Origin of the sequence: Thioalkalivibrio sp. ALE19 (assembly GCF_000428605.1) — a bacterium.
Taxonomy (GTDB): Bacteria; Pseudomonadota; Gammaproteobacteria; order Ectothiorhodospirales; family Ectothiorhodospiraceae; genus Thioalkalivibrio.
Genome location: NZ_AUAG01000022.1, coordinates 1 through 56876 on the forward strand (window position 1 = coordinate 1; position 56876 = coordinate 56876).

Genomic DNA, 56876 nt, shown 5'->3' on the forward strand with positions numbered 1-56876 from the left:
GGACCAGGCTGGCGGCAAACAGGGCCAGCAGCACCAGCACGAAGCCGGGGACCAGGGCGTTGTTGCGGGCGGCGGGGTATTTCATCTCCATGCTCCTTTCTTGTGTTGTGATGCCTGCAATGTAGACGCACAGGCTCCGGGATTCCATTCCGGGGCGCCCGGGCCCGGCTCGCCTGCAAGCAGGCTCCCACAGCATTGCACGACCGCGCCCGTAGACCCCATGGATCGCATCGCAATCCATGAAGTCTTCGGGATCGGCCAAGATCTGCGCCAAAAAACACCCTTTGGCACAGATAGTTGCGATGCGATCCATATCAGGAGCCTGCTTGCAGGCGAAGACGAGCTTGACCCTGACCGGGGTCCCGAGTATGCTTTGTCGCCTTTCAGAGAACCCGGCGAATCACGCGAGGGATAGAGTTTTGGCGAATATTGCTTCTGCCCGTAAACGGGCCCGTCAGTCCATGAAGAACCGCGCCCACAACATGGCGCTGCGGTCGCGTTTCCGTACGTACATGAAGGCGGTCCTCAAGCCGCTGCGTCAGGGAGACGTCGAGGCTGCCCGCGAGGCGTATCGCCAGGCGGTCCCGATCATCGACAAGACCGCGAACAAGGGTCTGATCCACAAGAACAAGGCGGCCCGCCACAAGAGCCGCCTGAACCAGCGGATCCGCGCCCTGCAGGCGTAAGACCCTCGGGCCTGCGGGCCCGGCCGGCAGCCTGAAGACCGAACGGGCCCGCCCCTCTGCGAAGGGGCGGGCCCGTTTGCGTGCACATGTCGTACGCGTGTCGCTACAGCAGGACCATGTTGTCGCGGTGCACCAGCTCCGGCTCGAACTGATAGCCCAGCTCCGCCTCGATCTGATCGGCGCGCAGACCGCGGATGCGCTCCACCTCGGCCGCCGAGTAGTTGACCAGTCCACGCGCAACCCCGGAGCCATCCGGGGCCACGCAGGTCACCACCTCGCCGCGGCGGAATTCCCCCTCCACCCGCGCCACGCCCACCGCCAGCAGGCTGCGGCCGGATTCGCGCAGCACCCGCGCGGCACCCTCGTCCAGATGCAGCACACCGCGCGAATGCAGCTGGTCGGCGATCCAGCGCTTGCGCGCGGCCAGCGGCTCGCGGTCCGGCTGCAGCCAGGTCCCCACGTCTTCGCCGGCCAGGACCCGCGCCATCACGCGCTCCTCACGCCCCGAGGCGATCACGGTATGGGTACCGGAACGCGCGGCACGCTCCGCGGCGTACAGCTTGGTGGCCATGCCGCCGCGTCCCAGCCGCCCGAACTCCGGGGCCACGAACTGCTGCAGCGTCACATCCGAGGCGCGGCCTTCGGCAATCCGCCGGGCCTGCGGGTCACGCCGCGGATCGGCGTCGAACAGGCCCTCCTGATCGGTCAGGATCAGCAACAGATCGGCCACCACCAGGTTGGCGACCAGCGCCGCCAGGGTGTCGTTGTCGCCCAGCCGGATCTCCTCGTAGGCCACGGTGTCGTTCTCGTTGACTACCGGGATGGTGCCGAGGGTCAGCAGGGCCTGCATGGTCGAACGCGCATTCAGGTAGCGCTCGCGGTCGGCCAGGTCGTCATGCGTCAGCAGGACCTGGGCGGCGTGCAGCCCGTGCGCCGCGAATTCCTGCTCGTAGGCCTGCACCAGCCCCATCTGACCGACCGCGGCCGAGGCCTGCAGCTGATGCAGCTGGTGCGGCCGCTCGCTCATGCCCAGGCGATACATGCCTTCGGCCACCGCCCCGCTGGACACCAGGATCACCTCCAGCCCCTGCTCCCGGAGTTCGGCCATCTGCCGGGCCCAGGCCTGCAGGGCCGGGCGGTCGAGGCCGGTGCCATCGGCGGTGATCAGCGCGCTGCCGATCTTCACCACCACGCGCCGCGCCTGCGGCAGGGCGCGGCTCATGCTTCGCCCTCCGGCTCGCCCTCCGCCGGGTCGAGGCGCCGGCGCTCGACTTCGCGCATCACGGCCTGCAGCAGACCGTCCACGCCGTCGCCGGTGGCGGCGGAGATGCGGTACTGCGGTACGTCCCCGCCGGGCGCCGCCTGCATGCGCTCGCCCAGCGCGTCCAGCGCCTCCGCGTCCAGCAGCTCGCACTTGTTGAGCACCAGCCAGCGCGGACGCGCCGCCAGTTCCTCGCTGTGCCGCTGCAGCTCGGTGAGCGCGGTCTGCATGTCGGCAACCGGGTCCGCCTCGGGATCCGGCGGGGCCACGTCCACCAGGTGCAGCAGCAGCTCGGTGCGCCCCAGGTGCTTGAGGAAGCGGGTGCCCAGCCCGGCACCCTCGGCCGCGCCCTCGATCAGTCCCGGTATATCGGCCATCACGAAGCTCTGCTCGGGCCCCACGCTGACCACGCCCAGTTGCGGATAAAGCGTGGTGAACGGGTAGTCGGCCACCCGCGGACGCGCGGCCGACGCGCGCGACAGCAGGGTCGACTTGCCGGCATTCGGCAGCCCCAGCAGCCCCACGTCGGCCAGCACCCGCAGCTCCAGCTGCAGGCGCCGCTGCTCGCCCGGCGTGCCCGGCTTGCTCTGGCGCGGGGCCTGGTTGGTGGAGCTCTTGTAGCGGGTGTTGCCGAGGCCGTGATAGCCGCCCTGGGCGACCAGCAGACGCTGGCCGTCCGCGGTGATGTCGCCCAGCAGCTCGTCGGTCTCCGCATCGCGCACCACGGTGCCCACCGGCACCGCGATCTCGAGGTCTTCGCCGGACGCGCCGGTGCGATTCTGGCCCATGCCGTTTTTCCCGCGCGGGGCGTCGAAACGCTTCTGGTAGCGGAAGTCGGCCAGGGTGTTCAGGCGCTCGGTCCCGACCAGCCACACCGAACCCCCGTCCCCGCCGTCGCCGCCATCCGGCCCGCCGAAGGGGATGTACTTCTCGCGGCGGAAGCTCACGCAGCCATTACCGCCATCGCCGGCCCTGACCACGATGTTCGCCTCGTCGATGAACTGCATCCTTCGCCTCCGGAGGGGATAGAAACAAAAAAAGCCCCGCAGAACGGGGCTTTACGGCGATCCGGACTGCGGACGGCCGGATTACTGCTGCGGCTGGACCGTCACGAAACGGCGGTTGAAACGACCGCCCTTCTTGAACACGACCTCGCCATCCACCTTGGCGAACAGCGTGTGGTCCTTGCCGCAACCCACGTTCTCGCCGGGATGATACTGCGTACCGCGCTGACGCACGAGGATGTTGCCGGCGCTCACGATCTGGCCGCCAAACCGCTTGACGCCAAGGCGTTTACTCTCGGAATCGCGCCCGTTCTTGGAACTGCCGCCTGCCTTCTTGTGTGCCATGTTCTCGTTCTCCCGAGTACTGTCGTGCCGCAGCTCAGCCGGCGATGCCGGTGATGCGCACGGTGGTGTAGTGCTGCCGGTGGCCCGCCTGCTTCATGCTGTGCTTGCGGCGCCGGAATTTGATGATGCGGACCTTGTCGCCGCGGCCGTGGTCCTCGACTTTGGCGGTGACCTTGCCGCCATCGACCACCGGGGCCCCGACGCGGACATCGTCACCCGCACCCACCATCAGCACCTGGTCGAAATCGACCTCGGAACCGACTTCGGCGTCGAGCTTTTCGATGCGGATCACGTCACCTTCGGCGACGCGGTACTGTTTACCACCTGTTGCGATGATCGCGTACATTTCCCTGGGACTCCGTTGCGATGACCTGTATGGACCAGGTGCTGATGACTGGTCTCGCGAAAGGGCGGCAATGCTAGCAGCACCCCCGCCGGGGGTCAACGTTTCCGCCACCCGTATTGCTTGACACCCCGCCACCCCCTTTCTAGCATGCCGGGCTCTTCATTTGCTGGAGGCGGCGCGCGCGTGCGGGCCTGCCGAAACCGACCCCACCCTCACCGGCCTGCCGAACCGCATGTCCATAGACGCCATCCGAGAGCTCGCTGCCGACGACATGCAGGCAGTCGACGCCTGCATCCGCGACCGGCTCAGCTCCCCCGTGGTGCTGATCAACCAGCTCGGACACTACATCATCCACAGTGGCGGCAAGCGACTGCGGCCGTTGCTGGCGACCCTGTCGGCCCGGGCCTGCGGTTACGAGGGCGACAAGCACGTCACCCTGGCGGCGCTGGTGGAGTTCATCCACACCGCGACCCTGCTGCACGACGACGTGGTGGATGCCTCGGAGATGCGCCGCGGCAACGAGACCGCGAACCACATCTTCGGCAACGAGGCCGCCGTGCTGGTGGGCGACTTTCTCTACACCCGCGCCTTCGAGATGATGGTCGAGATCGACTCGATGCGGGTGATGGAGATCCTGTCGCGCGCGACCAACGTCATCGCGGAAGGCGAAGTGATGCAGCTGATGAACTGCCACGACGCGGATGTCGACGAGGCGCGCTACATGGACGTGATCCAGTCGAAGACCGCCAAGCTGTTCGAGGCGGCCTGCCAGATCGGCGGCATCCTGGCGCAACGCGACGCCGCCGACGAGGCCGCACTGGCACGCTACGGCATGCACCTGGGCACCGCGTTCCAGCTGATCGACGACGTGCTCGACTATTCGGCCGACCCCGAGGTGACCGGCAAGCAGCTGGGCGACGATCTCGCCGAGGGCAAGCCGACCCTGCCGCTGATCCACGTGCTGCGCGAGGGCAACGACGCCGAAAAGGCCGTGGTGCGCCGGGCGATCGAACAGGGCGGGCGCGAGGAAACCGACGCGGTGATCGTGGCCATGCACTCCACCGGCGCGCTGGAGTACGCCCGGGCGCGGGCGGAGGCCGAAACCGACGCGGCCATCGACGCCATCGCCGGGCTGCCGGACACCCCCCACCGCCGCGCCCTGGCGGACATCGCCCGCTTCGCCGTGGGCCGCGATCACTGACACCGCGTTCACCCGGGGCATGGACAACTCCGGATCAACACGGCACAATACTCAGCTCAGCGTCGGAGTGTAGCTCAGCTTGGTAGAGCACTGCCTTCGGGAGGCAGGGGTCGAAGGTTCGAATCCTTTCACTCCGACCATTTCCCGATTTCTCCGGTCGGGCGGTGCATCCGGCACCGCCCGGTCCTCCTTCGGCGGACGCCAGCATGACCGTTTCTTCCCGGCCCGCACGTGGCACGCTGTACATCGTTTCCGCACCCTCCGGTGCCGGCAAGACCAGCCTGGTCGGCGCACTGCTGGACAGCGTCGAGGACGTCGAGGTCTCGGTCTCGCATACCACGCGTCAGCCGCGCCCGGGCGAGGTCGACGGCATCGACTACCACTTCGTCTCGGCGGAGACCTTCCTCGGCATGATCGAGGACGGCAAGCTGCTGGAGCACGCCAAGGTATTCGACAACTTCTACGGGACCGCGCTGGCCAGCGTGAACGAACGCCTGGACGCCGGTTTCGACGTGATTCTGGAGATCGACTGGCAGGGTGCCCGGCAGGTCCGCGCCGCGGTGCCGGACTGCCGCTCGATCTTCATCCTGCCGCCTTCGCGCACCGAACTGGAACGTCGGCTGCGCGGCCGTGGTCAGGATAGTGAGGAGGTGATCGAACGCCGCCTGCGTGATGCCGAGTCGGACTGCACGCATTACCGCGAATACGACTACACCGTGGTCAACGCGGAGTTCGATCAGGCCCTGCGGGATCTCGCCAGCATCTTCCGCTCCAACCGGCTGCGTACGGTGGAGCAGGAGATCCGCTCGGCGGAGACCCTGCACAACCTGCTGGCCAGTGCCCGTGCGCCGGCCTGAACCGTTCAACCTTTTTGCACGCAACATCCGGAGCTAGCCCATGGCCCGCATAACTGTCGAGGACTGCCTCGAAAAAGTCGACAACCGGTTCGAGCTGGTGATGATGGCCGCCCGTCGCGCCCGGCACATCGCCCACGGCAAGGAACCCCGGGTCCCCGAGAACAACGACAAGCCGACGGTCATCGCCCTGCGCGAGATCGCCGCCGGCGAGGTCGGGGCCGAGGTGTTCGACGAACACGACGAGCGGCCGCAGAACCAGATGCTGGATTTCTCCACGATCCGGCACCTGGAACAGCTCGAAGCCGACGAACGGTAGGTGGAGCCCATGGCCGCTGGGCTGTCCGCGCCCGGGGCCGTCTCCTCGGCTCCCTCGGGCTCCGCACGTTTCCTGATCAGCGACCTGTGCGCTGAGCTCGAGGCGTATCTGGAGCCGGAGCAGGTCGAGGAGGTCTATCGCGCTTACCTGTTCGGCGCCGAGGCCCACGACGGCCAGACGCGCAAGACCGGCGAGCCGTACATCTACCATCCCCTGGCCGTGGCCCGCACCATGGCCGAGATGCGCATGGACCACCGCGCGATCTGCGCGGCCATCCTCCACGACGTGATGGAGGACACCCCCACCAGCAAGGACCGCATCCACGCCGAGTTCGGCGAGGAGGTCGCGGAGCTGGTCGACGGGGTCTCCAAGCTGACCCACCTGCAGTTCCAGTCGAAGGCCGAGGCGCAGGCGGAGAACTTCCGCAAGATGATGCTGGCGATCACCCGCGACATCCGGGTGATCCTGGTCAAGCTGGCCGACCGCCTGCACAACATGCGGACCCTGGGCGTGATGCGCCCGGACAAGAAACGCCGCATCGCCAACGAGACCCTGGAGATCTACGCCCCCATCGCCCAGCGCCTGGGGATGAACGCGATGCGCCGCGAGCTGGAGCACCTCGGGTTCACCGCCAAGCATCCGTGGCGCGCGGCGGTGCTGGAGAAGGCCATGCGCGAAGCCCGCGGCAACCGCCGCGAGCCCATGCGCAACATCGAGCAGGCGATCTGCTCGCGCATGGAGGCCGCGGGCATCGAGGGCCGCATCACCGGGCGCGAGAAATCGCTCTACAGCATCTACCGCAAGATGCTGTCCAAGCGCAACACCTTCGAGGACGTCTTCGACGTCTTCGCGATCCGCATCGTGGTCGACAGCATGGACACCTGCTATCGCTCGCTGGGGGTCGTGCACAACCTGTACAAGCCGGTGCCGGGGCGCTTCAAGGACTACATCGCGATCCCCAAATCCAACGGCTATCAGTCGCTGCACACCGTGCTGTTCGGTCCGCAGGGCATCCCCATCGAGATCCAGATCCGCACCACCGAGATGGACCGCGTGGCGGAGAGCGGCATCGCCGCGCACTGGCAGTACAAGGCCGGCGGCGAACTGGCGCAGACCGCGCAGAGCCGCGCGCGCGAATGGCTCAAGGACGTCCTCGAGATCCAGAACAGCGTGGGCAACTCCATCGAGTTCCTGGAGAACGTCAAGGTCGACCTGTTCCCCGACGAGGTCTACACCTTCACCCCGGGGGGCGACATCCTGGTGCTGCCGCGCAATGCCACGCCCATCGATTTCGCCTACGCGGTGCATTCGGACGTGGGCAACCGCTGCGTGGCGGCCAAGATCGACCGTCAGCTGGCGCCGCTGTCCAGTCGCCTGCAAAGCGGCCAGACGGTGGAGATCGTCACGGCGGAGGGCGCCCGGCCCAACCCCGCCTGGCTGTCCTTCGTGGTCACCGGCAAGGCCCGCAGCGGCATCCGCCACTGCCTGAAGTCGATGCAGACCGACGAGGCCCGCGCCCTTGGGCGGCGACTGCTGGAAAAGGCCCTGTCCGCGCTGGACTCCAGCCTGGCGCGGGTTTCCCCGGCGCAGCTGGACCAGCTGCTGGACGCCATGCAGCTGCGGGACCTGGATGCCCTGCTGGCCGAGATCGGCCTCGGCAACCGCATGGCCGGCCTGGTGGCCCGCCAGCTGACGGGCCTGGAGACCGCGGAAACCGCGGAAGTCGAGGGCGAGACCAGCGGCGACGAGACTCCGACCCTGGCCATCCGCGGGACCGAGGGCATGGTCCTGAATTACGGGCGCTGCTGCTATCCCATCCCGGGCGACCCGATCGTGGGCCAGCTGAGTGCCGGACGCGGGCTGGTGATCCATCGCGAGAACTGCCGCAACCTGCACGAAGGCCGCGAGCGCCCCGACCGCACCATCGACCTCCAGTGGTCGCACGAACCGGGCCTGCAGTTCACCGCCGCGATCCGCACCCGCACCGCGAACCGTCGCGGGGCGCTGGCGGAGATGGCCGCGAACATCGCCGATCAGGGCTCGAACATCGAGCACATCTCGTTCAACGAGCAGGACGGGCATTCCACCGCGATGACCTTCCTGCTCACGGTGCGCGACCGCCGGCACCTGGCGCAGATCATGCGCATGCTGCGGCGCCTGCCCGACGTCCTGAAGATCTCCCGCCCGCGCGGCTGATGCGGTAAGGTGCCGGGCGCACAGTTATGGCGCACAGCAATCAGGAGACCTCATGTCCCGCGAAGTGATCCAGACCGAAACCGCCCCGGCCGCCATCGGCCCCTACTCGCAGGCGGTGCGTACCGGCGACACCCTGTACCTGTCGGGCCAGATCCCGCTGGACCCGGCCACCATGGAACTGGTGGACGGAAGCATCGAGGCCCAGATCCGCCGGGTGTTCGACAACCTCGCCGCGGTGCTGGACGCCGCCGGCGCCGGGCTGGGCGACATCGCCAAGCTCAACATCTACCTCACCGACCTGACCCACTTCCCGCTGGTCAACGAGCTGATGACCGAGTACTTCAGCGAGCCCTACCCGGCGCGTGCCGCCATCGGTGTGGCCTCCCTGCCCAAGGGCGCGCAGGTCGAGATGGACGCCATCGCCTGGTGCCCGCGGGGCTGAGGCCCCGCACCCCGGAGCGCTGCAGATGGACCTGCAGGCCCCGCTGACCGCCCTCAACGGGGTGGGCCCGCGCCAGGCCGAGCGCCTGGCGCGGCTGGGCCTGCATGTCTGTGGCGACCTGCTGTTCCACCTGCCGCTGCGCTTCGAGGACCGCACCCGCATCACCCCGCTGGACCGCCTGCGTCCGGGCCGCGCCGCCCTGTTCGAAGGCGTGGTCGAGCGCAGCGAGGTGGTGACCCGTCGTCGGCGCATGCTGGTGGTGACCCTGGGGGACGGTCAGGGCGTCATTACCCTGCGCTTCTTTCATTTCGGCAACGCGCAGCAGAAACGCCTGGCGACCGGCACCCGGGTCCGCGCCTTCGGTGAACCGCGCGGCGTGCCCGGGGCGCTGGAATGCGTGCACCCGGAGACCGAGATCGTCGATCCGGACGCCCCGCCGGCGCTGGAACAGCGCCTGACCCCGGTCTATCCGGTCACCGACGGCGTGTCGCAGCCGCTGCTGCGCAAGCTGGTGCGCCAGGCCCTGCCCGGTATCCGGCAGCTGCCCGATCTGTTGCCGGAACTGGAGCGTGACGGCCTGCCGCCGCTGCAGCAGGCCGTGCAGGACCTCCACCAGCCGCCACCCAACGCGCAGGCCCCGGCGCTCGAACCCGGCATCGACGGGCGCTCCGCCGCGCAGACCCGCCTCGCGCTGGAAGAGCTGGTCGCGCACCAGCTAGCGCGCCTGCAGCATGCCCGTGCCGAACCCGACGAACACGCCCCGGCGCTGGACCCGCCCGGCGACCTGTGGGAACACCTGCATGCCGGACTGCCGTTCCCGCTGACCGGCGCCCAGCAGCGCGTGATCGGCGAGATCCGCGCGGATCTCGCCCGCGAACGCCCGATGAACCGCCTGCTGCAGGGCGACGTCGGTTCGGGCAAGACCCTGGTGGCGGTGGCCGCGGCGCTGGCCGCGGTGGAGGCGGGCTACCAGGTCGCGTTCATGGCTCCTACCGAGCTGCTGGCGCGCCAGCACGCGCGCAACCTGGCGGCCTGGCTGGAGCCCATGGGCATCCCCATCGCCTGGCTGGGCGGGCGCCAGGCACGCGGGGAGCGCGGCCAGCTGCTGAACGAACTGGCCAGCGGCGACCGCCCGGTCGCGGTGGGCACCCACGCCCTGTTCCAGAAAGACGTGCGTTTCCACCGCCTGGGCCTGGCGGTGGTGGACGAGCAGCACCGCTTCGGCGTGCATCAGCGCATGGCGCTGCGCGAGAAGGGCAACGGGGGCACCCCGCACCAGCTGATCATGACTGCCACGCCCATCCCTCGCACCCTGGCGATGACCCTGTATGCCGGGCTGGAGACCTCGATCATCGATGAACGCCCGCCGGGGCGCACGCCGGTGCGCACGGCGCTGATCAGCCACGAACGCCGCGACGAGGTGATCGAACGCATCCGCGTGGCCTGCGGCGACGGCACCCAGGCCTACTGGGTGTGTCCGCTGGTGGAAGACTCGGAGCAGCTGGAGGCCGAATCCGCCGAGGCCACCCGCGAGCGCCTGGCCGAGGCCCTGCCGGGGCTGCGCATCGGGCTGGCACACGGCCGCATGAAGGGCGGCGAGCGCGATCAGGTGATGGAGGGGTTCCGTCGCGGTGAAGTCGATCTGCTGGTGGCGACCACGGTGATCGAGGTCGGCGTGGACGTGCCCAACGCCAGCCTGATGATCATCGAGAATGCCGAGCGCATGGGCCTGTCGCAGCTGCACCAGCTGCGCGGGCGCGTGGGGCGCGGCAATGCCGCCAGCGCCTGCGTGCTGCTGTATCGCCCGCCGCTGGGCGACACCGCGCGCGAGCGTCTGGAGGCGATGCGGCGCACCGACGACGGGTTCGAGATCGCCGAGGTGGACCTGCGCCTGCGCGGGCCGGGCGAACTGCTGGGCACCCGCCAGACCGGCGACCGCAGCTTCCGCGTGGCCGACTGGTCGCGTGACCAGGACCTGCTGCCGCGCGCGACCCGCATCGCCGAGGGGCTGCTGCAGGATCCGCCGCGCGGCGGCGCGCTGATCGAGCGCTGGCTGGGGGATGCGACCCGCTACGGCCAGGTCGGCTGACGCCGCACCGCGGGCTCAGCCTCCGGCTCAACCACCACCCAGGTGGTCCTTCAGCCGCTGCAGCTCGTCTTCCGACCAGCCTTCGGGATCCGTCACGTGGCGCCAGGCGTAGACATAGTGTTCCGGGGCATACACATGGCCGTAGCCCACAGGGGCATCATCCGCGGCGGCCACGTCGATCGCCAGCTGCAGCATGGTCACCACCGGGTACCATTGCAGCTTGTCGGTCACGTCCGGGCCGCGCGGTTCTTCCATCCATTCCGGCTGGCGGTAGAAGGCCTCGGGCTCGAAGAAGGTGACGGGGTCGCTGGCGTACTGCAGGTACACGATGCGCATGGCCCCCCATTCGGCACCGGGGATCTCCAGGTGCGGATCCTGGTTGGTGAAACGCACGATGGAGCTGTCGCGAAAACGCGGCAGCCACGCGGGCGAATCCGGTTCGCGCTGCGCGGTGATCTCGCGCCAGGCCTCGGACCGGAACGGCGGCCCGCTCCACAGCGCACCGGAGAACGGATCGCCGACGATGTCGTACAGATCCGCCGCGCGCTCGGAATTCAGCGCCCCCAGGCTGAGACCATGGAGATACAGCTCGGGGCGCTCCTCGGCAGGCAGCTCGCGCCAGTAGCCGTAGATCTCGGCGAACACCGCCTGCGCGGTCTCCAGCCCGTAGGATGACTCCGACATCAGCGACAGCCAGCTGGGCAGGTAAGAGTACTGTACCGCCACGGAGGCCACGTCGCCGCGGTGCAGATATTCCACCGCCTGCATCGCGTCGCGATCCACCCAGCCGCGCCCGGTGGGCGTGGCCAGCACCAGCACCGAGCGGTCGAAGGCATCGGTGCGCCGGAGTTCGTCCAGCGCCAGGCGAGCACGCTCCTCGATGGTCTCCGCCGCGTTCAATCCGACATAGACCCGCAGCGGTGCCGGGGTCAGCTCGCCGAAAAATTCGCTCATCTCGCCGCGGGTGGGGGTGAAGCCCACGTAGCGCCGGCCGTGCTGGCCGAGGTCCTCCCAGCCGATCAGCGATGCCTCGCTGCCCGACAGCAGCGGGTCGCCCGGGTGCTCCACGTCCGCTTCCATGCGCACGTCGAACTGCTGAAAGGTCCGGTCGGCCGTGCGCAGGCCGTATTCCAGCAGCACCCCGTCGATCACCGCCCAGAACAGCGACAGCGCGACGATGACGCCGGTCACGTTGGCCAGCCGCCGCGGAATGAAACGGCGCAGACGCACGGCCACGAAGCGGAAACTGAGCAGGAACAGCCGCCCCACCGCCAGCGCTGCCGCAAACACCGCCAGGCCGATCATCCCGGTACGGAACGGATGCGCGCTGTCCACCGGGTCCAGCTCCATCAGCTCGCGGATCGAGTTCTGCCACTGGGCCGCCTGCATCAGGAACGCGACCGCGATGATCGCGCACAGCACGGCGGCGACGCTGACCATGATCCGGTGCACCCGCTCGCCGGCCTCCGGCAGCTCGAGGTAGGCCCACAGCCAGTGCAGGAAGACCCCGAGCAGATAACCCGCCGACAGGGAGATCCCGGACAGGATGCCCTGCATCTCCCAGGTGCGCGGGATCAGGCTGGGCGACAGCGACGCGGCGAAGAACAGCGTGCCCAGCAACAGCCCCGGCACCGACAGCGAGGCCGCCAGGCGCCGCGCCCAGCCCGGCGCCAGCCAGCGGGGCAACGGGGTGCGGGCGGCCAGACGGGCCAAGGAATCGGGGAACGACATCACGCTTCAGCGGCGGGCGTACACCGACGGCTGTCCCGGCGGCGGTGGGTGGAAACGCTTGTAGGCCCAGTTGTACTGCTCCGGGCAGCGCCGCACCAGGTCCTCGACGATGCGGTTGACCGCCGCGGCGGCACGCGCGGGATCCGGGTCCCGCACCTCGGGCCCGGCCTCGATCTCGTGGTAGCGAAACCCGCGTCCGCGCGGCAGGCGTTCGGCGAACAGGAAGACCACGTGGTCGTCGCGCCCGCGCAGCAGGCGCGGCAGCAGGGTCATGGTCAGGGCCTGGCGGCCAAAGAACGGCGCGTGCACGCCCGAGGCCCCCTTCGGGCTCTGGTCGGGCAGCACGCCGATGATCTCGCCGGCATCGCGCGCCTTCTGCAGGATGCGCAGCCCGGAGCGGTCGGCCGGCGCCAGCTTCGCCCCGGTGGCGGAACGGGCCTCGCGCACCCACCGGTCGATCTCGGGGGTCGGAAGCGGGCTGTACAGCGAGGCCATCGGCCCGTGCATCGCCGCGTGCAGGCCGGCGAATTCCCAGGACCCCAGATGCGGCGTGGCCAGGAACAGCGCCCGCCCGGGGGCGCGCTGCTGCAATCGTGTATAGCGCGGCGGCGCCTCCGCCAGCGCCGCCAGGCGCTCGGGCGAGGCCCGCCACAGCCAGGGCGATTCGGTCAGCGACCGCGCCATGGCCTGCAGCGAACGCCGCGCAGTGCGGCGGTGCCAGGCCGGGTCCATGTCCGGGAAACACAGCGCCAGATTGATGCGCGTGAGCCGCGCCGAACGCGTGGGCAGCAGCCAGACCAGGGTGCCGAGCAGCCCGCCCAGCGCGTGATTGACCCGCAGCGGCAGGCGCCCCAGCACCCGCAGGACCATGCCGATCAGGCGGTCGCGCAGCTGCCGCCGCTCAGCCATCGGCCGGCTCCCCGCGGGGCACCGGTTCCGCGGACCGCGGCCCGTTTGAAGCGGCGGGGGCCTCGTCCGGCCCCGGAATCCCGCCCTCGGTCATCAGCGGGCGCAGGGTGGTGCGCAGGTTGCGGAACAGTTCCCCGAACTCGCCCTCCTCGCGCGCCAGCAGCGCCTTCATGTGCTCGCGCCGGGTGGGCATGGAGAAGCAGGCCGGGCAGTTGTCGAGGATCACCGGCAGTCCGGCGGCCTCGGCAAAGTCGCGGGTCTGGCGTTCGCGCACGTAGACCAGCGGCCGGATCACGCGCAGGTCGCCGGCGTCGATGCGGTAATGGGCCTTCATGGTGCGCAGCTGACCGCCATGGAACGCGCTCATCAGGAAGCTCTCGGCGAGATCGTCCAGGTGCTGGCCCAGCGCCAGCACGTTGTAGCCGTGCTCGCGCGCGGTGCGGTACATCAGGCCGCGCTTCATGCGCGAGCAGAAGGAACAGAACGAGTCGTTGTCCATGTGCTCGCCGGCCAGCTCGGCGATCGGCTCGGAGACGAAGTGATACGGGATCCCGTAGCCGCCGAGGTAGTCCTGCAGGCGCTCCGGGTCGAAGCCGTCGATCTCCGGGTCGATGGTCACCGCACCCACCTCGAAATGCACCGGCGCGCGACGCGCCAGCTCGTGCAGCAGCCACAGCAGGGTCAGTGAGTCCTTGCCACCGGACAGACCGACCAGCACGCGGTCGCCGTCACGGATCATGTCGAACTCGCGAATCGCCTGACCGGCCAGACGGCGGATGGAGCGGGGTACGGACGGTGTTTCCATCCCCGCAACATAGGGACGGGGCGCGGCCCGCGCAAGCCCCGACGCCGACCGCGAGGGGATGCACCGGCGGGGGGGGGGGGCATTCCTTCGATTGGGGTGGTCCCGGTCCGGCCGGCGCTGCCTACGCGGCCATGTGGCGGCGCGCCTCCTCCAGGTCATACGTATTCTGCAGTCGCAGCCAGTAGCCCTCGGTGGTGCCGAAGTAGCGCGACAGGCGCAGGTCGGTCTCCGCAGTTATGCCGCGGCGCCCCAGAGTGATGTCACCGATGCGCGTGGCCGGAACGCCGATCGCGTCAGCCAGGGCCCGTTTGGTCAGGCCGGCGGGCACCATGAAGTCCTCCCACAGGATCTCCCCCGGGTGCACATTGGGCAGTTTGTCGGTCATGGTCCCGCCTCCTTCAGTGGTAATCGACGATTTCCACGTCATGGGCATCACCGTGTTCGAACCGGAAACACAGCCGCCACTGATCATTGATGCGGATGCTGTACCAGCCCTCCCGGTCGCCCTGCAGCGCTTCAAGCCGGTTGCCGGGCGGGATGCGAAGATCCTGCAGCCGGGCCGCAGCATCCAGCTGCCGGAGCTTTTTCAGGGCATTGCGCTGCATCTCCCGGGGCAACTTCCGTGACACATTGCCGTTCGCAATCGTCATGGTCTCGCGGTCCTTGAAGCTCTTGATCACGGACATCCCCTGTCATCGCATCATGGTCAGTGTAACGAATACCGTTATACATTTCACGGGGTGGTCAGCATGCCTCTGCGGCCCCGGATGCACGTGTGGGCCCGACATGGACACCGGCGCCGACCGCGAGGGGATGCACCGGGGCGGTGCGGTTGCCCTTGAGCGCGCGGGCTCCTGCACCAGCTCGATTCACCCGCGCGATCGGGGATCCGGCAACCGGCCGCCGCTGACGGGATAGACGGGCGAATCCCCGTGGCACCGGGGTTGCATGGGGACCGGGACGGACACCGCGCGGAACTTCGACATGTACGACCGCAAGACCCTGACCCTCGCCGGCGAGCTCAAGCGCGCCCTGCGCAGCGAGTTCCCGGCGGTGGGTCGCCTCTCGTTCGCCGACCCGGATTTCATGGAGGTGCTGCTGGACTATGCCGGCCGCAGCCGCTCGAGCATGGTGCAGGCGGCGGCGATGACCCTGCGGGGGCATCTGAGCGCCCCGGCGGCATCCCGCCCCGCGGCCGATGCGGACGCCGACACCACGCAGGAAGAAGGTTCGGCCGCGGAGCCGGGGGAGACACCGGACGACCCGGGCACGACCGATGCCGCCGAACCCGCGAAGAAGAAGGGTCGCCGGGTCTATCGCGGGAAGGTGATCGACGACGACTGACAGCCGCGCCGTTTTTGGCCAGACTTGGGGCTGGTGTTATTCGAGGCTCGCCATGGACGCGTTCTACCCCCCGACCGAACCCCATACCACCGGCACCCTGGAGGTCGGCGACGGCCACCGCCTGTACTACGAGGAATGCGGCAACCCGGAAGGCATCCCTGCGGTGTTCCTGCACGGCGGCCCCGGCTCCGGCTGCGAACCGTGGCACCGGCGGTTCTTTGATCCGGCGCGCTATCGCATCGTGCTGTTCGACCAGCGCGGCTGCGGGCGTTCCACCCCGCACGCCAGCCTGGAGGCGAACACCACCTGGCACGCGGTGGCCGACATCGAACGGCTGCGGGAGGAACTGGGGATCGAGCGCTGGGTGGTGTTCGGCGGGTCCTGGGGCTCCACCCTGGGGCTGGCCTATGCACAGACCCAGCCCGGCCGGGTGCTGGGCCTGGTACTGCGCGGGATCTTCCTGTGCCGGCCGCGCGACATCCAGTGGTTCTACCAGTCGGGGGCGGACCGCCTGTTCCCCGAGGCCTGGGCGGCCTATCGCGATCACATCCCCGCGGAGGAACGCGACGACCTGGTGGCGGCCTACCATCGGCGCCTGACCGACCCGGACCCGGCGGTGCGCGAGGCGGCCGCGCAGGCGTGGTCGGCCTGGGAGGGGCATGCCTCCTGCCTGATCCCCAACGACGACGTAATCGGCCACTTCGAGGACCCGGAGGTGGCCCTGAGCCTGGCGCGCATCGAGTGCCACTACTTCAGCCACGACACCTTCCTGGAACCCGACCAGCTGCTGCGCGATGCCGGACGCCTGCGCGACATCCCGGGCTTCATCGTCCACGGGCGCTACGACGTGGTGTGCCCGGTGGAGCAGGCGGTGGCGCTCGCGCAGGCGTGGCCCGAGGCGGATCTGCAGATCATCCCGGATGCCGGGCACTCGGCCGCCGAACCGGGGATCGCGCGGGCGCTGGTCGCCGCCACTGATCGCCTGACCCACCTGGCGGGCGGGCTGGAGCCGGGCAGTGGCAGGGCGCGGACATGATCAGCCTGATCCAGCGGGTCAGCCGGGCGCGGGTGGAGGTCGCCGGGGAGATCACCGGCGAGATCGGCACCGGGCTGCTGGCGCTGGTGGGGGTGGAACCGGACGACGACGAATCGGCAGTCGAGCGCATGCTCGACCGCCTGCTGGGCTATCGCGTGTTCCCGGACGAGGAGGGGCGCATGAACCGCTCGCTGGGGGAGACCGGCGGCGGGCTGCTGCTGGTGCCGCAGTTCACCCTGGCGGCGGATACCGGCAAGGGCATGCGCCCCAGCTTTACCACGGCCGCCCCGCCGGAGCGCGGCGAGGCCCTGTTCCACCACCTGCTGCAGCGGGCGCAGCGGCGCCACGAACCGGTCGCGACCGGGCGCTTCGGCGCCGACATGCAGGTGAGCCTGACCAACGACGGCCCGGTCACCTTCTGGCTGCAGGCCCGGCCCCGGGGCTGAACCGCGCTCGGGCTCAGACGTCCAGCACCAGGCGCGCCGGGTCCTCGATGGCCTCCTTGATCGCCACCAGGAACTGCACCGCGTCGGCGCCGTCGACCAGGCGGTGATCGTAGGACAGCGCGACGTACATCATCGGCCGGATCACCACCTCGCCGTCCACCGCCACCGGGCGCTCCTGGATCGCGTGCATGCCGAGGATCGCGCTCTGCGGCGGGTTGACGATGGGCGTGGAGAACAGCGAACCGAACACCCCGCCGTTGGTGATGGTGAAGGTGCCGCCGCGCAGCTCGTCGATATCCAGCTTGCCGTTGCCGGCGCGCTCGGCGAAGTCGCGGATGCGGCGTTCGATGTCGGCAATGGAGGCGTTGCCGGTATCGCGCAGCACCGGCACCACCAGCCCGCGCGGGGACGACACCGCGATGCCGATATCGGTGTAGTGGTGGTAGACGATCTCTTCGCCGTCGAGCGCGGCATTGATCACCGGGAAGCGCTGCAGGGCCCGGGTCGCGGCCGCCACAAACAGCCCCATGAAGCCCAGCCGGGTGCCGTGGGTCTGCTCGAAGGCATCCTTGTAGCGCCCGCGCAGGGCCATGGCCTGCGACATGTCGATCTCGTTGAAGGTGGTCAGCATCGCAGTGGACTGCTTCGCCTCCAGCAGGCGTTCGGCGATGCGCGCCCGCAGCCGGCTCATGGGCACCCGCTCGGTGCCGCGCTCGCCGGCCGCACGCGGGCCGCCGGCGGGCGGTTCCGCGCCAGCGGCAGCCCGCGCGCTGTCGCGTCCGGCGTCGTCGGCCGCCGGGCGACGAGACGTGTCATCGCCCTTGCCCCCGACCCCGGAACCCGCCGCCTGTTGCGCGCGTTCCACGTCCTCGCGCTGGATGCGGCCATCGGGCCCGGTGCCGCGCACCTGATCCTCGCGCAAGCCGGCCTCCTGCAGCAGGCGGCGCACCGCCGGTCCCGGCGGGGGCGGCGAGCCGGCATCCGCGGCCGGTTCGGGCTCGGGGCCTTCGTCCCCCGCGTCGGCCTCGTCGGCCTCGGCCGAGGCGGGGTCGGGTTCGGGCTCGACGTGCTCCCCGGCCGCCGGGGCCTCATCGGCGGGCTGTGCCGGGGCCGGGCCCAGATGGCCGAGCACGTCATCGGCGTGCACGGTGTCGCCTTCGGCCACGGCCAGGTCGACCAGGGTTCCGTCGGCGGGGGCGTTGACCTCCAGCACGACCTTGTCGGTCTCCAGCTCGGCGATCAGTTCGTCGCGGCGCACGGCATCGCCCGGCTTCCTGTGCAGGGCGACCACGGTGGCATCGGCCACGGATTCGGGGAGTTGCGGAACCTGGATCGGGGTCTGCTCGGCGGACATCGGGCTTCCTTGTTCGGCGGTTTTGCGGGACGGACTCAGGGTGTCGGGTGCGGCAGGTCACGACTGCCCAGCGGGCCGAAGGCGCGCTCCAGCAGTTCCTCGTGCTGCGACCGGTGGACCTCGGGATAGCCCACCGCCGGGGCCGCCGCCGGCGGGCGCGCAACCGCGTGCAGGGCATGACCGCGCTCGGCCAGCAGCGGGGCCAGGCGCGGATACACGAAGCCGAGATAGCCCTGGTTTTCCGGCTCGTCCTGGATCCAGACGAATTCCTCGGCCTGCGGATAACGCTCCAGTACCTCGCGCATGCGGTCGCAGGGGAACGGGTAACACTGCTCCAGGCGCACTACGGCGACATCCTCGCGTTCGTCGGTCTGGCGGGTGGAGACCAGATCGTAGTGGATCCGGCCGCTGGTCAGCAGGACCCGACGGACCTGCTGCGGATCGGTCACCTCCGGATCGTCGAGGACGGTCTCGAACCGTCCTGTCGCGAGGTCCTCCAGCGAGGAAACGGCCTGACGGTGCCGCAGCAGGCTCTTGGGGGTCATGACCACCAGCGGCTTGCGGTAGGGACGCACCATCTGCCGGCGCAGCAGATGGAAGATCTGCGCCGGCGTGGTCGGCACGCAGACCTGCATGTTCTCCTGCGCCGCCAGCTGCAGGAAGCGCTCGGGGCGCGCGGAGGAATGCTCCGGTCCCTGGCCCTCGTAGCCGTGCGGAAGGAACAGGGTCAGGCCACACAGCCGCCCCCATTTCTGCTCACCGGAGGAGATGAACTGGTCGATCACCACCTGGGCGCCGTTGACGAAGTCTCCGAACTGCGCCTCCCAGATCACCAGCGCCTCGGGGGCCGCGGTGGCGTAACCGTATTCGAACGCGAGCACGGCCTCCTCGGACAGCAGCGAATCGATGACCAGAAAGCGCGGATGGTCCGGGTCCAGGCGGCGCAGCGGGACGTAGGTGTCGCCGGTGTTGCGTTCGTGCAGCACGCTGTGACGATGGAAGAAGGTCCCGCGCCCGGAGTCCTGTCCGGACAGGCGCACGCGATAGCCGTCCTGGATCAGGCTGCCGTAGGCCAGGGTCTCCGCAGCACCCCAGTCCAGCGGCTGTTCACCGCGCGCCATCTGGCGCCTCGCCTCGAGGATCTTGTGCACCCGCGGGTGGGGCTCGAAGCCCTCCGGCGGGGTCGACAGGTGTTCCAGCGCGGTCGCCAGACGCTCGCGGTCGACGCCGGTATCGACCGGCTGATCCCAGGCCTGATGCAGGTACGGGCCCCAGTTGGTGCCGCCCGCGCGGGTCTCGCGGGTGCGATCGCGCAGCAGCGAGTCGGCCACCGCCTCGCCGGCATCCAGCCGGTCGCGGTAGGCGTCGAGGATCTGCTCCTGCTGCTGCGCGTCGGTCAGGCCTTCCTCGGTCAGCTGACGGGCATAGCGCTCGCGGGTGGTCGGCAGGTCGCGGATGCGGTGGTACATGCGCGGCTGGGTCGCGGCGGGTTCGTCGGCCTCGTTGTGCCCCTGACGGCGATAGCAGACCAGGTCGATGACCACGTCCTTGCCGAAACGCATGCGGTAATCCAGCGCGATCTGGGTGACGAAGACCACCGCCTCGGGGTCGTCGCCGTTCACGTGCAGGATGGGCGCGTTCACCATCTTGGCGACATCGGTCGCGTAATGCGTCGAACGCGCATCCTTCAGCGTGCTGGTGGTGAACCCGATCTGATTGTTCACGACCACGTGCACGGTTCCCTTGGTGGAGAACCCGCGGGTCTGCGACATGTTGAGGGTTTCCATCACCACGCCCTGGCCGGCGAAGGCCGCATCGCCGTGGATCACCACCGGCATCACCCGGTTGCCCTGCCGGTCGCCCAGGCGCACCTGACGCGCGCGCACCGAACCCTCGACCACCGGCGTCACGATCTCCAGATGCGACGGGTTGAAGGCCAGCGCCAGATGCACCGGTCCACCGGGGGTCTCCACATCGGACGAGAACCCCATGTGGTACTTGACGTCACCGGTGCCCCGATCATCGCGCGGGCGCCCTTCGAACTCGTCGGCGAGCTCGCCCGGCGATTTGCCCAGCAGGTTCACCAGCACGTTGAGACGGCCACGATGCGCCATGCCCAGCACGAGCTCGGTCAGGCCGCGTGCGCCACCGCGCTGGACCAGGGCATTGAGCAGCGGGATCAGGCTCTCCGCGCCCTCCAGCGAGAAGCGCTTCTGGCCCACGTAGCGCTTGTGCAGGTAGCGCTCCAGGCCCTCGGCGGCAGTGAGGCGCTCGAGGATCGCCAGGCGGGTATCGTCGCCGAAACCGAAGCGCCCGTGCGCCGACTCCAGGCGCTCCTGCAACCAGCGCTTCTCGTCGGTGGCCGTGATGTGCATGTATTCCGCGCCGATGCTGGCGCAGTAGGTCTCGCGCAGGACCTGTTCGATGGTGTCCAGCGGTGCCGGACCGTCAAGGAACAGCGAGCCGGGGTCGAAGGTCATGTCCGGGCTCACGCCTTCCAGCCCGTGGTATTCGCGGCTCAGCTCGCGCGGCGCCACCGGGGCCTCGCGCTCCAGCGGGTCCAGACGCGCGCCGAAATGCCCGAGGTAACGATAGGCGTTGATGAACTGCAGCACGCGGATCTGCAGGCGCTCGTGCTCGAGGTCGGGGCGGTCGGTATGCCGGCGGCGCTCCTCGCCCCGCGCCGGCGCACGCGCCTGCGGTGCCGCATCCTCCAGGGCCCGGAAATAGTCGGCCCAGGCCGCCGGGACCGAAGACGGATCCTCGCGGAAGCGCTCCAGCAGCGTCTCGGCAAACGCCAGATTGTCCGGGTGGGGGTCCTGTCCGGAAACCGGTTGATCCAGCCGATGGCGGGATGACATGTCGTTCATGGTGGTCCTGTGACGTCGGGCGTGCGCGCGAAGTTCTGCAGACCTCGACTGTACCGCGTTTGCTACCATGCGCGCATGGACGTTTCTCCCCTTCTTGAAGGCCTCAATCCGGCGCAGCGCGAGGCCGTGGCCGCGCCGTCGCAACCCGTTCTGGTGCTGGCCGGTGCCGGCTCCGGCAAGACCCGCGTGCTGGTCCACCGCATCGCGTGGCTGATCGGCGTGGAGAACATCGCCCCGCACGGACTGCTGGCGGTGACCTTCACGAACAAGGCCGCCAGCGAGATGCGCGGGCGCATCGAGGAACTGCTGGACTATCCGGCCAGCGGGCTGTGGGTGGGGACCTTCCACGGTCTGGCCCACCGCCTGCTGCGTCAGCACTGGCAGGAGGCCGGACTGCCGCAGAGCTTCCAGATCCTGGATTCCGACGACCAGCTGCGCATGGTCAAGCGCGTGCTGCGCGGGCTGGAGCTGGAGGAGTCCCACTGGCCGCCGAAACAGGCGCAGGGCTACATCAACGCGCGCAAGGACGAGGGCTCGCGCCCGGAACACCTCCCGGACACCGGCGACCCGATCGCGCGGCAGTGGGTGCGCATCTACACCGCGTACCAGCAGGCCTGCGAACGCGCCGGGGTGGTGGACTTCGCCGAGCTGCTGCTGCGCTCGCTGGAACTGCTGCGCGACAATCCGGGGCTGCTGGAACACTACCGCACGCGCTTTCGCCACGTGCTGGTGGACGAGTTCCAGGACACCAACGACATCCAGTACGCCTGGCTGCGGCTGATCGCCGGCGCCAGCCCGGTGTTCGCGGTGGGCGACGACGACCAGTCGATCTACGGCTGGCGCGGGGCGAAGATCGAGAACATCCAGCACTTCCAGAAGGACTACCCCGGCACCCGGGTCGTGCGGCTGGAACAGAACTACCGCTCCACCGCCAGCATCCTCAACGCCGCCAACGCGCTGATCCGCCACAACAGCGGCCGTCTGGGCAAGGAGCTGTGGACCGAGGACCTCGAGGGCGCGCCGGTGCGGCTGTACACCGCGCTGAACGAGCAGGAGGAGGCGCGCTTCATCGCCGAGACCATCGCCCGGCACATCGAGGACGGCGGCCAGCACCGCGAATGTGCGGTCCTGTACCGCTCCAACGCGCAGTCGCGCGTGCTGGAAGAGACCTTCATCGCACGGCGCCTGCCGTACCGGGTGTACGGCGGGCTGCGCTTCTTCGAGCGCCAGGAGATCCGCGACGCGCTGGCCTACCTGCGCCTGGCCGGCAACAGCGACGATGACCCGGCCTTCCTGCGCGCGGTCAACCAGCCGCCGCGCGGGATCGGCGAAAAGACCCTCGACGACCTGCGCGCGGTGGCCGCGGAACAGGACATCTCGTTGCTGCGCGCGGCGCAGCGGGCGGTGCAGGCGAACGCGCTGTCCGGACGCGCACGCAACGCGGTGGCGGGTTTCCTGCAGCTGGTCGAACAGATCCGCGACGCCCTGACCGGGCGCCCGCTGGGGGAACAGGTGGAGCAGGCCATCGCCCTGTCCGGGCTGCGCGAGCACTACGCGAAGGAGAAGGGCGAACGCGGCGAGGCCCGTCTGGAGAACCTCGACGAGCTGGTGGGTGCGGCAAGGGCCTTCGACATGGAGGAGATCCGCGAGGAGGAAACCACCGGCGACCGCCTGACCGACTTCCTGTCACACGCCGCGCTGGAGTCGGGCGAGGGGTCGGCGGACCCCGACGAGGACGCGATCCAGATGATGACCCTGCACTCGGCCAAGGGCCTGGAGTTCCCGCTGGTGTTCCTGACCGGGCTGGAGGACGGGCTGTTCCCCAACGCCCGCTCGGTGGACGAACCCGGGCGCCTGGAGGAAGAGCGCCGTCTGGCCTACGTGGGCATGACCCGGGCGGAGCGCCAGCTGTACCTGACCCACGCCGAGACCCGCCGGCTGTACGGCCGCGAGGCCTCCAACCCGGCCTCGCGCTTCCTCAACGAGATCCCGGAAGACATGCTCGAGGTTCTGCGCCCGCAGTCCTCGCCCTACGCCTCCGGGCGCTTCGCCGCCGCGCGCCAGCGGACCAGCAGCATGGACGCGCAGGCGGAATCGGCCCGCGAGGAGGGCCTGGCGATCGGCACCCGGGTGCACCACGCGCGCTTCGGCGAGGGGCTGGTCACGGCCTTCGAGGGCTCGGGATCCTCGGCCCGGGTACAGGTCAACTTCGCCGACGCCGGCGCCAAGTGGCTGGTGGTCGGCTTCGCCAAGCTGGACGTACTGGCCTGATCCGGCTCAGACGCCGTATTCGGCGCGGTAGGCGCGCAGGGCGTCCAGGTGCTCCGGCGCGCGGCCGGTCTGCTCCAGCAGGGTGACCAGGTCGGTCAGCCGCGCCACGCGCACCACCTGCATGCCCAGATCACTCTCCACCTCCTGGATGGCCGAACGGTCGCCCGCACCGCGCTCCTCGCGGTCCAGGGCGATGGCCACCCCCACCGGCGAGGCGCCGGCGGCGCGGATGATGTCCACCGATTCGCGGATGGCGGTGCCGGCGGTGATCACGTCGTCCACGATCAGCACACGACCCTCCAGCGGGGCGCCCACGATGTTGCCGCCCTCGCCGTGGTCCTTGGCCTCCTTGCGATTGAAGGCCCAGGGGCGGTCCATGTCGTGGTCGCGGTACAGCGCTTCGGCCACGGCCGCCGCCAGCGGGATGCCCTTGTAGGCCGGGCCGAAGATCAGATCGAAGTCGATCCCGGAATCCACGATCGCCTGCGCATAGAACTCGCCCAGGCGGGCCAGGTCGGAACCACGGTTGAACAGCCCGGCGTTGAAGAAATAGGGGCTGGTGCGGCCCGATTTCAGCGTGAACTCGCCGAAACGCAGGACGTCGCGCTGCAGGGCATATTCGAGGAAGGCGTGGGCGGTCATGACGGCTCCGTGGTCGATTGCGAGGGGAAACGGCCCCTATTCTGACACAGCGTCCGGGCGGGTCTTTTCGCCGGCCGCGCGCGCGGGTATCGTTGCGCGCCATGCGCATAATGTCCATGAACGCCAACGGCATCCGTGCCGCCGCCCGCAAGGGCTTCTTCGACTGGCTGCCCGCCACGGCAGCCGACGTGGTCTGCATCCAGGAGACCAAGGCCCAGATCCACCAGATCCAGGGCGAGCCCTTCCATCCGCCCGGTTATCACAGCGCCTACGTGGACGCGGTGAAACCCGGCTACAGCGGTGTGGCCATGTACAGCCGGATGCAGCCGGACGAGGTGATCACCCGGCTGGGCTTCGAGGAGGCGGACAACGAGGGGCGCTACGTGGAGATGCGCTTCGGCAACCTGTCGGTGGTGTCGCTGTACCTGCCGTCGGGCTCATCGGGCGACCACCGTCAGGATTCGAAATGGCGCTTCCTCGATTTCTTCCGCCCGTGGCTGGCGGAGCGCATGCAGGACGGGCGCGAATGGGTGATCTGCGGCGACTGGAACATCGCGCACAAGGAAATCGACCTGACCAACTACCGCTCCAACCGCAAGAACTCGGGCTTTCTGCCCGAAGAACGGGCGTGGCTGGACCACCTGTTCGACGAGATCGGCATGGTGGATGTGTTCCGCCGGCTGGACGACCGCCCCGGGCAATACACCTGGTGGTCCAACCGCGGCCAGGCCTGGGCGAAGAACGTGGGCTGGCGCATCGACTACCAGATCGCCACGCCGGGCATCGCCGCCACCGCGCGCGACCCGTTCATCTATACCGAGCAGCGCTTCTCCGATCACGCGCCGTTCTGGATCGATTATGACTACGCGCCCTGACAGCCGCACCGGGCTCCCGGTCCGGCACATGCCCCGTCGATGAGCGCCGCCGAGGACGCGCAGGCCGCACCCCGCCGTGACTGGCTGGCGGCACTGGCGGTGTACCGCCACCCGCGTGTCATCGGCATGCTGTTCCTCGGCTTTGCCGCCGGGCTGCCGCTGCTGCTGACCGGCGGCACGTTCACCGCCTGGCTGCGCGACCTCGGGGTGGAGCTGTCGTCCATCGGCTTTCTCAGCTGGGTGGGCATGGCCTACAGCATCAAGGTGCTGTGGGCGCCGATCGTGGACCGCCTGGCGCTGCCGGTGCTGACGCGGCTGTTCGGCCGGCGCCGGGCGTGGATGCTGCTGGCGCAGGCCCTGATCATCATCTCGCTCACGGGCATCGCGCTCACCGACCCCACCGAGCAGCTGTGGCTGGTCGCGGTGTGGGCGGTGATCACGGCGTTCGCGGCGGCAACCCAGGACATCGCCATCGATGCCTACCGCATCGAGGCGGTGAGCAAGGAACGCCAGGGGGCGATGGCCGCGGCCTACGTGACCGGCTACCGCGTGGCCCTGCTGACCGCCGGGGCCGGGGCACTGCACATCGCCGCGGTGGGGACCTGGGGCCTGGCCTACGGCACCATGGCCGCGCTCATGCTGGTGGGCGTGATCTGCACCCTGATCGTGCGCGAGCCCGAGGTGGCCGAGCGCGACCGCAGGACCGCGCAGATCGAGCAGCGCGTGCTCGACTACATCAACAACACCTCGGACACCGGCTACTGGCGCGCCTTCAAGGCCTGGTTCATCGGCGCCTTCGTCTGCCCGTTCGTGGAGTTCTGGAAGCGCTTCGGCAAGATCGCCCTGCTGCTCATCGCGTTCATCGCGATCTTCCGCATCAGCGACATCTTCATGGGGGTGATGGCCAACCCGTTCTACCTCGATCTGGGCTTCAGCAAGGATCAGATCGCCAATATCGCCGCGGCCTTCGGCCTGGCGATGACCCTGGGCGGGGCCGCCGTGGGCGGGCTGCTGGTCGCGCGCTTCGGCATCATGCGCATGCTGATCGCCACCGCGCTGCTGGCGCCGATCACCAACCTGACCTTCTCCTGGCTGGCCCTGCTGGGTCCGGAGCTCTACGGGCTGGTATTCGCCATCATGGCCGACAACATTACCGGGGGCATGGCGATCTCGGTGTTCATCGCCTACCTCTCCAGCCTCACCAACAGCGCCTACACCGCCACCCAGTACGCGCTGTTCAGTTCGCTGATGACCCTGCCCGGGCAGTTCCTCGCCGGCTTCACCGGAGTGATGGCGGAGTTCATGGGCTGGTTCTGGTTCTTTGTCAGCTCGGCCGCGATCGGCATCCCCGCGGTCCTGCTGGCACTGTGGATCGCGCGCGTCGCCAACCCCGACCGCTTACCCCAGCCCGGGCGCGAAGAGGCCGCCGAACGGACCAACTGACCGTGGGAGCCTGCTTGCAGGCTCCCGCAGTCCTGTGCGCATCCTCCCATCCATGGAAGCGTGCTGGCACCCGTTGCGGACAGCGGCCTTGCCCCCGCGCACAAAACCCGGTTGTATACGGGGGATCGGGGAGACAACCGGGGACGGCGAAGGAATGCGCTTCTTTGAATACCAGGACCGGGCACGCCGGCGGCTGACGCTGCTGCTGGGCCTGTTCGTGCTGGTGGTGGTGCTGATGGTGGCACTGCTCAATATCCTGCTGCTGTATACCCTGGTCGAGCCCTGGCAGGAGCTCCGGCAGCTCATGCCCACCGCCGAGAGGCTCGCGGAGCACCGTGGCTTTCTGCTGTGGACCACCGGACTGGCGATCGCGGTCATCGCCGGGGCCAGCCTGTGGCGCCTGTACCAGCTGCGGCGTGCCGGCGGCGGGCGCGGCATCGCCCGCGAGATGGGCGGCGATCCGGTGGATGCCGAGCCCGAGGACCCGATGAACCGGCGGCTGCGCAACATCGTCGAGGAGATGGCGATCGCCGCCGGGCTGCCGGTGCCGGCGATCTTCGTGCTGGAACGCGAGCTGGGCATCAACGCCTTCGCCGCCGGCTTTACGCCGCATGACGCGGCCATCGCGGTGACGCGCGGGGCGATCGAGAGCCTCAACCGGCAGGAACTGAAAGCGGTGGTCGCCCACGAGTTCGGCCATATCCGTGCCGGCGACATGCGCCTGAACACGCAGCTGGTCGGCATCCTGTTCGGCATCGAGATGATCGCGCTGCTGGGCCTGGGCATGCTGCCCGGACGGCGCGCGCGCAGCGACCCGGGAGAGATGCGGGGGCCGGTGTGGTTCAACTTCGCGCTGGTGGCCGCCGGTGGGATCGGCCTGATCGGCGGGCGCCTGATCCGCGCAGCCATCGCGCGCGAACAGGAGTACCGCGCGGATGCCCACGCGGTGCAGTTCACCCGCAACGCGGACGGCATGGCCGGCGCCCTGCGCAAGGTAGCCGCGCGCTACGCCGGGCTCAACGCCAGTCCGGCAATGGTCGGACACATGCTGTTCGCCAACGGCGCCATTGACCAGCTGCTCGATACCCATCCGCCGCTGGAGAAACGCCTGGAGCGGCTGGGCCAGCCACTGGACGAGGAGGGCCTGGAACGCCTGGGCCGCGAGGCCACCGACCGGGTGAGCCGTGCGGTGACCGAACGCGAACGCCGGCGCCGCGAGGAGGAGGCTGCCGCCGAGCAGCAGCGGGAAGAGGAGGAGAACGGGCCGCTGGGCGAGGCCTTCGGGGCCGTGCCCGGCTCGCTGGCCGCCGCCCTGCTGGCCGCACTGCCGGGCGAACTGGCCCGCTCCGCCCGCAATCCGCACTGGGTCGCGGATCTGGTGCTCTACCTGATCCTGCATCCGGATCCGGAGATCCGCGAACAGCAGCTCCACATGATCCTGGAAACCCGCGGCCCGGAGAGCGAGGAACGCGTGCGCCAGCTCCGCGCGATGGTCCCCGAACCCGCGGCCGAACACCGTCTTCCGCTGACCGAGATGGCTTTCCCTGCGCTGGCTCGGCTGAGCCGCGACGAACAACGGACCCTGGCCGGACTCGTGGAACGCCTGATCCATGCCGACGGCCGCCTGTCCGCCACCGAATACGCCCTCGGCCGCATGTTGATCGAACACCTCGACCGGCGTCACGGGCACGGGGGCGAAAGGACGCACGGGCGCAAGGATCCCGCCGGGAAGAACGCCCGGCACCGCGAAAACGCGGCGCGCTACCTGCTGGCGACCCTCGCACTGCATGGCCACCCGGATGACCCCGAGGCGGCGGAGGCCGCGCTGATCGCCGGCCTGGGCCGCTTCACCGGCAGCCTGCCGTTCAGCGCCCCCATCCCCGAGGAGCTGCGTCAGGCCAGCCAGTCCGCGGCCTGGGCACGCATCCTCGACCGCGCGCTGGGGCGCCTGGCGCGCATGCCGCGCCACGACCGCCAGCGACTGCTGCAGGCCATGGACGACACCGTGCAGCAACGCGGCGACCCCACCGCGGAACAGCGCGAGCTGGTACGCATGATGGCCGCCTCGCTGCACCTGAACGTACCCCTTCCGGATGCCGGCGAACTGTTCGACGCCGGACACTGAAGGGGCTTCGGAGCGCACTGCGCCCCCGGCCCTGCCCGCAACGAAAGAAGGCCCGCATCTCGCGATGCGGGCCTTCCCGTTACAGCCGCTTGCTGAAACTCGCGCGGTGCGCGATCAGAAGCTGTAGTGCATGCCGGCCATAAACACATCACCAGTATCGCCGATGACTCCCTCGTCTTCATCCATGTCCCGCGCACGCACCTGGCCGATCGCTCCGGAACCAATGTCGTCGCTTTCGCTCTCGCGATAGTACTCGGCGAAGAAGGTCAGGGCATCGTTGACGTGGTAGTCATACCCCAGGTGCGCGACGTCGCCACCCCAAGTATCCATGGTCGCCAGCATGCCCTTGAAGGTGTGCTGACCCCAGTCGTAGGACGCAAAGACGTTGAAGGAATTGTCACCGTCCACGTCATCGTCTGCGCTGTCCACGGTTTCGGCCTTGGCACCGATATACAGATCTCCCATGGTGTGCATCACGGAGAAGCCCCAGTCGCGGCGGCGTTCATCCGCATTCGCATCCTGCACACCCACGGAGAAGGTGGTATCTCCCAGAGAGTAGCTACCAGTCAACTGATAGGGATTGTCGTCATTGGCTCCGTCGGTCACGTACGCACCACCAAACGAGAATCCGTTGAAATCGGGCGAGTAGTAGAACAGGGTGTCGCTCTCACGGAACGCCGCATAGGTGATGAAGCCGGACTGGAACGAGTTGAACATGTCCACCGGGAACGCAATGGCGTTGTAGTACGGCAGCCAGTCGCGGCCGTAGGCGAAGGTGCCCGCCACGTCGGATTCAATTCCGATCTTGCCGATGCGGACATCCTCATTCTGACCATTGAACGGATCCTGGACCCGCCCGTTCGCCAGATCCAGCGGCAGCTCCAGCTGGGCAAAGGCGCTCAGTCCTTCGTTGAATTCCATGGAGCCCATGAAACCCACCCGCGTATAGGCATCGCGGAAGCCATCATAGCTGCTGTTGTTGTCCGGATCGGCGGCTTCGTACTGGAGCCGCAGGGAGCCGTAGAAATCCCAGTCGATCGGACCGGCGCCTTCTTCCTGCGCCATGGCCATGCCGGGGGCGGCCAGGGTCGCGGCCACGGCCGCGGCAAGCATCTTCCTGTTCATCATCTTCCTGTCCTCGCGCTCAATTGAATTTTTTCGGGATGTCCGGAACCGGCTCCGCCGTCCGGTCGGTGTGCGGCTTTTGCAACAGCTGCGCGCGGAACATCGCGGACGATCCATTCCACTGCACACCAGTACGGGTATATAAACGAAGTCTAATTCGTTGTAAAGGGCCGACACGCATGTATCCGGTGTGTCTGTTGTGCGCCACAAGCGGAAGGACCGCCTGCGGGTCCCGAAGTTCCGCCGAACGCACGGCGGCATGGCGCGGTCGCACGGGGTGAAGGCCACCGGGCCGTGTTTTCGTGACACGGTTTGCGCCGGAGGTATTTTTGCGCAAAAATAATGTTCGTTGACCATCACTGCCGAGAAACGCATGTCATCCGCCAGCGCCGCCACGCAAACGTCCGCCGCCCCGTCCGGGGGCGAGGACCCCGCACGCTCGGTCATCCGCCAGCTGCGGGTGATCATCCGGGCGCTGCAGGGGCATTCGCGCGCGGTGGAGCGGGCCTGCGGGATCAGCGCCTCGCAGCTGTGGGCGCTGTGGGAGCTCCAGCGCACGCCGGGCCTTAACGTGAGCGACCTGTCGCGGCGGCTGTCGGTGCATGCCTCCACCACCTCCAACCTGCTGGACAAGCTCGAGCAGCAGGGCCTGGTCGAACGTCGCCGCCCGGAGCGCGACCAGCGCATCGTTCGCCTGTATGTGACCGAGACCGGACAGGAACTGCTGGAACGCGCCCCGGCCGCCCCCCAGGGCGAACTGAACCGGGCGCTGGAATCCATGCCGCCGGACGAACTGGCCGATCTGGACCAGAACCTGGCTCAGCTGGTGGAAACCATGCAGTCCACCGAGCAGCGCGCCGGGCTCAAGCCGTTCGAGGGCGGAGCCTGAGCGGCATGCTCCGCCTCGCCGCCAGCTTCGGCCACCTCCCGGTGCTGGCGCTGGCGCTCGTCCTGCTGGCCGGCCCGGCCCTGGCCGAACCCCGCTTCGACGATCCCCCCGAGCACTCCGCCGACGGCGGGTTCACCCTGCACTGGGAAGCCCCCGGGGCGGTGGTGCTGGAACGCGCCAGCGGCCCGGATTTCGACGATGCCCGCGTGATCTACGAAGGCGGCGACACCAGCCGCGTGATCAGCGGCCTGCCCGACGGTGAATACCGTTTCCGGCTGCGCGCGGCCGACGCCGGGGAGGACGCCTGGAGCGACCGCATCACGGTCGAGGTCGAGCATCACGGCCTGGCGCGCGCCTTTGGTTTCTTCGCCGTCGGCGGCGTGGTGTTCCTAGTGCTGATCGTCGTGCTGCTGCGGGGCCGCCCGCGCGGCTGACCCCCCATGCCCCGGGCCATTGGCCCGGCCAACCGGAGACCTTCATGCCCGATTTCACCATCAACATGCCGCGCCTGCAGCAGGACATCAACGACCTCGCGCAGATCGGTCGCGACGCCGACCGCGGCCTGCACCGCCGCGCATTCTCCGACGGCGACCGCGCCGGGCGCGAGTGGTTCCGCCACCGCCTGGAGGCGGCCGGTCTGGATGTCTGGCAGGACGGGGCCGCCAATCTGCACGGTCGCCTGCAGTACGACGGCCGACGGCCGGTGGTGGCGATGGGCTCGCATCTCGACACGGTGCCCGGCGGCGGTCCGCTGGACGGCGCGCTGGGCGTGCTGATCGGGCTGGAGGTGCTGCGCACCACGCAGGAGCAGGGGATCGAGCTGCAGTACCCGCTGGAGGTGATCGACTTCACCGACGAGGAGGGCCGCTTCGGCGGGATGTTCGGCTCCCAGGCGATGGCAGGCAAACTGACCCCGGAGAGCATCAGCCATGCGCGCGACCTGGAGGGCGTGACGCTGGTGGACGCGATGGCGGCCTGGGGCCTGAACGCCGACGACGCGCTGGCCGCGCGGCGCGACCCGAACACCCTGCACGCCTTCATCGAGACCCACATCGAACAGGGGCCGGTGCTGGACCGGCGCGGCCTGAGCGTGGGGGTGGTGGAGGCCATCACCGGGCTGTTCAAGTGGGAGGTGCGCCTGAAGGGCCAGCCCAACCACGCGGGCACCACGCCCATGGACATGCGCGCGGATGCCTTCCAGGGACTGGCCGAGTTCGGCGGCGAGATCGATCGCCTGCTGGAGGAACACGGCAGCCCCAACTCGCGCGCGACCATCGGCCGCGTGGAGCTGTCGCCGGGGGCGCCGAACACCGTTCCCGGCACGGCGACCTTTTCGTTCGAGGTGCGCGACACCGACGAGAAGGTCCTGACCGCCCTGGCGCATGCGGCGCGGCGCACGCTCTCCAGCCTGGCCCGGCGGCGCGACCTGATGTTCGAGTTCGACGTGCTCTCGGAGATCGACCCGGTGCGCTGCGACACCGGGATCGTGCAGACCATCGAGGGCCAGGCCGAACGCATGGGACTGGAGTACATCACCATGCCCAGCGGCGCGGCGCACGACACCCAGAGCATGAGTGCGATCACCCGCACCGGGATGATCTTTGTGCCCAGCCTGCAGGGGCGTTCCCATTCGGCCGCGGAATGGACAAACTGGGAGGACATCGAGACCGGCGCCAACCTGGCCCTGCACAGTGCGCTGGCACTGGCGGCCCCGCAGTAGCGCCACCCCAACCGTTCAAGGAGCCCGCGGCATGGCCGACGACAACGTTTCCCGCCTGACCGACTACGACTCCCTGGATCCGCTGCGCGAGCAGTACCAGGAGAGCCTGATCAGCAAGCCGGTACTGCGGCGCGAGCTGCGCGAGCACCATGTCGCCCTGCTGTGCATCGACCTGCAGTACCTGGACGCCGCGCGCGGCCACGGGGTGTTCGCGGATTCGGCCGAATCCGGCATCCCGCTGGAGGCCCAGGAGTACTATTTCCATCGCCTGGAGGAGACCGTCCTGCCCAACGTGCGCCGCCTGCAGGACGCCTTCCGCGCCGAGGAGATGGAGGTCATCCACACCCGCATCCGTTCGCTGACCCGCGACGGGCGCGACCGCAGCCCGGGCCACAAGCGTCTCGGACTGCATGCGGCCCCCGGCAGCAAGGATGCCGAATTCGTCGACGAGGTCGCGCCGCAGGGCGACGAGATCGTCCTCGACAAGACCGCGAGCGGCGTGTTCAACTCGACCAATCTGCACTACATCCTGCGGAACCTGGAGATCTCCTCCCTGTTCATCGTTGGCGTGTACAGCAACGAATGCGTCTCCACCGCGGTGCGCGACGCCTGTGACCTGGGCTTCTACGTGACGCTCATCGAGGACTGCTGTGCGACGGTGACCCCCGAGATGCAACGCGCCACCATCACCACCATCAAGGACCGCTACGCCCGCGTGATGACCACGGACGAGGCGATCCGCGAGATCACGAGGGTGCAGGAGGCGTCGTGACCGCCCTCGAGGAGCCCATCCTCCCGACTTCCGTCGCCTGGGGGCTGCTGGCCGCCTTCAGCGTCCTGTGGGTCGCGCTGGGCGCGTGGCTGGGCCGGCGCAACTACACGGCGGCCGATCACATGCTGGCCGGGCGCAACGTGGGGCTGGCACTGGCGAGCGCTACCGCGATGGCCACCTGGGTCACCGCCAACACCACCATGACCGCCCCGCAGCTGGCGCTGGAGCTGGGCGTGTGGGGCATGCTGGGCTACTCGCTGGGGGCGCTGGGTCTGATCCTGTTCGCCCCGCTGGCCCGGCGCATCCGCGAACTGATGCCGCACGGCTTTACCTCCGGGGACTTCATCCGGCTGCGCTACGGGACCTTCACCTGGCGGGTGTTCCTCGGGGTCTCCCTGATCTACGCCTTCGGCTGGCTGATCTCCATGGCGATGGCCGGCGGCGTGCTGATCAACGCCCTGGCCGGGATCGACTACCGCGTGGGCATGACCGTGATCCTGACGGTGTGCGTGATCTACACCCTACTGGGCGGACTGCGCGCGGTGATCGGCACCGACTTCATCCAGACCGTGATCATCATCGGCGGCGCTGCGTTCCTCGCCTGGATGACCATCGACCGGGTGGGTTTCGAGGCGATCCATTTCGACCTGATGGAAGAACGCCCAGAACTGCTGAGCCTGCTGTTCCCGGCGGCGATCATGTTCCTGTTCAACAACCTGCTGTTCGGCGTGGGCGAGATCTTCCATTCCAACGTGTGGTGGTCGCGCGCCTTCGCCTTCGGCCGCAACGTGGGCTTCCGTGCCTACCTGCTGGGCGGGCTGCTGTGGCTGCCGATCCCGATTGTGGCCGGCTTCGTGGCGCTGGCCACCCCGGCGCTGGGCATCAACGTGCCGGCGGCGGACATGGTCGGCCCGCTGGTGGCCGCCGAGGTGCTCGGCCTGACCGGGGCGATCGTGGTGTTCATCGTGGTGTTCGCCGCGCTGGCCTCCAGCCTCGACTCGCTGCTGGCGGCCACCTCCGACCTGGTCACCCGTGACATCTACCGCGGGCACATCCATCCGCGCGCCTCGCAACAGACTCAGCTGCGGGCGACCAAGGTGATCGTGGTGCTGCTGGGGCTGCTGACCTGGCTGGCCGCCAGCTACCGCGGCGAGGTGCCGGTGGTCGGCTCGCTCGCGGCCCTGCTGTATTTCACCGGGGCCTTCGTGGCCAGCGCGATCTGGCCCATCGTGGCCGGGCTGTACTGGCGCCGCGCCAACCCGCAGGCGGCCGCCTGGGCGATGCTGCTGGGCTCCGGGCTGGGCCTGGCCAGCTACTTCATGATCGGCTGGTACGTGGCCGCACTGGTGGGCGCGGCGGTCTCGCTGGTGGTCATGGTCGCCGGCACCTGGCTGTTCCCGCGGCCTTTCGACTGGGACCGGCTGGCGCAGGATGACCACGACGCGCCCGCCGGCCGCGACACCCCGGAGGTGGCGACATGACGATCCCGGTAACCGCACTGGCGACCATCGTGATCATCGCGACCACGGTCGCGACCCTGACCCCGATCCTGCTGATCGCCCTGTTCATCCGTGACTGGAAGAGAGGATGCCTCTGGTGAATCCCGATGACCCGCTGAACACCCTCAAGCCGCGGGACGGTGCCGCCGGCACCGATCGCCCGCGCGCCCTGCTGGAGGCGGTGGAGGAAAACCCCGACCCGCTGCTCAAACTGGCCGCCTCGCACGTGGTCTCCAGCCGGCAGTTCACGCGCGAGGAGCTGCTGCAGCTGTTCCGTCTGGCCGCGCAGTACGAGACCACGCCGGCGCTGGTCCATCTGCCGCTGGCCGGCAAGATCCTGATCAGCGCGTTCTACGAGCCGTCCACCCGCACGCGGCTGTCGTTCGAGAGCGCCTGGCACCGGCTCGGGGGATCGGTGATGTCGATCACCGACCCGAAGAGCACCGGCATCGCCAAGGGCGAATCGCTGGCCGACATCGCCGAGATGTTCAACAACTACGGCGACGTGCTGGTGCTGCGTTCCTCGGACGGCGAGGCCGTGCACAACATGCTGGAAAATCTGCGCATCCCGCTGGTCAACGCCGGCAACGGGATCGACGAGCACCCGACCCAGGCGCTGGCGGACGTGTACACCCTGGCCAAGTGGCGCCCGGAAGTGTTCCTGCCCGACTGCCCGCCGGAAAAGCACATCAAGGTGGGGATCGTGGGCGTGCCTTCGCGCATGCGCACGGTACGCAGCCTGCTGAGCATGCTGAGCCTGTTCCCCGAGGCGATCGACGAGATCGTGGTGATCTCGCGCGAGGAGGAGAACTTCGACCCCGAACAGCGCGAGCTGCTGGAGGGCGCGGGCCTGAAGCTGCGCGTGGTGAACGACCTGGACCCGGTGCTGCCGGAGCTGGACGTCGTCTACATCAACGCCATCGCCTGGGTCGGCGACACCTTCGAGTCCATGGGCGAAGGCCTGAACCTGAACCGCCAGTCGCCGCTGAAGGAAGGTGCCATCATCATGCATCCGCTGGCGCGCGGCGCGGAGCTGTCGACCGATCTCGACGACACCCCGCACAACTGGTACTTCGCCCAGGCGCGCGGGGCGGTGTTCGTGCGCATGGCCCTGCTGACCACGGTGGTGCGCCGGATCAGCGCGGTGATGGACACCCCGGAGGGCTGACCCCCCGGTTATGCGATTGCCTGACTGACGGCGAGCGGCGCGGCGACCCGGCCCCGCTCGCCCCCGATGGATAACTCAAGGAGACAACCCCATGTGCGGCATTGGCGGCATCTTTCACGCCGACCCGGAACGTCCGGTCGATGCACAGACCCTGGTCAACATGGCCGCGATCCAGTACCACCGCGGCCCCGACGGCTTTGGCTACAAGACCCAGGATGATCGCGGTGTGGGCTTCAGCCACGCGCGGCTGTCGATCATCGACCTCGACGAGCACCGCGGGCGCCAGCCGTTCACCATGAGCAACGGCGAGATCATGACCGCGGTCAACGGCGAGCTGTACGACTACAAGCGCATCCGTACCGATCTGACCTCGCGCGGGGTGAAGTTCCGCACCAAGAGCGACTCCGAGATGGTGATGCACCTGTACCAGCGCGAGGGGCTGGAGGATGCGCTGAAATACTTCCGCGGCGAGTTCGCGATCTCGCTGTATGACCGCAAGCACGACCGCCTGGTGCTGGCACGCGACCGCTTCGGCATCAAGCCGCTGTACTTCACCGAGACCGCCAGCGGCAGCTTCGTGTTCGGCTCCGAGCTGAAGGTGCTGTTCGCCAACCCCGACGTGCAGCGCCGCTTCTCCGACGATGGCCTGTACCACCAGCTGATGCAGACCATGGTCCCCGGCACCACCGCCTTCGAGGGCATCCACCAGGTCAAACCCGGCCACGTGGTCATCGTCGAGCGCGCCCACGGCAAGCTGAAGATCCGTCAGGAGAAGTACTGGGACATGGACTTCCCGCTGGCCTCCGAGCGCCCGCCGGAGAGCGAGACCGACGAGGAGTACTGGATCGAGGGGGTCCGCGACAAGCTGATGGAGGCCACCCAGCTGCGTCTGGAGGCCGACGTGCCGGTGGCCTGCTACCTCTCCGGGGGGATCGACTCCTGCATCACCCTGGGCCTGGCCTCGGCCAGCCAGCAGGCGCCGGTCAAGGCCTTCACCATCGGCTTCGACAACGACGACTACGACGAGACCGCCATCGCCCGCGAGATGGCCGAGAGCGTGGGCGCCGACCAGGACATCATGTCGCTGGACGCCGACCACCTGTATGACAACTTCGAGGAGGCGCTCTGGCACGCCGAGCGCACCATCTACAACACCCTGGCGGTGGCCAAGCTGCTGATGAGCCGGCACGTGAACCACGCCGGCTACAAGGTGGTGGTGACCGGGGAGGGCTCGGACGAGCTGTTCGGCGGCTACCCGGCGTTTCGCCGCGACATGTTCATGCACGGGCTGGACACCCTGCCGGAGGCCGACCGTCAGGCCTGGCAGCAGATGCTCAACGAGTCCAACGAACTGGTCTCCGGCGCGATGCTGGCCGAGGACGAGGTCTCCGACCCCGACTTCAACCGCATGATGGGCTTTACCCCGTCCTGCCTGCAGCCCTGGCTGGCGGCCGCCGAGCACGTGCCCGGCCTGCTGCATCCGAAGCGGCGCAAGCGCATGAAGGACTACAAGCCGGGCAAGGCCATCGCCGACGCCCTGGACGACGACATGCTGGAAGGCCGCCATCCGCTGGACAAGGCCCAGTACGTGTGGATCAAGACCATGCTGGAGGGCCAGATCCTCACCTGGGGCGGCGACCGCATGGACATGGCCAACTCCATGGAGGCGCGCCCGCCGTTCCTCGACCACCACCTGGCCGAGTTCGCCGCGCAGCTGCCGCCGACCATGCGCATCAAGGGCCGCAACGAGAAATACGTGCTGCGCGAGTCGATGAAGGGCCTGCTGCCCAAGGTGCTGTACGAGCGCGAGAAATTCCCGTTCATGGCGCCGCCGGCCCACACCGACCCGACCAAATGGGCGGCGATGAAGGCGCTGGCGGATCGCTACCTGTCGGAGGACAAGGTCGCCGAGGCCGGGCTGCTGGACCCCGAAGGCGTGCGCCAGGTGTTCGAGATCCACGAGTCGGAGGAGACCCCGGCGGCGACCCAGGTGCAGCTGGACGCGGTGATCAACCACATGATCGGCGTGCAGGTACTGCACGAGCAGTTCGTGGCCACCGACATCCCCGCCCTGGCGGCACAGAAGGCCCGCGAATTCGGCTGGAGCGCCTGACCCCCTAAGGGGCCGGAACGCCCGAAGGAACACCGTGAGCGAAGACACCGGGGATACCTATGCCCTGCGCCTGCAGGCGATCGCGGACACCACTCAGGAGGTGTTCGTCCTGCTCGACAGCGACGGGCGGATCGAGTACGTCAACGCCGCGCTGAAGCGTGTACTGGGTTATGAGCCCCGGGCCCTGCTGGGGCGGCCGCTGCACGAAACGCTCGCACCGGCGGAACACATGGACGCGATCCGCGCGGGTTACGAAGGGTTCCGCCGCACCGGCACCGGCCCCGTGGTGGGACGGGTGCACGAACTGGAGGCGGTGCACGCGGACGGCCATCGGGTACCCGTGGAGCTGTCGGTCTCGGCCCTGTGGCTGGACGGGGAATGGCATGCGGTCGGGGTGATGCGCGACATCTCGGCGCGGCGGCACGTGGAACAGGCCCTGCGTACCGAGCGCGAACACAACGATGCCCGCGCGCGTCTGGAAGCCACCGTCTTCAATGCCACCAGCGACGGCGTCCTCATCACCGACGGGGACGAGCACATCGAGGCCGTCAACCGGGCGTTCACCCAGATCACCGGATATCCGGAGGATGAAGTCCTCGGCCGGACCCCGAGCTTCCTGAAATCCGGCCGGCAGGATGCAGCCTTCTACCGCGAAATGCGGGAGGAGCTGGAAACGGTCGGCGAGTGGAACGGGGAACTCGTCAACCGCCGCCGCGACGGCAGCATCTATCCCCAGTGGACCCGCATCAACGCCGTTCGGGACCCGCAGGGCCGGGTCCGCCACTATGTCGCGGTATTCTCCGACCTCACCGATCTGCGCGCCTCGCAGGAACGCATCGAGCGCCTGGTCCACCGCGACCCGGTCACTGACCTGCCCAACCGCCTGCTGTTTCGCACCCGCCTGGAACAGGTGCTGGCGGCTCAGGGCCGACGGGGCGACGGAGCGGCCGTACTGCACCTCGGGCTGGATGGCTTCAAGCACGTCAACGAGAGTCTCGGTCACCGGTTCGGCGATCGGCTGCTGCGGGCCATGGGCGAACGACTGTACTCCCTGATCCGCCCCACGGAGACCCTGGCGCGACTGGGCGGGGACGAATTCGGGATCCTGGTAGATGGAGAGGAACGCGCGATGCTGCTGGCCGAGGCCCTGCTGCGCCAGGTCGCGCAGACCCTTGAGCTGGACGGCGAAACCCTGTTCCTGACCACCAGCGTGGGCATCGCCTGCAGCCCGCGGGATGGCCACGATGTCGAATCGCTGATGCGCAATGCCGCCGCGGCCGTGCACGAGGCCAAGGCGGCCGGCGGCAACGCCTGGCGGGGCTATTCCCGCGAACAGACCACTCTCGCAACCGACCGCGTGCGGCTGACCGGGCGGCTGCGCGAGGCGCTCGACGCCGATGAGCTGGTCCTCCACTACCAGCCACAGGTCAGCCTTGCTGACGGCCGGATCATCGGAGTGGAAGCGCTGGTCCGCTGGCAGCATCCGGAATCCGGCCTGATCCCGCCGGATCGCTTCATTCCGGTGGCCGAACAGAGCGGGCTGATCGCCGCGCTTGGCGAACAGGTCCTGCAGAAGGCTTGTCGTCAGGCACGGGAGTGGCGGGACAATGGCGTGGACTTCGGCCACGTGGCGGTCAACATCTCCCCCGCACAGATCCGCCGCAGCACCGTCGCCGCCCAGGTGTCCGGGGCACTGGAAAAAAGCGGCCTGCCCCCGCACTGCCTGCAGGCGGAGATCACCGAGAGCATCGCCATGGACCGACGCGGCGAGGCCCCGGCGTTCCTCCAGGCCATGCAGGAGCTGGGGGTGCGCCTGGCGATGGACGATTTCGGCACCGGTTATTCCTCTCTCGGCTACCTGCGCGACCTGCCGTTCGACACCCTCAAGGTGGATCGCGTGTTCGTGAAATCGCTGCCCGATTCGGCATCGGACGCCGCGATCGCCGAGGCGATCTGCACCCTGGGGTGCCGCCTGGGCCTGGAGGTCCTGGCCGAGGGCGTGGAAACCCCGGCGCAGGCCGACACCCTGCGCGGCTTCGGCTGCACCTCGGCCCAGGGCTTCCTGTTCTCCCGGCCGGTCCCGGCCGAACAGCTGCTCGCCACCCTCCGCCAGCTGTCGGGCCCCGCGCCACAGGAGTCGCGGGGCACCCACGACGACTAGAAGTCGTAGCGGCACCCCCCGACCAGCAGGTGCTGCGCGCCGCTCTCGTCACGCGAGCCCCCCGTGCACGCAGACCCGTCAGTATCTCCCGAAACGGCGCATCCACTGGCGCAGGCGACCGGGGCCGAAGCCGTGGACCCGCTTGAACGCCTTGCGAAACGCAGGCTCGGAGGCATACCCCACCTGCTCCATGACCCCGGCGACGGATTCCCGACCATCCCGCAGCAGGCGTTCGGCGAGCACCATCCGCCACTGGGTCAGGTACTCGATGGGGGACTGGCCCACCAGCACGTGAAAGCGCTCGGCAAAACTGCTGCGTGACATCGCGGCCTCGCCGGCCAGACCCTCCAGCGTCCAGGCCGCCTCGGGGCGGGCGTGCAGCGCATCCAGCGCACGCCGGATCCGCTCGTCGGCCAGGGCCGCCATCAGGGACCCGGCCGGGGGCTCCCCGGCCCGACAGACGTGGTGCCGAACCGCCATCACGAACAGGGTGTCTGCGAGTCGGTCCAGCACGGGGCGATAGCCGGGCGGGCGCTCCATCAGTTCGATGAACATCAGCCGCGCCAGGTGCCCGAGGCGTTCCCCCGCCTCGGCGTGGCGGATAATGATGCAGCCCGGCAACCCGGACAGCACCGGGTTGCGACGCCCGGAATCGAATTCGAAATGGCCGCACAACAGCTGCGTGACCGCGGCATGCTCCGGGTCCTCGCCGGTCACCAGGTTCAGGTGGCTGGCAGGGTACTCCCAGGAATCGCGGCTGGACAGCAGGTGCCAGTCATCGTGGGGCAGCAACAGCAGATCCCCGGCCTCCAGACGCCGCACCGGTGCATCCACCATGTGCAGGTAACACCCGCCTTCGCCCACCAGGTGGAAGCTTGCGTTCCCCGTCCCCGAGGTGCCCAGCTGCCACTCGCCGCACAGGCGGGGGTTGGTGTCGATCCGCGCCCGCAGGTTATAGGCGGCCAGCACGGTGGAAAGCACGTCGTCGACGGGCATCGGGTCCATGGCGGGTTGCTCCGGAGTCGCGGCACACGGATCCAGCCTAACCCGCCGGTCGCACAGAAACCGTCAGGGGAACCACGGATACCGGTTCCGGACGATCGAGCATAAACCCCGGCTCCGTGGATCTCCCGGTTTCCACTGCAGCGATCCAGACTGCAGGCAACGGATCAACGCAGGGAGAGAACCACATGGAAACGATACGGACCCTGGCCCTCGGTGCCCAGCGGGCACTGGACACCACCCGCGGGGCCGATTTCCTGGCCCCGTTGCTTCTGCGGCTCTATCTGGCGCCCGTCTTCTGGATGGCCGGGACCAACAAGCTGGACGGCCTGCTGCCCTCGGAACAGGTGGTGATGTGGTTCGGCAACCCGGACTGGGGGCTGGGGATGCCGTTCCCGTACCTGATGGTCCTGCTATCCGCCTACGCCGAGATCCTCGGGGCGATCGCCCTGCTGCTGGGCCTGGCCACCCGCTGGGCCACCATCCCGCTGATGATCACGATGGTGGTGGCGGCCGTCACCGCCCATCTGGAGCACGGCTGGCAGCGCATCTCCGACCCGATGATGTGCCTGTTCAACTGCGACGGGATCGCCGAGGCACAGCAGCGCCTGGACCGCGCGAAGTCGATCCTGCAGGAACACGGCAACTACGACTGGCTCACCGAGGCCGGCAACTTCGCGATCGTCAACAACGGCATCGAGATGGCCGCGACGTATTTCGTAATGCTGCTGGCGCTGTTTTTCATCGGAGCCGGCCGCTATCTGAGTCTTGACCACTACATCCGCCGGCGGTTCATGCACCGCGGATGAGAGCGAAAGCCGCCGCAAGCGGCTATAACCATCGAGGGTCCCTGACCCGCCATCGAGAGGAAACCACCATGAAAGACGAACTGTTCTCCATGAAATCCCTGGCCGGCGCGGCCGGTGCCGCCGCAGTCGGTCTGGCCATGTCCACCACGCCCGCGTTCGCCTCGGCCGATCTGGATCACGGCTATCAGCAGGCCGGCGGGTACACCCAGCTCGCCGAGGGGGCCTGCGGGGAAGGCACCTGCGGGGCCAGCGACGACGGCGACAAGGACAGCGAAGGCGCCTGCGGCGAAGGGACCTGCGGCGGTTCGGGCGAACCCGACGACAAGGATTCGGAAGGCGCCTGCGGGGAGGGGACCTGTGGCGGCTGAACGGATCGCCCCGGTCTGCCCGGCCCGCGTCAGCGGCGCCGGGCTCGGCCTGCGGCGGGGCCTCCTGGCCCCGCTGGCCGAAGCGCCGGAGGCGAGCGACTCCCCGGGATTCTTCGAGGCCGCGCCGGAAAACTGGATGCACCTGAGCGGGCGTCTGGGCCGGATCTTCCGCGAATATACCGAAGCACACCCGTTCGCCTGTCACGGCCTGTCCCTGGACATTGGCGGACCGCGCCCCCTCGACCGGGAATTCCTGGCAGCACTGCGGCGCTTCCTCGACACCCATGGCATCGACGACTACAGCGAACACCTGTCGGCCTGCGGCGACGGCTCGGGCCATCTCTACGACCTGATGCCGCTGCCGTTCACCGAAGAGGCCGTGCACCACGTGGCGGACCGCGTGCGGACGGTTCAGGATGTGCTCGGTCGGCGTGTGGCCCTGGAGAACGTGTCCTACTACACACCCCTGTGGACCGACCTCGACGAAGCGACGTTCATCCGCGCCGTGCTGGAGGAGGCGGACTGCGATCTCCTGCTGGATGTGAACAACATCGTGGTCAACAGCGTGAACCACGGCTATGACGCCGCGACCTTCCTCGATTCGCTCCCGCTGGAGCGGGTGCGCTACATCCACATCGCCGGGCACGACGACGAAGCCCCGGACCTCAAGGTCGACACCCACGGCCAGCCGGTGGGAGACGAGGCCTGGGCCCTGCTGGCACGCGCGTTCGAGCACCTGGGAGCGGTGCCGACCCTGCTGGAGCGGGATTTCAACCTGCCGCCGCTGGAGGAACTGCTGGCGGAGGTCGAGGCCATCCGGCGGTTGCAACAAGCGGTGCCGCGGCAGGACCGACTTGCCGGGGTGGAACATGCCTGACACGGACGCCCGGGCGCTCCAGGAGGCCTTCGCCCGCCACCTGCGCGATCCGGACCGATACCCGCCGCCGGAGGGGCTGGAGGACCGCCGACTGGCGATCTACCGGCGACTGTTCATCAACAATGTCGCGGGCCTGCTGGGGCGCGGCTTTCCGGTGCTGCGCAGGACGCTGACGGAAGACCCGTGGCTGGCGCTGGTGCGCGATTTCTATCGCGACCACGGGTGCCGCACGCCGTATTTTCCACAACTGGGCAACGAATTCGTGAGCTATCTGACCGACGGACGCCCGGCCGCCGCCGGCGACCCGCCGTTTCTTGCGGAGCTGGCGCACTACGAGCGCGTGGAGACCGAGCTATTCTACGCCGACGAGGAGCCGGACGAAGCCTGCGACCCCGAAGGCGACGTGCTGGCCGGCATCCCGGTTTTCTCGCCCGCGGCCCGCCTGCTGGCGTACCGCTTCCCGGTCCATCGCATCGGGCCGGAGTTTCGCCCGCAGGCGCCGGGCGATTCACCCACCCTGCTGCTCGCCTGTCGCGCGCCGGATGATCGCATCCGCTTCGCCGAGCTGAACCCGCTGGGCGCGCGTCTGCTGTGGCGCATCATCGAAGAGCCGGCGGCGGGCCACGAGCAGATCCGGCGCGTGGCCGGCGACTTCGGACTCGAGCCCACCCCCGAGCTGACGGCCAGCGGTCGCGAGCTGCTGACGCATTATCGCGACCTCGGGGCCATCCCCGGCACGCGGGCAGCCATGGACTAAGTCCAGGCCGCCACCGCGCTGCGGTAGAACCCGGGGTCGCTGGTGGTGGCACCCTGCAGGGTGCACACGCGAGCGGCGAATTCGAGGGCACGGTGCAGGGTGCCTTCCCAGCCCCAGCCACGGCGCAGGCCCAGGATGGCGATGCTGGCGAAGGCGTCGCCGGCGCCTACCGCGTCCTGCATGGCTTCCACCACCGGGGCACGGGCGCGCACGGGCTGGCCGGCGCGCGGATGGATCTCGGCGCCGTCGGCGCCCAGGGTGACGATCAGCGCGGACTGGATGTCGCAGGCCTGCAGACAGTGATCGGCGCGCTCCGCCGCCGGGATGTCCGGGAACAGCGTGGCCAGCTCGTCGGCGTTCAGCTTGACCACATCGGCACCCCGGAGCAGGTCGCGCACGTCCTGCGGGTCGTACCAGGGCTCGCGCAGGTTGGCGTCGACGAAGCGGCGTTCGCAGCGCCGGCGCAGGGCCGCCAGCAGCTCGCGGTTGCCGCTGCGCAGGGCCAGCGTACCATGATAGAGCAGCGGGATGCGGGCGGGCACCGCGGGGTCGACCGTCGCAGGCAGGTCGTCATAGGCCTGGTCGGGCAGGATGTGATAGGCGGGTTCGCCGTCCTCCACCGTCACCTGCACCGCCCCGGTGGGGGCCTGCGGATGCGTATACAGTGCGTCTTCCGCCAGGCCGACCTCGCGCATGGCCTCGCGCACGCGCGCCCCGGCGGTGTCGTTTCCCACACCACCGACGAACAGCACGGGTTCCCCCAGCTGGTGCAGGTTCCAGGCGACGTTGAACGGGGCTCCGCCCAGGACTTCAGGGCCATCCGGAAACCGGTCGAACAGGACTTCGCCAAAGATCACGTCGGGTGCATCCGGCATTCTGGAACCCTCCCGTTACGCGGGCGCGACCGCGACAATGCGGTCGCGCCCCTGGCGTTTCGCGGCCAGCAGCGCTTTGTCCGCCAGTTCGAAGGCGGCCCCCTCCGGCGCATCCGGTCGCATCTCGGTGATACCGCCGGAGATGGTGACGTTCAGACGCTTCTTGCCGGCCCTCACCGCGATCGATGCTACCTCCTGGCGCAGGCGGTCGGCGAGGTCCCGGGCGATGTCGAGCGGCTGGTGGACGACCATCACGAATTCCTCGCCGCCATATCGGGCGACGAAGTCGGGCTCGCTGACGCCTTCGACCAGCACCTCGGCGACGGCCTTGAGGATTCGGTCACCGGAGGTGTGCCCGTATTCGTCGTTGACGTGCTTGAAATGGTCGATGTCCCAGACGATCACGGACGCCGGTCCCCCGTCGGCGGGGAATCCGGCCATGCGCTGGTCGAAGGCGTGCCGGTTGAGAAGCCCGGTCAGCTTGTCACGGTTGGCCTCGTCCCGAGCCTCGGACAGACTGTCCCGCAGCCCGGCGACCTGGCGTTCCAGCTCCTGGGCGCGCGTGCGCAGGGCGCGGTTACGCTCCAGGGCGGACAGCAACTCCGCCTCGCGGGTGTCACGGAAATCCTTGACCCGGTCGGCGACCCGATCGAGCCCCTGCACCACTTCGCGTCGCATGGTGTCGATATTGGTGATGTCGATCACGCGCCCCTTGATGCTGCTCACATCCCCGGAGATGTTGTTGTGGAGTTCGCGGATGGACGCGCGCGTCCGTTCGGAGTGATCGTGGTCGGCGGACAGGGCCGAGTCGACGTCATCCAGCCGCGTGCGGATCTCGCCCATCACCTCGGTCAGCTGTTCGCGCTCCGCCAGCGCCTGGCCGCAATTCTCTTCCAGCGCCGAGAAGACCCGCGTGAGGCTTCGCCGCACGAGATCCGCATCCCCCCGGTCCGCGGCCTGCCGGACCTTCGCGAGATCGTCGGCGAGGAAGGGGAACCCCTCCAGTCCGGACTGCAGCGCGGTCAGAAGACCGCCTTCCATCGCATCGCGCTGATCATGCTGGCGGATGGTATCCGCCAGGCGCGCACTCATGCGATCCAGACACTGGGTATCGTCCGGGTCCTCCTCGATGGTCCGCGTCAGGTCATGAACGGCCCCCTCGAGGTCGGGCTCGCGGGCCGAGAGCACGGCCAGGGCGCGCAGGGCCACGCGCCGGAGCGAACGCATGCGTTCACGCTCGGCGTGGAGCGAGGTTTCGAGCTCGATGACGGTCTTGCGCAGGTCATTGTCGGCCATGGGTCCCCCCCTTATGGGCGCCCATTACAGCCGATGGAACGGCCGAACGCCACCGCCGTGTGTCCGGATTGCGGCGCAGGGCACCTCAGGCCGGGGCCGCTGGCGCTTCCAGGCGTTCCGCGGCGGGGAGCCGGATCTCGACACCCACGGGCAGATGATCCGACAGCGCGACATTGTAGACCCGCATGTCGGAGACATGCAGATCGGGGGTCAGAAGGATGTGGTCGAACACCCGCTGCGGATCCCAGGCGGGATAGGTGGCCTGACAGGCCATCGGCTCCATCAGCCCGGTGCGCGCCACCAGTCGGCGGATCTCCGGGCTGTCCTGCTGACAGTTGAGGTCCCCCATGACCACTGCGTGGCGCTGGTCCGCGATCCGTTCCGCCACGTAGTCGAGCTGCTGGCGACGGGCGCGCCGGCTGAGGGCCAGGTGTACCAGGAACAGCACCAGTTCTTCACCGTTGCCCATTGCGTACCGGGCCTCCACGGCGCCGCGCCCGGGCAGTGGACCGGGCAGGCTGTGCATCTCCACATGCACCGGTTCCACGCGTGAAAACAGGGCCAGGGAATGTTTGGCGATCTGACCGAGATCCCGGTTGATACGCGTATAGGTATGAGGAAAGTCGGCGCGGTCCGACAGCCAGCTTGACAGGTCGACGAAGCGCGAGCGCAGGCTGCCTCCATCCAGCTCCTGCACGCCGACAATGTCGAAGTCGCGGATGAAGCGGGCGACGCGCTCCAGGTTGGTCATGCGTCCGCCGTACGGCAGCACGTGCTTCCAGCTGTTGGTGACGTAATGATGCAGACGCGATGAATGGATGCCCACCTGGGCATTGAAACTCAGCAGACGCAGTCGGTGGCCCGCAGCCTCCGGCTGCCAGACCAGACCACGGGCGGGTTCGTCGGTCTCCGCGGACACGCCGTTTTCCGTCATGGTGTCATCCTTCCTGCCCGTCATCCCTCACGGGACTCCTGTTCAGAAGGGACAGACGAGATCCCCCAGGCGTTCCGTGAGCTTGAGATTTTCAGAATAGTCGACCGGACAGTCGATGACGGTGACTCCGGGGCGCGTCAGGGCGGAACGCAGGGCCTGTTCCAGACTGTCGCCGGGCTCGATGCGCACCCCTTCGGCCCCGAACGAGCGGGCGAGGGCAACGAAGTCGGGGTTGCCGAAGTCCACCGAGGCCTTGCGGCCATATTCGCGTACCTGCTTCCATTCGATCAGGCCGTAGGCGCTGTCATTCCACACCAGCACCACGAAATTCTGGCCCAGGCGTACGGCGGTCTCCAGTTCCTGCACGTTCATCAGGAAGCCGGCGTCTCCGGTGACCGCCACGACCTGCCGGTCGGGGTCCAGCGCGGCCGCGGCCACCGCCCCCGGCACCGCGATGCCCATGCTGGCGAACCCGTTGGAGATCAGACAGGTATTGGGCAGCTCGCAGCGGAACATGCGCGCCATCCACAGCTTGTGGGCACCCACGTCGGTGATCACGACGGCGTCCAGCGCGGCGGCGGTGCGCAGATCCCAGATGATCTTCTGCGGCTTCATCGGGACACCGGTGTCCTCCCGATGCTCGTTCATGTCGTCGATCAGCAACTGGCGCAGGGGCCGCAGCACGGTCTCCTCGCGCGGGCTGACCCGCTCCGCGAGATCCCGCAGACAGGTATCCAGATCGCCGATTACCTCGGCCTGGATGTCGTAGTGGCCGTCGATCTCGGCCGGCGAGGCATCCACGTGGATCAGGGTGCAGTCACCCTCCGGATGCCACAGTGACGGCGGGTATTCGACCAGGTCGTAGCCGATACACAGGACCACGTCGGCCTTGTCGAAGCCGAAGTGCACATAGTCGCGGCTCTGCAGCCCCACGCTGCCGAGCGCCAGCGGGTGGCGGAACGGCAGCACGCCCTTGGCCATGAAGGTGTTGGCCACCGGGATGTTGAGGGTCCCGGCGAAATGCGCCAGGGCCTCGCTGGCGCCCGAACGGATCACGCCGTTACCGGCCAGGATCAGGGGATGCCGGGCTTGCTCCAGCAACCGTGCTGCCGCCGCCAGCGACGCCTCTGCGGGCACCGCCGGCGCCCCCGAGTGGACCGGCAGCGGCGCCACCGGGCAGGGCTGGGATGCCACGTTTTCCGGCAGCTCGATGAAACTGGCCCCCGGCTTGCCGCCCTCGGCCCACTTGAAGGCCTTGCGCAGGACCTCGGGCAGGATCTCGGGCTCCACCACACTGGAGGCGTATTTGGTGACCGGACCGAACAGCCCCTTGAGGTCCAGGACCTGGTGGGATTCCTTGTGCAACCGGTGGGTGCTGGCCTGGCCGGCGATGGCCACCAGCGGCGCGTGGTCCATGTTGGCATCCGCCACGCCGGTGATCAGGTTGGTCGCGCCCGGCCCCAGGGTCGCCATGCAGACCCCGGCCCGGCCGGACAGGCGGCCGTGGACATCGGCCATGAAGGCCGCGCCCTGCTCGTGGCGGGTGGTGACGAACTCGATCGGCGAATCCTCGAGGGCATCGAGGACCGCCATGTTCTCCTCGCCGGGCAGGCCGAAGACCCGTTCGACCCCTTCCTGCTCCAGACACTGTACCAGGCGCCGTGCGGTGGTCGGCGACGGATCGGACATGCGTTCCCTCGAGGGTCGGGCCGGGGCGCTCAGCCCCGGGCCTCGGCGATCAGATGATCGGCGATCTCCAGCATCTGCTCGTGACTGGTGGTCATGCTGGCCGAAACCACGGATTCACCGTTGACCACCATCGACGGGACGCCTTCCAGACGATACTCGCGCACACGCTCGGCGGAGCGGCCGACCTGGCGCGCCACGTCTTCCGAACGCATCGCCTCGCGGAAGGCGTCGGCATCCTGATCCATCTGGTTGACGAATCGCAGGATCGCGCTCTCCGAGCGCATCTCGCGCCCCTGCTCGTGAATGGCGTCGTAGAAGGGCTGATGGATGGCATCCACGATGCCCAGTTGCTCCGCCGCGTAGTAGACCCGCGCGTGCAGGGCCCAGACATCGTTCAGCGGGGCCGGCATGTACTCGAATTCGATGTCATCGGACAGATCGGCTTTCCACTCCTGTACCAGCGGCTCGAACGAGTAGCAGTGCGGGCAGCCGTACCAGAAGGCCTCGACGACCTTGATCCGTCCTTCGTCCAGACCGTAATCGACGGGCGAGTCCAGGCGCATGAAGTTGCGCCCCTCGGCGAAGTCGGCCAGCAGGCGGCCGGACGCCAGCAGGGCGCCCGTACCGGCCAGAGTTCCAAGAAACTGACGACGCTTCATTTACAGTTCTCCGTAGGAATGCAGACCGGACAGGAACATATTCACGCCCAGGAAGGTAAAGGTGGTCACGAACAGACCGATGACCGCCCACCAGGCCATGCCCGGACCGCGCCAGCCCTTGGTGAAGCGCATGTGCAGCCAGGCCGCGTAGGTCAGCCACAGGATCAGGCTCCACGTTTCCTTCGGGTCCCAGGTCCAGTAGCCGCCCCAGGCCTCGGCCGCCCACATGGCGCCCAGCACGGTGGCGATGGTGAAGAACGCGAAGCCGATGGCGATGGCCTTGTACATCACCCCGTCCAGCGCATCCTTGCTCGGGATGCGGGCCAGCACACGGGAGTCGGGACGGGTGCGTTCCATGCGGTGGCGCACCAGATAGGCCACGCCCAGCATCGCCGCGATCGCGAATCCGCCGTAGCCGACGAAGTTGGTGGGCACGTGGATCTTCATCCACCAGCTGTTGAGCGCCGGCACCAGCGGTTCGACCATGTGGGCGTCACGATCGAACATGTACCACAGCAGGAAGGTGGTGGAGGCCGCAACCACCAGCATCACGAAGGCACCCATGCCCCGCTGGCCGGTACGCTGTTCGTAGTACAGGTACATCAGCGCGATCATGGCCACCATCAGCACGAACACCTCGTAAAGGTTGGCGACCGGGATGTAGCCCCAGCTCGGATCGTGCAGATAGATCTCGCGCCAGCGCACCATCAGGGCCATCAGGCCCGCGCCCGCCGCGATCCAGGCGAAGGCCCCGCCAACGCGATAGGGGAAGTCGGAACGCGAGAACAGGCCCACGGCATAGGCAACCGTGGAGAGGTAGACCATCACGCTCATCCACATCACCCCGGCCTGGCCGGAACCGATGTAGTTGAGCCAGAACACGCTCTCGCCGCGCGCCAGATCATCCCCGTACAGCCAGACCCCGAACAGCGAAAGCGCCGCCACGATGACGGAGAACAGCTGCCAGGGCCGCCAGAACCAGCCCAGCCAGGCGCTCATGCCGGCCGCGAGGATCAGGCCGCCGGTGTCGTAGCGGTCCATCATGTGGCCGTACATGGCATAGGCCGTGACCGCCACCGCCAGGACCAGGGCCATGTAGGCCCAGTCCCGCAGAAGCAGCTGCCGGAAGAATCCGGGCCGTTCGAAATCCAGGGCCTCGTGGGGTACAGACATGGGGCGCTCTCCTCCGACTGCGTGCGACTTAGTCGTTCTTGTTGGTTGCAGAATCCGGCGATTCATCGTCGCCAACGTTCTTCTGCTCGATGATCCACCGTTTAAGATGCGCGAAGCGCTTCTCGAATTCCACCCGGTGACGGTTGCTCGTGCCCGCCATCACCACGTGGGTGCCGCTGCCGTCCTCGTTCGGACGTGCCACGATCCACAGACGCTGGTAGGACACGTAGAACATCAGGAAGATCCCGATGATCAGCATCAGGCTGCCGGTGTACACCGTGCTTTCGCCCGGTGCCTTCGCGATCTGCAGGCCCGAGGCCTCGCGATGGTCGAAGTCGTCCAGGCGGAAGAAATACGGCGAGCCGTAGAAGTTGAGGGCATTGATGGCCGAAACGGCATCTTCCAGCCAGCGCTGTTCCGCCTCGGTGATCGCCACCACGCCTTCTTCCTCCAGGACTTCCATGTACAGGCCCTGGAGCCCGGAGTTCAGGACCTGGAACAGCAGGCCGCCGAGCTGCTCGCGCTGGCCTTCGGGGATGCGCTGCTCGATCTCGGCGTCCACCGCAGGGTAACCGCCTTCGGCGAAGGTCTGCATGAGCATGCTGACGGTGCGCGCGATCGCCTGGCGCCCTTCTTCTCCGCCCATCATGTCCTCCGAACCCCGCGCGGCCTGCTGCGCGACGGCCATGCGGACCTCGTCATCGTGAAGCATGGTCAGATAGGTGCGGAAGCGATCCAGGGAGTCATCCGCGTCCGCCGGGATGAACAGGTAGGAAAATTCCTCGGCCGGACTCTCGCGGACACCGCTGAGGAAATATTTCGCGCCTTCCTGCGGGATCGGATTCTGATAATTGCGGTAATAGAGTCCCGCGCCGGTGCGGTCCACCAGGCGGAAATCCACGCGCGGGCCGAGGAACACGTTTTCTTCCTCGCCTTCCTCGTTGAGCAGGGCCTGGGTGTTCACCACGGAAAAGTCGATGAACTCGATCGTCAACTCCTCGCCCCCGGGGGCCGGGATATCCATCTCGTCAAAGATCCGGCCCGGAAAATCCACGCCGCGCAGGGCGCCTGCGCCGAGCGGGATGGCCTCCATTTCGAGACGCGTACCGCCGTCGGCGAAGCTGGACTGGTAGATCGCATAGCCATTGTAGATCAGCGGGTCGTTCACGCTGATGGTGGCGCGCAAGGGTTCGTCGCGCTCCGGATCATGGATGACCAGGTCGCTCTCGTAGGACTGCTCGGCGCCGGTGGAGAAACGCTGGATCCGGAATTCCTCCAGCTCCACGCGGAACGGCAGATCCTGCACCAGATACCCCTCGCGTACCGGCAGGAAGACCACGTTGGCCGAGGCCCCCTCGGGGATTTCCACGCTGCCGCGGAACGACGGGTTGCTGACCGGGACGCGCGAGATCTCGGGCACCTGCGACTCGGGGATGGAGCGGGTCTCGATCTCGACGTTGCCCATCCACTCGTTGACCTTGAGCAGGAACTGGCCGTCGAGCAGCGCGCCCACGCAGATCACCACGATCCCCACGTGCGTCAGCAGGTAGCCGAGGCGGTTCCAGCGCCCCTTCATCGCGGCGACGACCGTCTCGCCGTCTCGCGTCTTTTCGCGCGCCCGGAAACCCTGGGCCTTCAGAACCCGGCGGGCATGGGCGAGGAAATCCTCCTGCGACTGCCCCAGATCGCCGGTAGAGCTGGCCGGGAAGGAACGCAGGGACTTTTCCTTCACCTGCAGGTTGTAGCGGCGCAGGTCCTTGAGGATGCCCGGCGTCTGGCGGTAGACACAGAAGGCGGTGGAAACCACCAGGAAGGTCACCACCAGCAGGAACCAGGTCGCCGAATACACCTGGTAGAGCCCCATCCCGGCGAAGATCTCGTGCCAGAAGGGCCCGAACTGGATCAGGTACTCGGTGTACGGCTCGTTCTGCACCAGCACGGTGCCGATCACCGAGGCGATGGCCAGGGCCACCAGCAGGGTGATCGCGAGGTTCATCGACCCCAGGAATTCGACGATGATCCGGCTGCGGCGCGGGGTCCGGGCCTGACGGCCGGACGAGGACTCGGAGCCCGTCCGGTTGCTGCGTTCGGAGGCCCCTGCGGGCTGATGGGATTCTGCCATGTTCAAACCTGCGTTAATCGCCCCGAATGTGTCGGGACGCGGTCGGAAATTCAATTTCCACGACATTCCGCACGGACGCTGGGTTCCGGCGCTGCGTGGAGGGCGCGGGAACAGACGCCCCGCCTTCCGACTTCATTCCGGTATCTGGGTTCCCGCCCGTGCATTTTCCGGAACCCGAAACAACGAGGGGGCGGCCACAGCCGCCCCCTCGTAAACCGGACGAACCCGGAGCACCGCTGCGCACCCGGGCCGTACGTACCGTGCTCAGTTCGGCTGCAGGCCGGCCATGTACTGGGCCACGGCTTCCATGTCTTCATCCGACATGTTGCCGACGATGCCGCGCATCATCTGGCCGTTGTCGTTGCGACGTTCGCCGTCACGGAACTGCTGCAGCTGGTCCAGGCTGTAGGTCGCGTGCTGACCGGCGACCTTGGGGAACATGGCCTCCGGATTGCCCTGGCCCTGGGCGCCGTGGCAGGCGATGCAGGCGGCCACGCCTTCCGACGGGATGCCACCACGATAGATCTGCTCGCCGCGGGCGACCACGTCCTCGTCGGCGGTCTCGGTGGTGATGCTCTGCTCGGCGTAATAGGCCGCCAGGTCCTTCATGTCCTGCTCGCTGAGGTCGGCGACCTCTCCAGCCATCAGGTTATCGTGGCGGAGTTCGCCTTCCTGGAAGTCGCGCAGCTGCTTGGCCGTGTACTTCGGGTGCTGCCCGGCCAGCTTGGGCCATTCCGGATTGACGCTGTTGCCGTCAGCCTGGTGGCAGGCGGCGCAGGACTGCGAGAGTTCCTGACCGCGCTGGGGATCGCCCGCCTGGGCCGCCGAAAGCGGGAGCATCAGGGAGACGGACAGGGCAGCAAAGAGAGCGGAAAGCTTGTGGTTCATGATGGAGAATCTCCTGCTTGTATATGCGTGCCGGGCCTCGACCCGTTCCTTGTGCCCCGTGTAGAAGGGCGATCAAAATCTGGGGCGCAGTTTATAGCACAACGCCAGGGAACCCACAAAAGTTTCCCACTGTCCCGCTCAGCTCAGGATGATTTCGATCATGCAACCACGTTTTCGTGAAACCGCCTTCTCCCGGGGCGTCGCCCGCCTCGACCAGCTCCCCGCGGACCAGGGGGTCGAGATCGCCTTCGCCGGGCGCTCCAACGCCGGAAAGTCCAGCGCGCTCAACGGCCTGTGCGGGCGCAAGGCCCTCGCACGGGTGGGACGCACTCCGGGTCGCACCCAGGAAATCAACATCTTTACGCTGCCGCCGGCGGAGGACTGGCGCCTGATCGACCTGCCCGGCTACGGCTACGCGAAGGTCTCCGCGAAACAGCGCGAGCACTGGGATCGCCTGCTGGGCGGCTACCTGCGCCATCGCCGGTGTCTGGCGGGCCTGGTCCTGATCATGGACATCCGCCGGCCGCTGACCGACCTGGACTGGCAGATGCTGGAATGGACCGGCGCCAACCGGCGGCTGCATTGCGTGCTGACCAAGGCCGACAAGATCTCGCGACAGGAAGCCGAACGCCAGCTGCACGCCACCCACGCACGTCTGGAAGAGGCCGGCATCGAGGCTTCGCTGCAGACCTTCTCCGCGCTCAAGAACCAGGGCGTCGACGACCTGCGCGGACTGCTGGCGGAATGGCTGGAGGAGGAAACGGCAGAGGACGGGGACAGCGGGGCCGAAGAAAGACCGTGAACAAAAAAGTGCCCCGATCCCGGGGAGGAGGATCGGGGCAACAGCGACCTCGACAGGGGGAGGCGAGGTCTTCCCGCTCAGGGAGAGAAGCGGGGAACGCCGGGCCACGGCGCTCACCCCTTATGACGCTTGACCGGCCGTGAAGTTCCCGGTCCTTCTTGTGTCGGACGGAAACGCGTCACAACCCGCGAAACCGCGCGGTTCACTCGCGTTCCGCACGGGCCTGCAGGGTCGCCACCAGCTCATCCGCCGAAGTCCCGTGCGGATGGATTTCCAGCAGGTCGCCCTCCGGCCCCACCAGGTAGGTGGACGAGCTGTGATCGATCACGTAGCCCATCGCGGACTGGCTGTCGGTCTTCTCGTAGAACACCCCGTACTGCTCCACCACCGGCTCCAGCGCATCGTGCGGGCCGGTGGCCGCCTGGATCCGGGGATGGAAATGGTCGGTGTATTCCGCCAGGTGCTCGCGGTCGTCACGCTCGGGATCCACGCTGACGAACACCGCGCTGACGCGGTCCTCCAGCGACTCGGGGAGCTGCTCCAGCGCCATCCGGATCCATCCGAGACTGACCGGGCAGGCATCCGGGCAGGAGGTGTAGCCGAAATAGAGCCACACATACTGCCCCTCCAGATCGCGCAGATCGAAGGCCTCCCCCTCGGTGGAGACCGGCAGCTGGAACGGGCCGCCGGTCACCCGGTCGGCCACCGGGATGTCTTCGTGAGTGGCGGCCTCGCCCGCGGGGGGCTGCCCGGGCACCAGCCATACATACAGCAGCAGCGCGGCCGCGGCGACGGCGGCCAGGGCCCACAGGAGGGTGGTCAGGGGAAGTCGGGACATCGTGCGCAATCCTCGGTGGAAGCCCGTACGTCAGTGGTCGCGGGCGGTCACGAAGCGATACTGTACCCGCGCGGCGTCGCCGTCGCCTTCCGGCAGCACGGTCGCCGCCCAGGTCATCGCCTCGGTGGTGCAGATCGGCAGGGTGGTGGTGCCGGCGTATTCACCCGGGCCCACGCGTTCCAGGCGCGGGCGCTGGAACCCCATGTACATCTCCACCCCGGCAAAATCCAGCTCGACCCACTCGGGATCGCGGCCGTCGTGCCCGACATGGCGCAGATACAGCTCCAGCTCCCGCAGCATGGGGACCGGTCGCGGGGTGATCTCGAGGGTCATCTCGCCTCCCTCGGGGTGCTGCGCGGTACAGGCCCCTTCATTGAGATCGCAGATCTCCGGGGTCACCACCACGACAGCGTCGCTGCCGCCACCGCCGGCCAGGTAGCGGTCCGCCGCCACCCAGCCGGCCGCCAGCAGCAGGCCCGCGACCAGCCACGGGGCCACGCGGTTGAACCCGCGGGCCAGTGATTCGAGATCCGCCATGCTCAGCCTCCGGCTCCGACAGGGGCCTCAGTGGGCATCATCCCAGTTATCTCCGACGCCGATGTCCACCAGTAGCTCGACATCCAGCTCGGCCGCCCCGCCCATCGCGGCGCGGGCCCGTTCGCCCAGGGCCTCCACTGCATCGTCGGCAACCTCGAACACCAGTTCGTCGTGCACCTGCATGATCATGCGGGCATCGAGCCCGTTGCCGTCCAGGTCCTGCGCCATGCGCACCATCGCACGCTTGATGATGTCGGCCGCGGTGCCCTGCATCGGGGCGTTGATCGCCACGCGTTCGGCCTGCTGCCGGCGGGCCCCGTTGCGGCTGTTGATCTCGGGCAGATAGAGCCGGCGCCCGAACAGGGTTTCCACGTAGCCCTGCTCGCGCCCGCGCTCGCGCGCCCGCTCCATGTAGTCGTGCACGCCGGGATAGCGGTGGAAATAGCGGTCGATGTACTCCCGCGCCTCGGTCTGCTCGATCCCCAGGTTGCGCGCCAGCCCCCAGGCCGACATGCCGTAGATCAGGCCGAAGTTGATAGCCTTGGCCGCGCGCCGCTGCTCGCTGCTGACTGCCTCCGGATCAGCGCCAAAGACCTCGGCCGCGGTAGCGCGATGGATGTCCAGCCCGTCGGCGAAGGCCTGCAGCAACCCGGCGTCCTGCGACAGGTGGGCCATGATCCGCAGCTCGATCTGCGAATAGTCGGCCGCCAGCAGACGATAGCCGGGTGCGGCGATGAACGCCCGGCGGATGCGCCGGCCGGCCTCGGTGCGCACCGGAATGTTCTGCAGGTTGGGCTCGGAGGACGACAGGCGCCCGGTCGCGGCGCCGGCCTGGTGATAGGAGGTATGCACCCGCCCGGTCTCCGGGTGGATACGCCGCGGCAGGGTCTCGGTATAGGTACTGCGCAGCTTGGACAGGCCGCGGTGCTCAAGGATCAGCCGCGGCAGGGCGTAGTCGTCCGCCATCTGCTCCAGCACGTCCTCGGCGGTGGAGGGCTGGCCCTTGGGCGTGCGCCGCAGCACCGGCAGGCCCAGGCGCTCGAACAGGATCTCCTGAATCTGCTTGGGCGAGCCGAGATTGAACTCGGTACCGGCCTCGTCGAAGGCCTCGCGCTCGATGCGCTCCATCTCGCTCAGCAGCTCCTGGCTCTGCTCGCCGAGCAGGTCCGGGTCGACCTTCACGCCGGCGCGCTCGATGTCCGCGAGCAC

Annotated in this window: 53 protein-coding genes and 1 tRNA gene (1 of these 54 running past the window's edge); 29 read left to right on the plus strand and 25 right to left on the minus strand. The window is 68.4% G+C overall.

Annotation, left to right across the window (positions count from 1 at the left end; translation table 11 throughout):
• Positions 1 to 419: 419 nt before the first annotated feature.
• On the plus strand, positions 420 to 686 hold the full coding sequence (rpsT, locus tag F787_RS0109485) for a 30S ribosomal protein S20 (protein WP_026279417.1): 267 nt from the start codon (positions 420 to 422) through the stop codon (positions 684 to 686).
• Between the two features lie 103 nt (positions 687 to 789).
• On the opposite strand, the gene proB is transcribed toward rpsT, so the two are convergent.
• From proB to rplU, 4 genes are all read right to left on the minus strand, one after another.
• A complete protein-coding gene (gene proB, locus F787_RS0109490) occupies positions 790 to 1908 on the minus strand; it encodes a glutamate 5-kinase (protein WP_018868978.1) in 1119 nt (372 codons plus the stop codon).
• Positions 1905 to 2954: an Obg family GTPase CgtA gene (cgtA, locus tag F787_RS0109495; RefSeq protein ID WP_028492014.1), complete on the minus strand. Its 1050-nt coding sequence runs from the start codon at positions 2952 to 2954 to the stop codon at positions 1905 to 1907. The genes proB and cgtA overlap by 4 nt, the downstream gene beginning before the upstream one ends.
• Positions 2955 to 3035: 81 nt before the next feature.
• Positions 3036 to 3296, minus strand: coding sequence for a 50S ribosomal protein L27 (rpmA, locus tag F787_RS0109500; RefSeq protein WP_018947184.1), 261 nt, complete (start codon positions 3294 to 3296; stop codon positions 3036 to 3038).
• Positions 3297 to 3330: 34 nt separating this feature from the next.
• Complete coding sequence (gene rplU, locus F787_RS0109505) at positions 3331 to 3642, minus strand: 50S ribosomal protein L21 (protein ID WP_018936343.1); 312 nt, start codon at positions 3640 to 3642, stop codon at positions 3331 to 3333.
• Positions 3643 to 3874: 232 nt separating this feature from the next.
• Between rplU and ispB the strand changes: the two genes are divergently transcribed.
• The 7 genes from ispB (at position 3875) to recG (ending at position 10743) form a co-directional block, all read left to right on the plus strand.
• Positions 3875 to 4843 (plus strand): octaprenyl diphosphate synthase, encoded by a 969-nt coding sequence (gene ispB, locus F787_RS0109510; protein WP_028492015.1) that lies wholly within the window; start codon positions 3875 to 3877, stop codon positions 4841 to 4843.
• A gap of 63 nt (positions 4844 to 4906) precedes the next feature.
• Positions 4907 to 4983: transfer RNA gene (locus F787_RS0109515), tRNA-Pro, on the plus strand.
• A gap of 66 nt (positions 4984 to 5049) precedes the next feature.
• Positions 5050 to 5700, plus strand: a complete 651-nt coding sequence (gene gmk, locus F787_RS0109520) for a guanylate kinase (protein WP_026331283.1) — start codon at positions 5050 to 5052, stop codon at positions 5698 to 5700.
• Between the two features lie 40 nt (positions 5701 to 5740).
• Entirely contained in the window at positions 5741 to 6016 is a 276-nt protein-coding gene (gene rpoZ / locus F787_RS0109525) for a DNA-directed RNA polymerase subunit omega (protein ID WP_019569277.1), read from the plus strand.
• 9 nt (positions 6017 to 6025) lie between these two features.
• Positions 6026 to 8212: a bifunctional GTP diphosphokinase/guanosine-3',5'-bis pyrophosphate 3'-pyrophosphohydrolase gene (gene spoT / locus F787_RS0109530; protein ID WP_028492016.1), complete on the plus strand. Its 2187-nt coding sequence runs from the start codon at positions 6026 to 6028 to the stop codon at positions 8210 to 8212.
• Positions 8213 to 8264: 52 nt separating this feature from the next.
• A complete protein-coding gene (locus F787_RS0109535; RefSeq protein WP_019588866.1) occupies positions 8265 to 8654 on the plus strand; it encodes a RidA family protein in 390 nt (129 codons plus the stop codon).
• Between the two features lie 25 nt (positions 8655 to 8679).
• Positions 8680 to 10743 (plus strand): ATP-dependent DNA helicase RecG, encoded by a 2064-nt coding sequence (recG, locus tag F787_RS0109540; RefSeq protein ID WP_028492017.1) that lies wholly within the window; start codon positions 8680 to 8682, stop codon positions 10741 to 10743.
• Between the two features lie 27 nt (positions 10744 to 10770).
• Here the strand turns inward: recG and F787_RS0109545 are convergent, their stop codons facing one another.
• From F787_RS0109545 to F787_RS0109565, 5 genes are all read right to left on the minus strand, one after another.
• Positions 10771 to 12474 carry an alpha/beta-hydrolase family protein gene (locus tag F787_RS0109545; protein WP_028492018.1) on the minus strand — a complete coding sequence of 568 codons (1704 nt, stop codon included), beginning with the start codon at positions 12472 to 12474 and terminating at the stop codon, positions 10771 to 10773.
• A gap of 6 nt (positions 12475 to 12480) precedes the next feature.
• Positions 12481 to 13383 (minus strand): lysophospholipid acyltransferase family protein, encoded by a 903-nt coding sequence (locus F787_RS0109550; protein ID WP_028492019.1) that lies wholly within the window; start codon positions 13381 to 13383, stop codon positions 12481 to 12483.
• Positions 13376 to 14188, minus strand: coding sequence for a tRNA 2-thiocytidine(32) synthetase TtcA (locus tag F787_RS0109555; RefSeq protein WP_018868967.1), 813 nt, complete (start codon positions 14186 to 14188; stop codon positions 13376 to 13378). Before F787_RS0109555 ends, F787_RS0109550 begins: the two co-directional genes overlap by 8 nt.
• 121 nt (positions 14189 to 14309) lie before the next feature.
• Complete coding sequence (locus F787_RS0109560) at positions 14310 to 14573, minus strand: HigA family addiction module antitoxin (RefSeq protein WP_018936353.1); 264 nt, start codon at positions 14571 to 14573, stop codon at positions 14310 to 14312.
• Between the two features lie 13 nt (positions 14574 to 14586).
• Complete coding sequence (locus F787_RS0109565; protein WP_028492020.1) at positions 14587 to 14868, minus strand: type II toxin-antitoxin system RelE/ParE family toxin; 282 nt, start codon at positions 14866 to 14868, stop codon at positions 14587 to 14589.
• Positions 14869 to 15172: 304 nt separating this feature from the next.
• Between F787_RS0109565 and F787_RS0109575 the strand changes: the two genes are divergently transcribed.
• Genes F787_RS0109575 through dtd form a run of 3 tightly spaced genes read left to right on the plus strand, consistent with a single transcriptional unit; the run spans position 15173 to position 17014 of the window.
• The gene (locus tag F787_RS0109575; RefSeq protein ID WP_028492021.1) at positions 15173 to 15532 is read left to right on the plus strand and encodes a hypothetical protein; all 360 of its coding nucleotides are present in this window, start codon (positions 15173 to 15175) and stop codon (positions 15530 to 15532) included.
• Positions 15533 to 15584: 52 nt separating this feature from the next.
• The gene (gene pip / locus F787_RS0109580; RefSeq protein ID WP_028492022.1) at positions 15585 to 16568 is read left to right on the plus strand and encodes a prolyl aminopeptidase; all 984 of its coding nucleotides are present in this window, start codon (positions 15585 to 15587) and stop codon (positions 16566 to 16568) included.
• Positions 16565 to 17014: a D-aminoacyl-tRNA deacylase gene (gene dtd, locus F787_RS0109585; RefSeq protein WP_018947196.1), complete on the plus strand. Its 450-nt coding sequence runs from the start codon at positions 16565 to 16567 to the stop codon at positions 17012 to 17014. The genes pip and dtd overlap by 4 nt, the downstream gene beginning before the upstream one ends.
• Before the next feature lie 13 nt (positions 17015 to 17027).
• Here dtd and odhB read toward each other — a convergent pair whose 3' ends face one another.
• Together odhB and F787_RS0109595 are read right to left on the minus strand one after the other, a co-directional pair.
• Positions 17028 to 18368, minus strand: coding sequence for a 2-oxoglutarate dehydrogenase complex dihydrolipoyllysine-residue succinyltransferase (odhB, locus tag F787_RS0109590; protein WP_028492023.1), 1341 nt, complete (start codon positions 18366 to 18368; stop codon positions 17028 to 17030).
• A 35-nt stretch (positions 18369 to 18403) separates the two neighbouring features.
• Positions 18404 to 21238: a 2-oxoglutarate dehydrogenase E1 component gene (locus F787_RS0109595; protein ID WP_028492024.1), complete on the minus strand. Its 2835-nt coding sequence runs from the start codon at positions 21236 to 21238 to the stop codon at positions 18404 to 18406.
• A gap of 75 nt (positions 21239 to 21313) precedes the next feature.
• Between F787_RS0109595 and uvrD the strand changes: the two genes are divergently transcribed.
• Entirely contained in the window at positions 21314 to 23509 is a 2196-nt protein-coding gene (gene uvrD / locus F787_RS0109600) for a DNA helicase II (protein WP_028492025.1), read from the plus strand.
• A gap of 6 nt (positions 23510 to 23515) precedes the next feature.
• Here uvrD and pyrE read toward each other — a convergent pair whose 3' ends face one another.
• A complete protein-coding gene (pyrE, locus tag F787_RS0109605) occupies positions 23516 to 24151 on the minus strand; it encodes an orotate phosphoribosyltransferase (protein WP_028492026.1) in 636 nt (211 codons plus the stop codon).
• 101 nt (positions 24152 to 24252) lie between these two features.
• On the opposite strand from pyrE, the gene F787_RS0109610 reads away from it, so the two are divergent.
• The 3 genes from F787_RS0109610 (at position 24253) to F787_RS0109620 (ending at position 28594) form a co-directional block, all read left to right on the plus strand.
• Positions 24253 to 25026: an exodeoxyribonuclease III gene (locus tag F787_RS0109610; protein WP_255325684.1), complete on the plus strand. Its 774-nt coding sequence runs from the start codon at positions 24253 to 24255 to the stop codon at positions 25024 to 25026.
• Positions 25027 to 25065: 39 nt separating this feature from the next.
• Entirely contained in the window at positions 25066 to 26469 is a 1404-nt protein-coding gene (locus F787_RS0109615) for an AmpG family muropeptide MFS transporter (protein WP_028492027.1), read from the plus strand.
• Between the two features lie 154 nt (positions 26470 to 26623).
• Positions 26624 to 28594 carry a M48 family metalloprotease gene (locus F787_RS0109620; RefSeq protein ID WP_028492028.1) on the plus strand — a complete coding sequence of 657 codons (1971 nt, stop codon included), beginning with the start codon at positions 26624 to 26626 and terminating at the stop codon, positions 28592 to 28594.
• A gap of 114 nt (positions 28595 to 28708) precedes the next feature.
• Here F787_RS0109620 and F787_RS0109625 read toward each other — a convergent pair whose 3' ends face one another.
• Complete coding sequence (locus tag F787_RS0109625; RefSeq protein ID WP_028492029.1) at positions 28709 to 29722, minus strand: porin; 1014 nt, start codon at positions 29720 to 29722, stop codon at positions 28709 to 28711.
• A gap of 370 nt (positions 29723 to 30092) precedes the next feature.
• On the opposite strand from F787_RS0109625, the gene F787_RS0109635 reads away from it, so the two are divergent.
• From F787_RS0109635 to F787_RS0109675, 9 genes are all read left to right on the plus strand, one after another.
• A complete protein-coding gene (locus tag F787_RS0109635; protein WP_019588879.1) occupies positions 30093 to 30608 on the plus strand; it encodes a MarR family winged helix-turn-helix transcriptional regulator in 516 nt (171 codons plus the stop codon).
• A gap of 5 nt (positions 30609 to 30613) precedes the next feature.
• Positions 30614 to 31042, plus strand: a complete 429-nt coding sequence (locus tag F787_RS0109640) for a fibronectin type III domain-containing protein (protein ID WP_019588880.1) — start codon at positions 30614 to 30616, stop codon at positions 31040 to 31042.
• 44 nt (positions 31043 to 31086) lie between these two features.
• Entirely contained in the window at positions 31087 to 32328 is a 1242-nt protein-coding gene (locus tag F787_RS0109645) for a Zn-dependent hydrolase (protein ID WP_018868951.1), read from the plus strand.
• 31 nt (positions 32329 to 32359) lie between these two features.
• Positions 32360 to 33100: a cysteine hydrolase family protein gene (locus tag F787_RS0109650; protein ID WP_028492031.1), complete on the plus strand. Its 741-nt coding sequence runs from the start codon at positions 32360 to 32362 to the stop codon at positions 33098 to 33100.
• On the plus strand, positions 33097 to 34581 hold the full coding sequence (locus F787_RS0109655; RefSeq protein ID WP_018868949.1) for a sodium:solute symporter family protein: 1485 nt from the start codon (positions 33097 to 33099) through the stop codon (positions 34579 to 34581). Before F787_RS0109650 ends, F787_RS0109655 begins: the two co-directional genes overlap by 4 nt.
• Positions 34578 to 34700, plus strand: a complete 123-nt coding sequence (locus tag F787_RS17295; protein WP_018868948.1) for a hypothetical protein — start codon at positions 34578 to 34580, stop codon at positions 34698 to 34700. Before F787_RS0109655 ends, F787_RS17295 begins: the two co-directional genes overlap by 4 nt.
• Entirely contained in the window at positions 34688 to 35767 is a 1080-nt protein-coding gene (locus F787_RS0109665) for an aspartate carbamoyltransferase (RefSeq protein WP_018868947.1), read from the plus strand. The genes F787_RS17295 and F787_RS0109665 overlap by 13 nt, the downstream gene beginning before the upstream one ends.
• Positions 35768 to 35858: 91 nt before the next feature.
• Entirely contained in the window at positions 35859 to 37880 is a 2022-nt protein-coding gene (asnB, locus tag F787_RS0109670) for an asparagine synthase (glutamine-hydrolyzing) (protein ID WP_028492032.1), read from the plus strand.
• A gap of 34 nt (positions 37881 to 37914) precedes the next feature.
• The gene (locus F787_RS0109675) at positions 37915 to 40041 is read left to right on the plus strand and encodes a bifunctional diguanylate cyclase/phosphodiesterase (RefSeq protein ID WP_028492033.1); all 2127 of its coding nucleotides are present in this window, start codon (positions 37915 to 37917) and stop codon (positions 40039 to 40041) included.
• A gap of 78 nt (positions 40042 to 40119) precedes the next feature.
• Here the strand turns inward: F787_RS0109675 and F787_RS0109680 are convergent, their stop codons facing one another.
• Positions 40120 to 41046: an AraC family transcriptional regulator gene (locus F787_RS0109680; RefSeq protein WP_028492034.1), complete on the minus strand. Its 927-nt coding sequence runs from the start codon at positions 41044 to 41046 to the stop codon at positions 40120 to 40122.
• Between the two features lie 185 nt (positions 41047 to 41231).
• Between F787_RS0109680 and F787_RS0109685 the strand changes: the two genes are divergently transcribed.
• From F787_RS0109685 to F787_RS0109700, 4 genes are all read left to right on the plus strand, one after another.
• Complete coding sequence (locus tag F787_RS0109685) at positions 41232 to 41852, plus strand: DoxX family protein (RefSeq protein WP_042805857.1); 621 nt, start codon at positions 41232 to 41234, stop codon at positions 41850 to 41852.
• Between the two features lie 68 nt (positions 41853 to 41920).
• Entirely contained in the window at positions 41921 to 42220 is a 300-nt protein-coding gene (locus tag F787_RS0109690) for a hypothetical protein (RefSeq protein WP_018868942.1), read from the plus strand.
• Positions 42210 to 43097, plus strand: a complete 888-nt coding sequence (locus tag F787_RS0109695) for a DUF692 domain-containing protein (RefSeq protein WP_028492036.1) — start codon at positions 42210 to 42212, stop codon at positions 43095 to 43097. Before F787_RS0109690 ends, F787_RS0109695 begins: the two co-directional genes overlap by 11 nt.
• On the plus strand, positions 43090 to 43854 hold the full coding sequence (locus F787_RS0109700) for a DUF2063 domain-containing protein (RefSeq protein ID WP_028492037.1): 765 nt from the start codon (positions 43090 to 43092) through the stop codon (positions 43852 to 43854). The genes F787_RS0109695 and F787_RS0109700 overlap by 8 nt, the downstream gene beginning before the upstream one ends.
• On the opposite strand, the gene F787_RS0109705 is transcribed toward F787_RS0109700, so the two are convergent.
• From F787_RS0109705 to F787_RS0109740, 8 genes are all read right to left on the minus strand, one after another.
• Positions 43851 to 44729 carry a PfkB family carbohydrate kinase gene (locus F787_RS0109705; protein WP_028492038.1) on the minus strand — a complete coding sequence of 293 codons (879 nt, stop codon included), beginning with the start codon at positions 44727 to 44729 and terminating at the stop codon, positions 43851 to 43853. The genes F787_RS0109700 and F787_RS0109705 overlap by 4 nt on opposite strands.
• 15 nt (positions 44730 to 44744) lie before the next feature.
• On the minus strand, positions 44745 to 46025 hold the full coding sequence (locus F787_RS0109710) for a GGDEF domain-containing protein (protein ID WP_018947213.1): 1281 nt from the start codon (positions 46023 to 46025) through the stop codon (positions 44745 to 44747).
• An 85-nt stretch (positions 46026 to 46110) separates the two neighbouring features.
• Complete coding sequence (locus F787_RS0109715; protein ID WP_028492039.1) at positions 46111 to 46959, minus strand: endonuclease/exonuclease/phosphatase family protein; 849 nt, start codon at positions 46957 to 46959, stop codon at positions 46111 to 46113.
• A 42-nt stretch (positions 46960 to 47001) separates the two neighbouring features.
• Complete coding sequence (locus tag F787_RS0109720) at positions 47002 to 48648, minus strand: acetolactate synthase large subunit (protein WP_028492040.1); 1647 nt, start codon at positions 48646 to 48648, stop codon at positions 47002 to 47004.
• A 29-nt stretch (positions 48649 to 48677) separates the two neighbouring features.
• Complete coding sequence (locus F787_RS0109725) at positions 48678 to 49307, minus strand: thiol:disulfide interchange protein DsbA/DsbL (protein WP_028492041.1); 630 nt, start codon at positions 49305 to 49307, stop codon at positions 48678 to 48680.
• Positions 49308 to 50480: a c-type cytochrome biogenesis protein CcsB gene (ccsB, locus tag F787_RS0109730; RefSeq protein ID WP_018868934.1), complete on the minus strand. Its 1173-nt coding sequence runs from the start codon at positions 50478 to 50480 to the stop codon at positions 49308 to 49310.
• 28 nt (positions 50481 to 50508) lie between these two features.
• Positions 50509 to 52602: a cytochrome c biogenesis protein ResB gene (locus F787_RS0109735; protein ID WP_028492042.1), complete on the minus strand. Its 2094-nt coding sequence runs from the start codon at positions 52600 to 52602 to the stop codon at positions 50509 to 50511.
• Positions 52603 to 52866: 264 nt separating this feature from the next.
• The gene (locus tag F787_RS0109740; protein ID WP_024328666.1) at positions 52867 to 53490 is read right to left on the minus strand and encodes a cytochrome c; all 624 of its coding nucleotides are present in this window, start codon (positions 53488 to 53490) and stop codon (positions 52867 to 52869) included.
• Positions 53491 to 53650: 160 nt separating this feature from the next.
• Here F787_RS0109740 and yihA point away from each other — a divergent pair, with 160 nt between their 5' ends.
• Positions 53651 to 54292: a ribosome biogenesis GTP-binding protein YihA/YsxC gene (gene yihA, locus F787_RS0109745; RefSeq protein ID WP_028492043.1), complete on the plus strand. Its 642-nt coding sequence runs from the start codon at positions 53651 to 53653 to the stop codon at positions 54290 to 54292.
• Between the two features lie 202 nt (positions 54293 to 54494).
• On the opposite strand, the gene F787_RS0109750 is transcribed toward yihA, so the two are convergent.
• The 3 genes in view from F787_RS0109750 to polA are tightly spaced (at most 30 nt apart) and all read right to left on the minus strand, a layout consistent with a single transcriptional unit that may run on beyond the window.
• Positions 54495 to 55130, minus strand: coding sequence for an SCO family protein (locus F787_RS0109750; RefSeq protein WP_028492044.1), 636 nt, complete (start codon positions 55128 to 55130; stop codon positions 54495 to 54497).
• A gap of 30 nt (positions 55131 to 55160) precedes the next feature.
• Positions 55161 to 55667, minus strand: coding sequence for a hypothetical protein (locus tag F787_RS0109755; protein ID WP_018868929.1), 507 nt, complete (start codon positions 55665 to 55667; stop codon positions 55161 to 55163).
• 27 nt (positions 55668 to 55694) lie between these two features.
• Positions 55695 to 56876, minus strand: the final stretch of a protein-coding gene (gene polA / locus F787_RS0109760) for a DNA polymerase I (protein WP_028492045.1). Its footprint extends 1530 nt past the window's final position; only the last 1182 of its 2712 coding nucleotides appear in the window; its start codon lies beyond the right edge, outside the window; the stop codon is at positions 55695 to 55697.

Bases quoted from the DNA above. Each gene is read 5' to 3' on its own strand.
- recG (WP_028492017.1), top strand. From the start codon at position 8,680: ATGGACCTGCAGGCCCCGCTGACCGCCCTCAACGGGGTGGGCCCGCGC.
- F787_RS0109620 (WP_028492028.1), top strand. From the start codon at position 26,624: ATGCGCTTCTTTGAATACCAGGACCGGGCACGCCGGCGGCTGACGCTG.
- F787_RS0109755 (WP_018868929.1), bottom strand. From the start codon at position 55,667: ATGGCGGATCTCGAATCACTGGCCCGCGGGTTCAACCGCGTGGCCCCG.
- F787_RS0109615 (WP_028492027.1), top strand. From the start codon at position 25,066: ATGAGCGCCGCCGAGGACGCGCAGGCCGCACCCCGCCGTGACTGGCTG.
- gmk (WP_026331283.1), top strand. From the start codon at position 5,050: ATGACCGTTTCTTCCCGGCCCGCACGTGGCACGCTGTACATCGTTTCC.
- F787_RS0109560 (WP_018936353.1), bottom strand. From the start codon at position 14,573: ATGACCGACAAACTGCCCAATGTGCACCCGGGGGAGATCCTGTGGGAG.
- F787_RS0109610 (WP_255325684.1), top strand. From the start codon at position 24,253: ATGCGCATAATGTCCATGAACGCCAACGGCATCCGTGCCGCCGCCCGC.
- F787_RS0109640 (WP_019588880.1), top strand. From the start codon at position 30,614: ATGCTCCGCCTCGCCGCCAGCTTCGGCCACCTCCCGGTGCTGGCGCTG.
- F787_RS0109650 (WP_028492031.1), top strand. From the start codon at position 32,360: ATGGCCGACGACAACGTTTCCCGCCTGACCGACTACGACTCCCTGGAT.
- F787_RS0109685 (WP_042805857.1), top strand. From the start codon at position 41,232: ATGGAAACGATACGGACCCTGGCCCTCGGTGCCCAGCGGGCACTGGAC.
- F787_RS0109550 (WP_028492019.1), bottom strand. From the start codon at position 13,383: ATGGCTGAGCGGCGGCAGCTGCGCGACCGCCTGATCGGCATGGTCCTG.
- F787_RS0109680 (WP_028492034.1), bottom strand. From the start codon at position 41,046: ATGGACCCGATGCCCGTCGACGACGTGCTTTCCACCGTGCTGGCCGCC.
- F787_RS0109720 (WP_028492040.1), bottom strand. From the start codon at position 48,648: ATGTCCGATCCGTCGCCGACCACCGCACGGCGCCTGGTACAGTGTCTG.
- F787_RS0109665 (WP_018868947.1), top strand. From the start codon at position 34,688: ATGCCTCTGGTGAATCCCGATGACCCGCTGAACACCCTCAAGCCGCGG.
- asnB (WP_028492032.1), top strand. From the start codon at position 35,859: ATGTGCGGCATTGGCGGCATCTTTCACGCCGACCCGGAACGTCCGGTC.
- odhB (WP_028492023.1), bottom strand. From the start codon at position 18,368: ATGTCCGCCGAGCAGACCCCGATCCAGGTTCCGCAACTCCCCGAATCC.
- spoT (WP_028492016.1), top strand. From the start codon at position 6,026: ATGGCCGCTGGGCTGTCCGCGCCCGGGGCCGTCTCCTCGGCTCCCTCG.
- F787_RS0109555 (WP_018868967.1), bottom strand. From the start codon at position 14,188: ATGGAAACACCGTCCGTACCCCGCTCCATCCGCCGTCTGGCCGGTCAG.
- dtd (WP_018947196.1), top strand. From the start codon at position 16,565: ATGATCAGCCTGATCCAGCGGGTCAGCCGGGCGCGGGTGGAGGTCGCC.
- F787_RS0109545 (WP_028492018.1), bottom strand. From the start codon at position 12,474: ATGTCGTTCCCCGATTCCTTGGCCCGTCTGGCCGCCCGCACCCCGTTG.
- rpmA (WP_018947184.1), bottom strand. From the start codon at position 3,296: ATGGCACACAAGAAGGCAGGCGGCAGTTCCAAGAACGGGCGCGATTCC.
- F787_RS0109725 (WP_028492041.1), bottom strand. From the start codon at position 49,307: ATGAAGCGTCGTCAGTTTCTTGGAACTCTGGCCGGTACGGGCGCCCTG.
- F787_RS0109635 (WP_019588879.1), top strand. From the start codon at position 30,093: ATGTCATCCGCCAGCGCCGCCACGCAAACGTCCGCCGCCCCGTCCGGG.
- F787_RS17295 (WP_018868948.1), top strand. From the start codon at position 34,578: ATGACGATCCCGGTAACCGCACTGGCGACCATCGTGATCATCGCGACC.
- rplU (WP_018936343.1), bottom strand. From the start codon at position 3,642: ATGTACGCGATCATCGCAACAGGTGGTAAACAGTACCGCGTCGCCGAA.
- ispB (WP_028492015.1), top strand. From the start codon at position 3,875: ATGTCCATAGACGCCATCCGAGAGCTCGCTGCCGACGACATGCAGGCA.
- F787_RS0109715 (WP_028492039.1), bottom strand. From the start codon at position 46,959: ATGACGGAAAACGGCGTGTCCGCGGAGACCGACGAACCCGCCCGTGGT.
- pip (WP_028492022.1), top strand. From the start codon at position 15,585: ATGGACGCGTTCTACCCCCCGACCGAACCCCATACCACCGGCACCCTG.
- F787_RS0109710 (WP_018947213.1), bottom strand. From the start codon at position 46,025: ATGGCCGACAATGACCTGCGCAAGACCGTCATCGAGCTCGAAACCTCG.
- F787_RS0109700 (WP_028492037.1), top strand. From the start codon at position 43,090: ATGCCTGACACGGACGCCCGGGCGCTCCAGGAGGCCTTCGCCCGCCAC.
- ccsB (WP_018868934.1), bottom strand. From the start codon at position 50,480: ATGTCTGTACCCCACGAGGCCCTGGATTTCGAACGGCCCGGATTCTTC.
- pyrE (WP_028492026.1), bottom strand. From the start codon at position 24,151: ATGACCGCCCACGCCTTCCTCGAATATGCCCTGCAGCGCGACGTCCTG.
- cgtA (WP_028492014.1), bottom strand. From the start codon at position 2,954: ATGCAGTTCATCGACGAGGCGAACATCGTGGTCAGGGCCGGCGATGGC.
- F787_RS0109735 (WP_028492042.1), bottom strand. From the start codon at position 52,602: ATGGCAGAATCCCATCAGCCCGCAGGGGCCTCCGAACGCAGCAACCGG.
- F787_RS0109575 (WP_028492021.1), top strand. From the start codon at position 15,173: ATGTACGACCGCAAGACCCTGACCCTCGCCGGCGAGCTCAAGCGCGCC.
- F787_RS0109740 (WP_024328666.1), bottom strand. From the start codon at position 53,490: ATGAACCACAAGCTTTCCGCTCTCTTTGCTGCCCTGTCCGTCTCCCTG.
- proB (WP_018868978.1), bottom strand. From the start codon at position 1,908: ATGAGCCGCGCCCTGCCGCAGGCGCGGCGCGTGGTGGTGAAGATCGGC.
- F787_RS0109535 (WP_019588866.1), top strand. From the start codon at position 8,265: ATGTCCCGCGAAGTGATCCAGACCGAAACCGCCCCGGCCGCCATCGGC.
- uvrD (WP_028492025.1), top strand. From the start codon at position 21,314: ATGGACGTTTCTCCCCTTCTTGAAGGCCTCAATCCGGCGCAGCGCGAG.
- F787_RS0109690 (WP_018868942.1), top strand. From the start codon at position 41,921: ATGAAAGACGAACTGTTCTCCATGAAATCCCTGGCCGGCGCGGCCGGT.
- yihA (WP_028492043.1), top strand. From the start codon at position 53,651: ATGCAACCACGTTTTCGTGAAACCGCCTTCTCCCGGGGCGTCGCCCGC.
- rpoZ (WP_019569277.1), top strand. From the start codon at position 5,741: ATGGCCCGCATAACTGTCGAGGACTGCCTCGAAAAAGTCGACAACCGG.
- F787_RS0109595 (WP_028492024.1), bottom strand. From the start codon at position 21,238: ATGAACGACATGTCATCCCGCCATCGGCTGGATCAACCGGTTTCCGGA.
- F787_RS0109705 (WP_028492038.1), bottom strand. From the start codon at position 44,729: ATGCCGGATGCACCCGACGTGATCTTTGGCGAAGTCCTGTTCGACCGG.
- F787_RS0109750 (WP_028492044.1), bottom strand. From the start codon at position 55,130: ATGTCCCGACTTCCCCTGACCACCCTCCTGTGGGCCCTGGCCGCCGTC.
- F787_RS0109645 (WP_018868951.1), top strand. From the start codon at position 31,087: ATGCCCGATTTCACCATCAACATGCCGCGCCTGCAGCAGGACATCAAC.
- F787_RS0109625 (WP_028492029.1), bottom strand. From the start codon at position 29,722: ATGATGAACAGGAAGATGCTTGCCGCGGCCGTGGCCGCGACCCTGGCC.